49 protein-coding genes (1 of these 49 cut by a window edge) are annotated in these 57,395 nt (G+C 65.5%); 23 read left to right on the forward strand and 26 right to left on the reverse strand.

The features are described 5' to 3' along the window. The 3 genes from DNX69_RS26505 to DNX69_RS02735 all read right to left on the reverse strand — a co-directional run. Positions 1-584, reverse strand: a 584-nt coding sequence (locus DNX69_RS26505; RefSeq protein WP_234826825.1) for a TRAP transporter large permease subunit, incomplete at its 3' end; no start/stop codon positions are given. A gap of 9 nt (positions 585-593) precedes the next feature. Further along, on the reverse strand, positions 594-1,088 hold the full coding sequence (locus tag DNX69_RS02730; RefSeq protein WP_110784820.1) for a TRAP transporter small permease: 495 nt from the start codon (positions 1,086-1,088) through the stop codon (positions 594-596). A 223-nt stretch (positions 1,089-1,311) separates the two neighbouring features. Further along, the gene (locus DNX69_RS02735) at positions 1,312-2,337 is read right to left on the reverse strand and encodes a TRAP transporter substrate-binding protein (RefSeq protein WP_110784821.1); all 1,026 of its coding nucleotides are present in this window, start codon (positions 2,335-2,337) and stop codon (positions 1,312-1,314) included. 173 nt (positions 2,338-2,510) lie between these two features. Here DNX69_RS02735 and pobA point away from each other — a divergent pair, with 173 nt between their 5' ends. Together pobA and DNX69_RS02745 are read left to right on the forward strand one after the other, a co-directional pair. Next, positions 2,511-3,683, forward strand: coding sequence for a 4-hydroxybenzoate 3-monooxygenase (gene pobA / locus DNX69_RS02740; protein WP_110784481.1), 1,173 nt, complete (start codon positions 2,511-2,513; stop codon positions 3,681-3,683). Positions 3,684-3,944: 261 nt separating this feature from the next. Further along, a complete protein-coding gene (locus DNX69_RS02745) occupies positions 3,945-4,394 on the forward strand; it encodes a PaaI family thioesterase (RefSeq protein ID WP_110784482.1) in 450 nt (149 codons plus the stop codon). 152 nt (positions 4,395-4,546) lie between these two features. Here the strand turns inward: DNX69_RS02745 and DNX69_RS02750 are convergent, their stop codons facing one another. Further along, positions 4,547-5,896, reverse strand: coding sequence for an amidase (locus tag DNX69_RS02750; protein ID WP_110784822.1), 1,350 nt, complete (start codon positions 5,894-5,896; stop codon positions 4,547-4,549). Positions 5,897-6,185: 289 nt separating this feature from the next. On the opposite strand from DNX69_RS02750, the gene DNX69_RS02755 reads away from it, so the two are divergent. The 3 genes from DNX69_RS02755 to DNX69_RS02765 all read left to right on the forward strand — a co-directional run bounded on the left by DNX69_RS02755 (position 6,186) and on the right by DNX69_RS02765 (position 8,904). Next, a complete protein-coding gene (locus tag DNX69_RS02755) occupies positions 6,186-6,599 on the forward strand; it encodes a Zn-ribbon domain-containing OB-fold protein (protein ID WP_110784483.1) in 414 nt (137 codons plus the stop codon). Between the two features lie 5 nt (positions 6,600-6,604). Then, positions 6,605-7,744, forward strand: coding sequence for a thiolase C-terminal domain-containing protein (locus tag DNX69_RS02760; RefSeq protein ID WP_110784484.1), 1,140 nt, complete (start codon positions 6,605-6,607; stop codon positions 7,742-7,744). Positions 7,745-7,989: 245 nt separating this feature from the next. Then, positions 7,990-8,904, forward strand: coding sequence for an SDR family NAD(P)-dependent oxidoreductase (locus tag DNX69_RS02765; protein ID WP_110784485.1), 915 nt, complete (start codon positions 7,990-7,992; stop codon positions 8,902-8,904). Positions 8,905-9,150: 246 nt separating this feature from the next. Here the strand turns inward: DNX69_RS02765 and DNX69_RS02770 are convergent, their stop codons facing one another. After that, a complete protein-coding gene (locus DNX69_RS02770) occupies positions 9,151-10,491 on the reverse strand; it encodes an OmpA family protein (protein WP_110784823.1) in 1,341 nt (446 codons plus the stop codon). Between the two features lie 662 nt (positions 10,492-11,153). Here DNX69_RS02770 and DNX69_RS02775 point away from each other — a divergent pair. The 5 genes from DNX69_RS02775 (at position 11,154) to DNX69_RS02800 (ending at position 15,911) form a co-directional block, all read left to right on the forward strand. Next, positions 11,154-12,881, forward strand: coding sequence for an FAD-binding protein (locus tag DNX69_RS02775; protein ID WP_110784486.1), 1,728 nt, complete (start codon positions 11,154-11,156; stop codon positions 12,879-12,881). Next, positions 12,878-13,201: a 2Fe-2S iron-sulfur cluster-binding protein gene (locus tag DNX69_RS02780; RefSeq protein WP_110784487.1), complete on the forward strand. Its 324-nt coding sequence runs from the start codon at positions 12,878-12,880 to the stop codon at positions 13,199-13,201. The genes DNX69_RS02775 and DNX69_RS02780 overlap by 4 nt, the downstream gene beginning before the upstream one ends. A 240-nt stretch (positions 13,202-13,441) precedes the next feature. Next, a complete protein-coding gene (locus DNX69_RS02785) occupies positions 13,442-13,930 on the forward strand; it encodes a Twin-arginine translocation pathway signal (RefSeq protein WP_110784488.1) in 489 nt (162 codons plus the stop codon). Positions 13,931-13,950: 20 nt separating this feature from the next. Then, positions 13,951-14,571: a ferric reductase-like transmembrane domain-containing protein gene (locus tag DNX69_RS02790; RefSeq protein WP_110784489.1), complete on the forward strand. Its 621-nt coding sequence runs from the start codon at positions 13,951-13,953 to the stop codon at positions 14,569-14,571. Between the two features lie 881 nt (positions 14,572-15,452). Beyond that, positions 15,453-15,911 carry a hypothetical protein gene (locus DNX69_RS02800; RefSeq protein WP_110784491.1) on the forward strand — a complete coding sequence of 153 codons (459 nt, stop codon included), beginning with the start codon at positions 15,453-15,455 and terminating at the stop codon, positions 15,909-15,911. 199 nt (positions 15,912-16,110) lie between these two features. Here the strand turns inward: DNX69_RS02800 and ppc are convergent, their stop codons facing one another. Continuing rightward, positions 16,111-18,921 carry a phosphoenolpyruvate carboxylase gene (ppc, locus tag DNX69_RS02805; protein WP_110784492.1) on the reverse strand — a complete coding sequence of 937 codons (2,811 nt, stop codon included), beginning with the start codon at positions 18,919-18,921 and terminating at the stop codon, positions 16,111-16,113. 98 nt (positions 18,922-19,019) lie between these two features. Beyond that, positions 19,020-19,835, reverse strand: coding sequence for a hypothetical protein (locus tag DNX69_RS02810; RefSeq protein WP_110784493.1), 816 nt, complete (start codon positions 19,833-19,835; stop codon positions 19,020-19,022). A gap of 282 nt (positions 19,836-20,117) precedes the next feature. On the opposite strand from DNX69_RS02810, the gene DNX69_RS02815 reads away from it, so the two are divergent. The 3 genes from DNX69_RS02815 to DNX69_RS02825 all read left to right on the forward strand — a co-directional run bounded on the left by DNX69_RS02815 (position 20,118) and on the right by DNX69_RS02825 (position 25,023). After that, positions 20,118-21,182 carry a YeiH family protein gene (locus DNX69_RS02815; protein WP_110784494.1) on the forward strand — a complete coding sequence of 355 codons (1,065 nt, stop codon included), beginning with the start codon at positions 20,118-20,120 and terminating at the stop codon, positions 21,180-21,182. Then, positions 21,179-22,069, forward strand: coding sequence for a LysR family transcriptional regulator (locus DNX69_RS02820; RefSeq protein ID WP_110784495.1), 891 nt, complete (start codon positions 21,179-21,181; stop codon positions 22,067-22,069). Before DNX69_RS02815 ends, DNX69_RS02820 begins: the two co-directional genes overlap by 4 nt. Before the next feature lie 158 nt (positions 22,070-22,227). After that, positions 22,228-25,023: an ATP-binding protein gene (locus tag DNX69_RS02825; protein ID WP_110784496.1), complete on the forward strand. Its 2,796-nt coding sequence runs from the start codon at positions 22,228-22,230 to the stop codon at positions 25,021-25,023. On the opposite strand, the gene DNX69_RS02830 is transcribed toward DNX69_RS02825, so the two are convergent. Beyond that, the gene (locus tag DNX69_RS02830) at positions 25,020-26,564 is read right to left on the reverse strand and encodes an acyl-CoA synthetase (RefSeq protein ID WP_110784497.1); all 1,545 of its coding nucleotides are present in this window, start codon (positions 26,562-26,564) and stop codon (positions 25,020-25,022) included. The two genes, DNX69_RS02825 and DNX69_RS02830, sit on opposite strands and share 4 nt — an antisense overlap. Before the next feature lie 150 nt (positions 26,565-26,714). Then, positions 26,715-27,527, reverse strand: a complete 813-nt coding sequence (locus DNX69_RS02835) for a crotonase/enoyl-CoA hydratase family protein (RefSeq protein ID WP_110784498.1) — start codon at positions 27,525-27,527, stop codon at positions 26,715-26,717. Between the two features lie 109 nt (positions 27,528-27,636). On the opposite strand from DNX69_RS02835, the gene DNX69_RS02840 reads away from it, so the two are divergent. Next, positions 27,637-28,509 carry an SDR family oxidoreductase gene (locus tag DNX69_RS02840; protein ID WP_110784499.1) on the forward strand — a complete coding sequence of 291 codons (873 nt, stop codon included), beginning with the start codon at positions 27,637-27,639 and terminating at the stop codon, positions 28,507-28,509. Positions 28,510-28,840: 331 nt separating this feature from the next. After that, a complete protein-coding gene (locus tag DNX69_RS02845) occupies positions 28,841-30,418 on the forward strand; it encodes a fatty acid--CoA ligase (protein ID WP_110784500.1) in 1,578 nt (525 codons plus the stop codon). Positions 30,419-30,922: 504 nt separating this feature from the next. Here the strand turns inward: DNX69_RS02845 and DNX69_RS02850 are convergent. Continuing rightward, a complete protein-coding gene (locus DNX69_RS02850; RefSeq protein ID WP_110784501.1) occupies positions 30,923-32,197 on the reverse strand; it encodes an acyl-CoA dehydrogenase family protein in 1,275 nt (424 codons plus the stop codon). 126 nt (positions 32,198-32,323) lie between these two features. Here DNX69_RS02850 and DNX69_RS02855 point away from each other — a divergent pair, with 126 nt between their 5' ends. Further along, positions 32,324-33,103 (forward strand): enoyl-CoA hydratase-related protein, encoded by a 780-nt coding sequence (locus DNX69_RS02855; protein WP_110784502.1) that lies wholly within the window; start codon positions 32,324-32,326, stop codon positions 33,101-33,103. A gap of 215 nt (positions 33,104-33,318) precedes the next feature. On the opposite strand, the gene DNX69_RS02860 is transcribed toward DNX69_RS02855, so the two are convergent. Genes DNX69_RS02860 through DNX69_RS02870 form a run of 3 tightly spaced genes read right to left on the reverse strand, consistent with a single transcriptional unit; the run spans position 33,319 to position 35,538 of the window. After that, positions 33,319-33,717 carry a DUF6285 domain-containing protein gene (locus DNX69_RS02860; protein WP_110784503.1) on the reverse strand — a complete coding sequence of 133 codons (399 nt, stop codon included), beginning with the start codon at positions 33,715-33,717 and terminating at the stop codon, positions 33,319-33,321. A gap of 18 nt (positions 33,718-33,735) precedes the next feature. Beyond that, entirely contained in the window at positions 33,736-34,731 is a 996-nt protein-coding gene (locus DNX69_RS02865) for a phosphotransferase family protein (RefSeq protein WP_110784504.1), read from the reverse strand. 6 nt (positions 34,732-34,737) lie between these two features. Continuing rightward, positions 34,738-35,538, reverse strand: coding sequence for an enoyl-CoA hydratase/isomerase (locus DNX69_RS02870; RefSeq protein ID WP_110784505.1), 801 nt, complete (start codon positions 35,536-35,538; stop codon positions 34,738-34,740). A gap of 167 nt (positions 35,539-35,705) precedes the next feature. On the opposite strand from DNX69_RS02870, the gene DNX69_RS02875 reads away from it, so the two are divergent. Continuing rightward, the gene (locus DNX69_RS02875) at positions 35,706-36,485 is read left to right on the forward strand and encodes an SDR family NAD(P)-dependent oxidoreductase (RefSeq protein ID WP_110784506.1); all 780 of its coding nucleotides are present in this window, start codon (positions 35,706-35,708) and stop codon (positions 36,483-36,485) included. A 40-nt stretch (positions 36,486-36,525) separates the two neighbouring features. Continuing rightward, positions 36,526-38,040, forward strand: a complete 1,515-nt coding sequence (locus DNX69_RS02880; RefSeq protein ID WP_110784507.1) for an acetyl-CoA acetyltransferase — start codon at positions 36,526-36,528, stop codon at positions 38,038-38,040. Positions 38,041-38,208: 168 nt separating this feature from the next. Here DNX69_RS02880 and DNX69_RS02885 read toward each other — a convergent pair whose 3' ends face one another. From DNX69_RS02885 to DNX69_RS02940, 12 genes are all read right to left on the reverse strand, one after another. Continuing rightward, positions 38,209-39,411 carry an efflux RND transporter periplasmic adaptor subunit gene (locus DNX69_RS02885; RefSeq protein WP_110784824.1) on the reverse strand — a complete coding sequence of 401 codons (1,203 nt, stop codon included), beginning with the start codon at positions 39,409-39,411 and terminating at the stop codon, positions 38,209-38,211. Then, the gene (locus DNX69_RS02890; RefSeq protein WP_110784508.1) at positions 39,401-42,595 is read right to left on the reverse strand and encodes an efflux RND transporter permease subunit; all 3,195 of its coding nucleotides are present in this window, start codon (positions 42,593-42,595) and stop codon (positions 39,401-39,403) included. The genes DNX69_RS02885 and DNX69_RS02890 overlap by 11 nt, the downstream gene beginning before the upstream one ends. Before the next feature lie 198 nt (positions 42,596-42,793). Further along, on the reverse strand, positions 42,794-44,485 hold the full coding sequence (locus tag DNX69_RS02895; protein WP_110784509.1) for a methyl-accepting chemotaxis protein: 1,692 nt from the start codon (positions 44,483-44,485) through the stop codon (positions 42,794-42,796). Between the two features lie 300 nt (positions 44,486-44,785). Further along, positions 44,786-45,568 (reverse strand): 2-oxo-tetronate isomerase, encoded by a 783-nt coding sequence (gene otnI, locus DNX69_RS02900; RefSeq protein WP_110784510.1) that lies wholly within the window; start codon positions 45,566-45,568, stop codon positions 44,786-44,788. 61 nt (positions 45,569-45,629) lie between these two features. After that, positions 45,630-45,884 (reverse strand): hypothetical protein, encoded by a 255-nt coding sequence (locus tag DNX69_RS02905; protein ID WP_110784511.1) that lies wholly within the window; start codon positions 45,882-45,884, stop codon positions 45,630-45,632. Further along, positions 45,881-46,078, reverse strand: a complete 198-nt coding sequence (locus DNX69_RS02910) for a hypothetical protein (RefSeq protein WP_110784512.1) — start codon at positions 46,076-46,078, stop codon at positions 45,881-45,883. Before DNX69_RS02910 ends, DNX69_RS02905 begins: the two co-directional genes overlap by 4 nt. Before the next feature lie 42 nt (positions 46,079-46,120). Then, entirely contained in the window at positions 46,121-46,825 is a 705-nt protein-coding gene (locus DNX69_RS02915) for an ABC transporter ATP-binding protein (RefSeq protein ID WP_110784513.1), read from the reverse strand. Further along, positions 46,809-47,543, reverse strand: coding sequence for an ABC transporter ATP-binding protein (locus tag DNX69_RS02920; RefSeq protein ID WP_110784514.1), 735 nt, complete (start codon positions 47,541-47,543; stop codon positions 46,809-46,811). Before DNX69_RS02920 ends, DNX69_RS02915 begins: the two co-directional genes overlap by 17 nt. Beyond that, positions 47,540-48,526 (reverse strand): branched-chain amino acid ABC transporter permease, encoded by a 987-nt coding sequence (locus DNX69_RS02925; RefSeq protein WP_110784515.1) that lies wholly within the window; start codon positions 48,524-48,526, stop codon positions 47,540-47,542. Before DNX69_RS02925 ends, DNX69_RS02920 begins: the two co-directional genes overlap by 4 nt. Continuing rightward, entirely contained in the window at positions 48,526-49,404 is an 879-nt protein-coding gene (locus DNX69_RS02930) for a branched-chain amino acid ABC transporter permease (RefSeq protein ID WP_110784516.1), read from the reverse strand. Before DNX69_RS02930 ends, DNX69_RS02925 begins: the two co-directional genes overlap by 1 nt. 174 nt (positions 49,405-49,578) lie before the next feature. Further along, positions 49,579-50,826: an ABC transporter substrate-binding protein gene (locus tag DNX69_RS02935; protein WP_110784517.1), complete on the reverse strand. Its 1,248-nt coding sequence runs from the start codon at positions 50,824-50,826 to the stop codon at positions 49,579-49,581. Between the two features lie 57 nt (positions 50,827-50,883). Then, on the reverse strand, positions 50,884-51,702 hold the full coding sequence (locus DNX69_RS02940) for a putative hydro-lyase (RefSeq protein WP_110784518.1): 819 nt from the start codon (positions 51,700-51,702) through the stop codon (positions 50,884-50,886). Between the two features lie 115 nt (positions 51,703-51,817). On the opposite strand from DNX69_RS02940, the gene DNX69_RS02945 reads away from it, so the two are divergent. From DNX69_RS02945 to DNX69_RS02960, 4 genes are all read left to right on the forward strand, one after another. Continuing rightward, positions 51,818-52,768: a LysR family transcriptional regulator gene (locus DNX69_RS02945; RefSeq protein ID WP_110784519.1), complete on the forward strand. Its 951-nt coding sequence runs from the start codon at positions 51,818-51,820 to the stop codon at positions 52,766-52,768. A gap of 70 nt (positions 52,769-52,838) precedes the next feature. Continuing rightward, the gene (locus DNX69_RS02950; protein ID WP_110784520.1) at positions 52,839-54,089 is read left to right on the forward strand and encodes a Zn-dependent hydrolase; all 1,251 of its coding nucleotides are present in this window, start codon (positions 52,839-52,841) and stop codon (positions 54,087-54,089) included. A gap of 37 nt (positions 54,090-54,126) precedes the next feature. Continuing rightward, entirely contained in the window at positions 54,127-55,041 is a 915-nt protein-coding gene (locus DNX69_RS02955) for an NAD(P)-dependent oxidoreductase (protein WP_110784521.1), read from the forward strand. A 144-nt stretch (positions 55,042-55,185) separates the two neighbouring features. Continuing rightward, positions 55,186-56,022, forward strand: a complete 837-nt coding sequence (locus DNX69_RS02960; RefSeq protein WP_110784522.1) for a hypothetical protein — start codon at positions 55,186-55,188, stop codon at positions 56,020-56,022. 32 nt (positions 56,023-56,054) lie between these two features. Here DNX69_RS02960 and DNX69_RS02965 read toward each other — a convergent pair whose 3' ends face one another. Continuing rightward, the gene (locus DNX69_RS02965) at positions 56,055-57,068 is read right to left on the reverse strand and encodes a tartrate dehydrogenase (protein ID WP_234826847.1); all 1,014 of its coding nucleotides are present in this window, start codon (positions 57,066-57,068) and stop codon (positions 56,055-56,057) included. A 304-nt stretch (positions 57,069-57,372) separates the two neighbouring features. Between DNX69_RS02965 and DNX69_RS02970 the strand changes: the two genes are divergently transcribed. Continuing rightward, a protein-coding gene (locus DNX69_RS02970) for an ABC transporter substrate-binding protein (RefSeq protein ID WP_425327288.1) crosses the window boundary here: on the forward strand, positions 57,373-57,395 show its 5' end (the start). Its footprint extends 1,192 nt past the window's final position; only the first 23 of its 1,215 coding nucleotides appear in the window; the start codon lies at positions 57,373-57,375; the stop codon falls past the right edge of the window.

Here is a 57,395-nt window from a genome sequence, read left to right on the forward strand (position 1 = left end):
ATCGTAATCATGTGCATCACGATCGCGAGCAGGCCCGGCAGAATGCCGGCGATGAACAGCTTGCCGATATCCTGCTGGGTGATGATGCCGTACACCGCCAGCACGGTCGACGGCGGCAGCATCGCGCCCAGCGTGCCGCCGACCGCGATCACCCCGGTGGAGAACGACTGCGGATAGCCGAACCGCCGCATCTCCGGATAGGCCACAGCCGAGAACGTCGCGGCAGTCGCGACCGACGAGCCGGAGATCGCCGCGAAGCCGCCGCAGGCCGCGATGGTGGCGATGCCGAGCCCACCCTTCCAATGCCCCACAATGGTGTTGCCGGCGCGGAACAGCTCGCGGCTGATACCGGACGCGGACACGAACGCGCCCATCAGCAGGAACATCGGGATCACGCCGAACGAATAGTCGGTGACGGTGCGCATCGTGGTCTGGCCGACCAGCTTCAGCGCCGGCTCGAGGCCGGTGAGATAGCCGAAGCCGGTGACGCCGACGAGGCCCATCGCCATGCCGACCGGCACGCGCAGCAGCATCAGGACGAACAGGCTGACGAAGCCGATCGCAGCCACGGTCTCGTTGCTCAGCATCGCGGCCTACTCCACCGGCTTCATGCGCACTTCGCGCATCTGCTCCGGATGGAAGATCAGCCGGAAGGTTCGAATCGCGATCAGCAGCACGGCGGAGACGTCGCCGATCCAGGACACCAGATAGAACGGCCAGATCGGGATCTGCAGGTCCATGGTGACGATGTGATCGGCACGCGTCGTCACCACCTTGTCGAACAGCGTGTAGGTCTGCACCGAGACCACGAACAGCAGCACCAAAGTGGCGAAGATGTCGATGATCCGCTGCCAGCGCGGCGACGCCGCCGCCCAGACGAGGTCCACGGTGATGTGCGAGCCGCGATACGACGTCGCGGCGATGCCCCAGAAGATCAGCACGCCGAGCATGAACTGGCCGAAATTGTAGTAGTCCGGGATCGTCACCGAAAAGAACTTGCGCATGAACACCGCGAGGAAGGTGTTCAGCGCGACGATGCCGACGAAGAACGCCGCGATCCATTCGATCACGTCGATGAACCGGTCCATGCCGTTCTTGGCGAACCGCCGCGTCGTCAGCGCACCGGGCAGCCGGTCGGGCTGCTTGTCGTCGGGAGGGGAACTCATCGGGGCTCGATCGTTGCGACTGCGTCAATCAAGATGAAACGTCATTCCGGGGCGCTCGCACAGCGAGCGAACCCGGAATCTCGATCGTGTGTCAGAGATTCCGGGTCTGCGCGCGATGCGCGCATCCCGGAATGACGAGAGGGCGCTACAACCCCGCGTCGTACTTCTTCAGCGCCTTCTGCAGGTCGGCCTCGACCGCTGCGGGATCGCTGCCGGCGTTTTTCACCTGGGCGGCCCAGCTGTCCTGTAGCGGCTTGGTCGCCTTCTTCCATTCGGCGAGCTGCTCGGGCGTCAGCGGATAGACCTCGTGATCCTTCAGCGCCTTCATCTTGGTGCGGCCGTTGGCCTCGAAGTCGGTCCACGGGTCGGTCACCCTGGAGGCCCATTCCGGCGTGCAGTGATCGTCGATAACCTTCTTCTGCGCGTCCGACAGGGCGTTGTAGGCCTTCAGGTTGATGTTGTAGGTGAACACCGTGGTGTAGAGCGGCACGTCCATGTGATACTTGACCACCTTGTCGATGCCGAACAGGAACACCGAGCCCCAGGGGAAGGTGATCTCGTCGGCGACGCCGCGCTCCAGCGCGTCGCGCGATTCGGGCGCCGAGGCCTGCACGTTGGTGCCGCCGAACAGCTTCACCATCTCGCCGATGGTCGATTGCGCCGGCCTCACCTTCAGGCCGCTCATGTCCGACGGCAACAGCACTTTCTTCTTGCCGTGCAGCGCACCCGGATCGTGAATGAAGGCGAAGCACAGCTTGGTGTCCTTCATCTCGGCCGGGGCGTATTTGTGGTACCACTCGTTCAGCGCCAGCGTGCCCTTCTTGCCGTCCTTGAATACGAACGGAAGCTGACCGGCGGAAACGATCGGGAAGCGGCCGGGCTGATAGCCGGGATTGACGTAGGTGACTTCGGCGATGCCGTCGCGCGCCATGTCATAATGGTCGAACGCCTTGCCGAGCTGCTCGGACGGGAACACGGTCATCCGGATGCTGCCGCCGGAAGCCTTCTGGATGTCCTCGGCCCAGGCCTTGGTGGCCGGCACCAACGGATGCGCCGGCGGCACCCACAGCGAGATCTTCCAATTGACCGTCTTGTCCTGCGCGGCCTTGTCCTGCGCGAGTGCAGGCGTCACGCTGGCGGCAAGCAGCAGCGCGAGCAGAGTCTTCCTCATCATCGAGCGTCACTCCCTATGGTCGGCTTCATTCGGCCTTTGGGCCGCATTGTTATAGGTTATAACCATCATTGCAAGTGACCACCGCGTAATAGCTGCTAGACACCGGACGGCGGCTAGACGGCTCCGTGACGGTCCCGTAACGAGGCGACGACATCATCGGGGGAACGACCATGCGGACACAAGTGGCCATCATCGGCGCGGGTCCGTCCGGACTGCTGCTCGGCCAGCTGCTGCACAAATACGGCATCGACGCCGTCATCGTGGAACGCAAGGATCCGGACTACGTGCTGTCGCGGATTCGCGCCGGCGTGCTCGAACAAGGCATGGTCGACCTGCTCGACGAGGCCGGCGTCTCCGCCCGGCTGCATCAGGAAGCGCTGGTGCACGACGGCTTCGAGATCGCGTTTGCCGGCAAGCGTCATCACATCGATCTGAAGAGCGCGACCGGCGGCAAGAGCGTCACCGTGTACGGCCAGACCGAGGTCACCCGCGACCTGATGGAGGCGCGCAAGGACGCCGGCCTGACGACGATCTACGACGCCGCCGATGTCAGCCTGCACGATTTCGAAGGCGCCCATCCCAAGGTGCGCTACGTCAAGGACGGTACCACCCGCGAGATCGTGTGCGATTTCATCGCCGGTTGCGACGGCTTCCACGGCATCAGCCGCACGAGCGTCCCGGGCAGCGCGGTGCAATCGTTCGAGCGGGTGTATCCGTTCGGCTGGCTCGGGCTGCTCTCCGACACCCCGCCGGTGTCGCCGGAGCTGATCTACGTCAACCACGACCGCGGCTTCGCGCTGTGCTCGATGCGCTCGGCGCACCGCAGCCGCTACTACGTGCAGTGCCCGCTGACTGACGACGTCGCCGAATGGAGCGACGACCGGTTCTGGGACGAACTCCGCAGCAGGCTCGATCCGGAGACCGCCGGCAAGCTGGTCACCGGCCCGTCGATCGAAAAGAGCATCGCGCCGCTGCGCTCGTTCGTCGCCGAGCCGATGCGGTTCGGCCGGCTGTTCCTCGCCGGCGACGCCGCCCACATCGTGCCGCCGACGGGAGCCAAGGGCCTGAACCTCGCCGCCAGCGACGTGTACTATTTGTCGCGGAGTTTGCGCGAATACTACGCCGAGAAGTCGGACGCCGGCATCGACGCCTATTCGGCGAACGCGCTGCGCCGGGTGTGGAAGGCCGAGCGGTTCTCGTGGTGGATGACCTCGCAGCTCCACCGCTTCCCCGACCACGACGCCTTCTCCCAGCGCATCCAGACCGCCGAGCTCGACTACTTGGTCAATTCCAAGGCCGCGATCACCTCGCTGGCGGAGAATTACGTCGGGCTGCCGTATTGAGACGCCTGCCGGAAGGTCGTCATTCCGGGGCGCGCCGTCAGGCGCGAACCCGGAATGACGAGCTGTGGCGCACGGCCTGCAAATAGCGTCGAGATTCCGGGTTCGCGAGCTTACGCTCGCGCCCCGGAATGACGGGCATGGATACACCGCTCCCCGTTTCAAACAGCCTCTCAAACGACGCTTCAAACTTTGTCGGCGTTGCCGGCGGCGCCCGGCTGCGGTCTAAAGACGGTCGGTACAGCGAGGCGAGTGACGAGGCGCATGACGACCGATTCCGATCCGAACCACACCCCCGCGACCGACGGGGTTCCTGACGGCTTCGTCCGCCACACCCGGTCGAGTCCCCTCACCGCGCCGTGGGAGCCGCTTTACGCAAAGACGACGGCGGACGCGGTGATGCTGGGCTTGCGGCTCCGCGAGTGCCACACCAATTCGCGCGGCCTCGCCCATGGCGGGCTGATCACCGCGCTTGCCGACAATGCGATGGGCTATAGCTGCGGGCTCAAGCTCGGCGGCGGCGCGCGGCTGCTGACGGCATCGCTCGCCATCGACTTCATCGGCCCGGCCGGGATCGGGCAATGGCTGCAGATCGAACCGGAGGTGGTCAAGGTCGGCGGCAAGCTGTGCGTGGCGCAATGCTTCGTCACCGCCGACGGCGTCCGCTGCGCCCGCGCCAACGGCACATTCAGCGTGGTGAGGGCGAAGGCTTGAACGCCCGTCGTTCCGGGGCGCGCGCAGCGCGAAGCCGGAACCCCGAGCTGTTCTGCAAGGCTGCTGTCGCTCCAACCTCGAGATTCCGGGTTCACGCGCTTCGCGCGTGCCCCGGAATGACGTGCAAGTGGTGACGACGCGCGACCGAGAGCTCAGCCACGGATCACTTCTTCGATGCCGGCTGCGACCTCGAAGATCTCGCGATCAGCGCCGTTGACGCCGGCCAGCATCAGTCCGACCGGCGCCTCGCCGTCCTGGTGGCACGGCAGCGAGATCGCACAGCCGTCGATCATGTTGATCAGCGTGCAGTTGCGCAGCGCGAGGAGATTGGCCTTGGTGAAGGCCTTGTCGTCGGCGAGCTCGGCAATGGTCGGCGCGGCGATCGCGGTGGTCGGCATCGCCACCGCGTCGTAGGGTGCAAGCCGCGCCGTGGCACGCTCGATTAGCGATTTGCGCGCCGTGACGACATCGATGTAGTCCGCAGCGCTCTGGGTCTCGCCGCGCAAAATCCGCTCGCGGACCCGCGGATCGTAGACGTCGCCCTGCGCGACGATCAGATAGCGATGCCAGGCGTAGCTCTCGGCGGCGGTCAGTCCCCCCTTCGTGCTCAGCGGCGCGACGTCGTTGAACTCCGGCACCTCGATCTGCTCGACGATCGCGCCGTGGCTCGCCAGCGTTTTCAGCGCGCGGTCGAACGCGGCCGTCACGGTGGCGTCGAGCTCATCGAGCGCCAACGTGGTCGGCACCGCGATCCGCATCCCCTTCAGCGGCCGCGGGCTCACCGGCATCACCGGCTGATCGGCGAGGATGGCGTCGAGCGCGGCGCAGCAGGCGACGCTACGCGCCAGCGGGCCGATACTGTCGAGCGAGAACGACAGCGGCACCGCGCCGTCGCGCGGCACGCGGCTCTGCGACGGCTTGTAGCCGACGATGCCGTTGAACGCCGCCGGAATCCGGCACGAGCCGCCGGTGTCGGTGCCAAGCCCGGCATGCGCCATGCCGTCGGCGACCGAGACCGCGGCGCCCGACGACGAGCCGCCCGGCACGTAGCCGATGTCGCGGGCGTAGGCGGCTTTCGGCGTGCCGTAATGCGGGTTGATGCCGATGCCCGAATAGGCGAACTCGGTCATGTTACTGCGGCCGATCACCACGAAGCCGGCGCGCCGCAGCCGCGCCACCGCGGGCGCATCGCTCTCCGCAGGCGGATTGTCGTCGAGCGCGCGCGAGCCGGCGCGGGTCACCTGGCCCTTGATGTCGAACAGGTCCTTGATCGAGACCGGAATGCCGGCGAACGGCGACGGCTCAGCCTTGGCGGCGCGCAGCCTGTCCATCGCGTCCGCCGCCTGCAGCGCCGCGTCGCGATCGACGTGGATGAAGGCGCGCGCCCCCTCGCCGGCCGGATCGTCGATCCGCGCCAGACAGTCTTCCACCAGCTTGCGGGCGGTGGTGCGGCCGGCTTCGAGATCGGCCGCGAGGGCGGCGAGTGTGGGATGTCGGGTCATGCTGTCCATTCCAGTAGGAGCCGATCGGCCACGCGGACGCGGGCCTCGATCGGACGGGAAACAAGTCGGCTTATTCAGTAGCGCGGAAAGTGCCGGTTTGCCATCCGCCGCCGCGGTGGCTCCGGCCCCGCGCACAGGGCATCGCTCGGATTCTCGAATGTCCGCTTTGCGGAATACAATTCCTGCACACGGCCCCGCGCCCTGCGCGTGTTGACGCTGGCGGGACGATATCGCATCAAGACGCCACAACCGATGGGCCTATGAGCCAGCTCAGGGAGAAAACTAAGACATGGCTGAACCCGCACGCGCACGTCCCAAGATCACTCCGGAAACCCAATTCTACTGGGACGGCGCCAAGCAAGGCGAACTGCGGCTTCAGCGCTGCGATTCCTGCGCCCACGCGTACTTCCCGCCCCGCCCGTTCTGCCCGAAATGCGGCAGCCGCGAGGTCAGCGTGTTCAAGGCCTCCGGCAACGGCACGCTGTATTCCTACGTGATCAATCACCGCCCGCTGGCGGCCGGCTTCACCGAGCCCTACGCCATCGCGGTGGTCGAGCTCGAAGAAGGCCCGCGGATGATGAGCAACATCCTGGAGTGCCCGCAGACTCCGGAAGCGCTCGAGCTCGATATGAAGCTGGAAGTCACCTTCCAGAAGATCGACGACAACCTCACCCTTCCGCAATTCCGTCCGGCGAAGGGGTAAGCACCATGCGTCGCAATCAGGTTGCTATCGTCGGCGCCGCCGAGACCACCAAGCTCGGCGTCATTCCCGACATGTCGCAGATCCAGCTCCACGCCGACGCCGCGCTCAACGCGATCGCCGACGCCGGGCTGAAGCTGTCGGACATCGACGGCATCGCCACCGCGGTGGAAACGCCGCAGCAGATCGCCCACTATCTCGGCATCACCCCGACCTGGGTCGACGGCACCTCGGTCGGCGGCTGCTCGTTCATGCTGCACGTCCGCCACGCCGCCGCGGCGATCGAGGCCGGGCTGTGCAAGACCGTGCTGATCACCCACGCCGAGAGCGGCAAGTCGATGATCGGCAAGCTGCCGCGCTCGATTCCCGCCGACAGCCTGCAGGGCCAGTTCGAAGCGCCCTACGGCATCTATGGGCCGCCGAGCCAGTTCCCGATCCCGGTGCTGCGCTTCATGAAGACCCACGGTATCACCCACGAGCAGATCGCCTCTGTGGCGGTGGTGCAGCGCGAATGGGCGGCAAAGAATCCGCGCGCGATGATGAAGGATCCGATCACCGTCGAGGACGTCCTCAACTCGCGGATGATCGCCTATCCGTTCCGTCTGCTGCAGTGCTGCCTCGTCACCGATGGCGGCGGCGCGCTGATCATGACCTCGGCCGATCGCGCCAAAGACTTCCCGCACAAGCCGGTCTATGTGCTCGGCACCGGCGAGAGCGTCGAAACGCCGATGGTCAGCCAGATGGAGACCTTCAACTCCTCGCGCGCCTTCAAGGTGGCGGGCCCGACCGCGTTCCGCGAGGCCGGTATCAGCCACAGCGACGTCGATCATCTGATGATCTACGACGCGTTCGCGCACCTGCCGCTGTTCGGCCTCGGCGACCTCGGCTTCATGCCGTATGAGGAGACCGGAAAGTTCATCGCCGACGGCAACACCCGCCCCGGCGGCAAGCTGCCGCTCAACACCAACGGCGGCGGCCTGTCCTACATGCACTCGGGCATGTACGGCATGTACGCGTTGCAGGAAAGCGTCCGGCAGATGCGCGGCATCGCACCGGCGCAGGTCGAAGGCGCGAAGATCTCGGTCTGCCACGGCGTCGGCGGCATGTTCGCCGCAAGCGGCACGATCATCTTCACGAACGAGAAGTAGGTCGGCGCAAGCCGCACAAAACCACGTCATCGCCGGGCTCGACCCGGCGATCCATCCCTCGAAGAAGATGGATGCGCGGGTCAAGCCCGCGCATGACCAAGAAAACTACGGGCGTCATTCCGGGGCGCTCACGAAGTGAGCGAACCCGGAATCTCTCTCGCAGAACACCTCGGGATTCCGGGTTCGCGCTTCGCGCGCCCCGGAATGACCGTCGGATAGCAACCAACAACAAAAAGGACAATCACATGGCCAAGGCACTCGACGGCAAAGTCATCATCGTCACCGGCGCGGGGCGCGGCATCGGCCGCGAGATCGCGCTGCTCGCGGCGCGCGAAGGCGCCAAGGTGGTCGTCAACGATCCGGGCGTCGCCTCCGACGGCTCGGGCACCGACGCCGCCCCGGCCGAGCAGGTGGTCGAGGAAATCAAGAAGGAAGGCGGCACCGCGGTCGCGAATTTCGAAAGCGTCGCCGAGGCGATCCCCGCCAGCAAGATCGTCAAGCAGGCGGTCGACACCTACGGCAAGCTCGACGGCGTGGTGAACAACGCCGGCATCCTGCGCGACGCGATCTTCCACCGCATGAGCATCGACGCGTTCGAGCAGGTCATCAAAGTTCATTTGATGGGCACGTTCTACGTCAGCCACGCCGCCGCCCGGCTGTTCCGCGAGCAGGAGAGCGGCTCGTTCGTGCACTTCACCTCGACCTCGGGGCTGATCGGCAATTTCGGCCAGGCCAACTACGCGGCCGCCAAGCTCGGCATCGTCGGCCTGTCGAAGTCGATCGCGCTCGACATGAGCCGCTTCAACGTCCGCTCCAACTGCGTGTCGCCGTTCGCCTGGAGCCGCCTGATCGGCACCATCCCGACGGAGACCGAGGCCGAGAAGGCCCGCGTCGCGCGGATGCAGCAGATGGGCCCGGAGAAGATCGCGCCGCTGTCGGTGTATCTGCTCGGCGACGCCGCCAAGGACGTCAGCGGCCAGATCTTCGCGGTGCGGATGAACGAGATCTTCCTGATGGGCCAGTCGCGCCCGATCCGCTCGGTGCATCGCGACGGCGGCTGGACCTGCGAAAGCCTCGCCGAGCACGGCATGCCGGCGCTGAAGGGCTCGTTCTACAAGCTCGACCGCTCCGCCGACATCTTCAGCTGGGATCCGGTGTAAGTTCGATCTGCTCCGCGACGAGCGTCGGTTCAGCACCAGCACGTCATTCCGGGGCGCTCACGCAGTGAGCGAACCCGGAATCCGGAGCTGTGGAGCACCCGGCCGTCGCGACCAACTCGGGATTCCGGGTTCGCGCTGCGCGCGCCCCGGAATGACTCGAAGAACTAACAGCCCCGCAGTTTACGCACACAGAAAAGCCCGCCTCGCGGCGGGCTTCTCCGTCGGGTGAAGCATCTGGAGGGGGAGTTACTTCACCACGAATTCGATCCGGCGATTCTGCGCCCGGCCTTCGGCAGTCGTATTGGCGGCAATCGGCTTGGCCGAGCCGTAGCCCGCCGCCACCAGCTTGACCGCGCCGATCCCGGCCTTGCTCAGGCTCGCCACCACCGCTTCGGCGCGGCGCTTCGACAGCGCCAGATTGGCGGCCTTCTTGCCGGCGGCATCGGTGTAGCCGGCGACCTCGATGGTCACCGCCGGGCACTGCTTGATCGCGGCGGCGAGCTTATCGAGCAACGGCAGCGATGCCTTGTCGATCACCGCGCTGCGGCGCTCGAAGTTGATCTTCTCGGCTGCGACCAACGACGACACCCGCCCCTGGCAATCCTGCTCCGTGGCGACCGGCAGCTCACCGGTGGCGCTGGCGGTCTTGATCTCGGCCGCGGGCACGGCGGCCGGCTTGGCCGCCACCTGCTTTGCCGCCTCGTCGGCCGCGGCCTTCTTGGCAGTCTCCTCAGCGGCGGCCTGTTTGGCGGCAGCCTCCGCCGCAGCCTTGTCAGCCGCCTCCTTGGCCGCAGCTTCCTTCGCGGCCGCCTCCTTGGCGGCAGCTTCGGCGGCGACCTTGGCGGCGGCTTCCTTCGCCTTGGCTTCCGCCTTGGCCTTGGCGGCGCGCCTCTGCGCGGCGTCCATGGCGGCCAACGCCTTGACCTCGGCTTCCTTCGCGGCAGCAGCCTTCGCGGCGGCCTCGGCCTCCGCCTTGGCCTTCGCTTCGGCCTCCGCCTGCAGCTTCGCCACCGTCTTGGCGGCGAGCGCCGCTCCGCTCAACTCGTCGACATCGGCGACGCGGCGCACGCCCGGCACCTTCAGGATCTGCTCGCCGAGTGCGGCCCGTACCTTGTCGCTGCCGAGATCGGCCGGCAGCAGCACGTCGCGCCCGGCGACGTCGAAATTCAGCGGATCGGCGCCGGCATCCTTCACCACCTCGGCGACGCGCTCGCGCAGATCCGGCTCCAGCTTCGGCATGGTGGTGATGCCGAACACCGCCAGAATCAGCCCGGTGGCGAACAGGCCGACCCACCAGCCCTCGAACCGCACCGGCAGCAGCCCCGGCGCGACGCCGCCGGCCAGTCCGCCGACGAAGTAAGCGATCACCAGGCCGATGCCGGCCTCGAGCAGCAGCTCGGCCTTGCCGGAGGCGAGCTGCGCGGCGACCAGCACCAGCGCCACCGCCAGCACCACGCCGACCCGGCTCACCCAGTAATTCTCGAGGTCGGCCGCCCAGCCGAATTTCTCCGCGAGCAGCGGCGTGACCGCGCCGACGACGAACGCCGCCGCCAGCCAGATCCAGTAGTGAGTCAGGAGATACAACATCGGACGCCCCTTCTCCGCCGCGCTTGCCGGCGACGACGGCGGCATCCTGTCCCGAGACCGATCCGGCGTCGCGCAGGCGAGCGCGCGCTATCGCGTTTCATGCCGCTACAGCGATCGCCTCGCGATCGGTGATGTCAGCCGCGTCAGTTAGCGTCATCGCGACCACCGCCACCATCCTGACAAAAGTTTGACCTCGCAGCTCACCTGACTAATCACTAAGCAACACTGCCTCGATTTGCGGCACCCACTGAACTACTCATTTACCGAGCAGTAATGCGATACGGCAGCTGCGGTACGGGAATGCAAGATCGCGCGACGCTGGAGATCATTCGCTGGCGTCTCACACACGCACCTTGCCGATATGATCCGTTGCACGAATCCGGCGGCACGGGCGACAGGAACGGCCGTTCTGGCCGGTTTGCCGAGCAGCGAAAGGCCGGTCCGGATCGCCGTCCACCAAGCCGGCGCGTGATGCGCCGCGCCCTATCCGCCGCCCGCGGCGTATACCCATCACGATTGCAAATCCCCCATGCGTTGACACGCCGCGCTGAAACTGGACTATCGCAGGTGCGAATGAACGGCGGATTGCGCGGTCGCTGTCGCCGGCCGTGTAGTTCCACGGCCGTCGTCTTGCGACCACGGTGACGGAGAATGCTGGAACGATGGCAACTGCGAAACCGGCCGGCCGCATCAGCGACGAGGCGACGCATCTGACGGCCGACGTGCTGATCATCGGCGCCGGCGGCGCCGGCATGTATGCGGCGCTCGAGGCGGCGCGCGAAGGCGCATCGGTGCTGCTCGCGGATCGCAGCCTGATCGGCCGCGGCGGCGCCACCGTCATGGCGCAGATGACCGTCGCGGCGGCGCTCGGCGAGCAGACGCCGGATCACTGGGAACATCATCTGGCCGACACGCTGGCGGCGGGCCGCGGGCTGTGCGACGAGCGGCTGTCGGCGCTGCTGTGCGAGGACGGCCCGCGCCGGTTGCGCGAGATGGACACCTGGAACGTGGGCTGGGCGCGCGAAGACGGCCATATCAAGCAGGCCCAGGCGCCGGGCCATGATCGGCCGCGCTGCGCCTATGTGGATTTCCTGTCGACCGGTCCGGCAGTGTCGAAGACGCTTCGGACCCGGCTCAACGGCGCCGACGGCATCCGCCGGGTCGGCGATCTGACGATCGTCGACATCGCGCTCGACGACGGCGTCGCCTGCGGCGCCACCGCACTTCATCTGCCGACCGGCCGGACGGTGACGATCGCCGCCAAGGCGGTGGTGATCGCGACCGGCGGCCTCACCGGCCTGTATCGCCGCAATTCGGCGTCCTCGAACATGGCCGGCGACGGCTATGCGCTGGCGCTGCGCGCCGGCGCCGAACTGATCGACATGGAGTTCGTGCAGTACTTCCCGATCGGCCACCTGGCGCCGCGGCTGGTCGGTATGGACCCGATCATGTGGGATCCGTTCCGCTACAAGCTCGGCGGCAAGCTGCTCAACGCCGAGATGCGCGAATTCGAGGCGGACTACGCGACGAAGGACAAGCGCAGCGACGGCACCTACAAGTTGACCCGCGATCTCGCCACCTACGCGATCACCCGCGAGGTCGAGGCCGGCCGCGGCAGCCCCGCCGGCGGCGCCTATCTGAGCTTTCAGCACGTGCCGGCGGCCGAGATCCGAAAAGCGTTCGGCCCGGTGGTGGACCGGCTGGCGGAGAACGGCATCGACCTCGCCGAACGGCCGGTGGAGGTGGCGCCGATCGCGCACTACCACATGGGCGGCATCCGGGTCGATCCGGCGATGCAGACCGGCGTCCCGGGCCTGTATGCCTGCGGCGAGGCGGTCGGCGGCGCCAATGGAGCCAACCGCCTGTCGGGCAACGCCATCACCGAGGCCTTCGTGTTCGGCGCCCGCGCCGGCCGCAGCGCGGCGCACTACGCGGCCTCTCACGCGTCGCACTGGCGGAACCAAGCCGCGCAATCCGCACGCGATCTGCTCGCCGGCGCAAAACCCGAGAACGGATTCAATCCGGCGGCGGCGATCACCGACCTCCAGGCCGTGATGGCTGACGACGTCGGCCCGTTCCGCACCGATGCCAAGCTGCGCCGCGCGATCGATCGCATCGCGCAGATGCAGCACGACCTCGGCGAGCGCCCGGTGTCGCTGGGCGGCGCGTTCGACACCATGCTGTCGGACTGGCTCGACCTGCGCAACATGCTGCAGGTGGCGCAGGCGGTCGCGCGTCCCGCGCTGGCGCGCACCGAGAGCCGCGGCGCGCACCAGCGCGACGATCATCCGGCGCTCGACGAGGGATGGTGCGTCAACCAGATCGTCACGCTGAAGGACGGGGCGGCGCTGCGCAAGGTCGAGCCCTCGACCGGAAAGGTCCTGCAATGAAAGCGCGGCTGTCGATCCAACGCGGCCTGCCGGGCGCCCCGCCCGAGCATCAGTCGTTCGACGTGCCGTTCGAGCCCGGCCAGTCGGTCCTCGACGGATTGCGCGCAATCCGCCGCCGGCTCGATCCGTCGCTGGCGTTCCGCTTCGCCTGTATCAACGCCAATGCGTGCAAGGAATGCATGATGCTGATCGACGGCAAGGTCGGCTATGCCTGCACCGCCCGCCTGAAGGAAGGCGAGACCACGCTGGCGCCGCTGCCCAAGAAGGCCCTGATCCGCGACCTCGTCACCGAAATCGCACCGCCCGACGAACGGCTGTAGCCGCGCCGTAGGTAGCGCGGGCGCAGCGGCCAAGTAACAAGCGGCCCCCTCGAGGGGCGCGTCACGTCGTCACGCGCATTCACAACACTTTTATTGCGGCCCGCCGCGCCTTTCGCATTCTTCGCCTGCTATTTGCGGGCTCCGGCGTTAAGTTAGCTCAAGGACTTCGGGTCTGCCGCTGTTCCCTTGCGCGGCGGATGATCGGCCCCCAGAAGTAATCGGCTCCAAGGAGTAACTGACATGACCGGTGTCATCCTGAATCGCCGTAACCTGCTCGTCGCCGGAAGTTCCATGCTGGTCACCGGCGTCGCCGGGCTGACGCTGCCCGCGCGCGCGCAAGACCTCGCGCCGACGCCGTCGATGTCGGGCGGGTCCAACAACTACCGCAAGGGCGCGCCGATCGTGGAACGGATCGGCAAAGGCGGGTTCTGGATGAGCGGCACCGTCCGCCGCGCCGGCGACGGTGCCCCGCTTGCGCGGCAGCGCATCCAGATCTGGGCCCACACGGTCGAAGGCCAGGAGCACGAGCCGCAGAGCCACGGCGCCACCCTCACCGACGACAACGGCGCGTTCCGTCTGGAGATGCCGCAGATCATTCCGGTGTTCGGCCAGCCGCATGGCCACCTCGCCTATGACAGCGGCGAGTTCAAGACCGTGTTTCTGCGTCCGGTGATGCGCAGCGCCAAGGACAACAGCCTCGAGGCGCACTTCGTGCTTCAGCCGGCCTGACGCGGATCGGACACAATGCGATGACGCGGGCCCGGGCGGTCCTGATCTGGGCCGCGCTCGCGGCGGCCATTGGCGTGCCGATCGCCGCCGCGGCCGCGAGCCCGCTGCTCGCATGGCGCGGCCCGGTCTATATCGCCGCCTGCTTTGCGGGAATCGTCGCGCTCGGCCTGGTGCTGGTTCAGCCGCTGCTGATCGGCGGATTTCTGCCGGGGCTCGCGGCCTATCGCGGGCGACGCGTACACCGCTGGATCGGCGCCGCGCTGGTGCTGACGGTGCTGGTGCATGTCGGCGGGCTATGGTTCACCAGCCCGCCCGACATGATCGACGCCCTGCTGTTCAGATCGCCGACGCCGTTCTCGCCGTTCGGCGTGACCGCGATGTGGGCGATCTTCGCGGTCGCGCTGCTAGCGGCGTACCGCCGCCGCTGGGGCGTGAGCCCGCGGCAATGGCGGCGCGCCCACCTGCTGCTCGCCGTGGTCATCGTCGTCGGCAGTGTGGTGCACGGCATGCTGGTCGAGGGCACGATGGAGACGATGACGAAGGCCGCCCTCTGCACGCTGGTGGTGGCGGCGACCGTCAAGATCTTGGCCGACCGGCGGCCATGGCGAAAGCAAGCAAGCGAGCGTCCGGCGCAATCCTGAGCGCGGCGGCAAAGGCCGCCTCCGACACGCGGCCATCAGAGCGGTTCATCAATTGATGGAAGCAGACGTGGAGCTTGCCAAGGGCACTGAGTCCTCATCCTGAGGAGCCCGGCAAAGCCGGGCGTCTCGAAGGATGAGGAGACGCACGGCCTGCGGCGCATGGTTCGAGACGGCGCTTCGCGCCTCCTCACCATGAGGTCGTGCTTGCTGTGAGCACGCCGAAGCGTGGCGCTGATTCCATCAAATAGAGAAATGCTCTAGTCGTCTCTGCGTCCGCCTGATCGGGCACGACGGCTTCGACCCGTCGGTTCGCAACGCGCTCCACGCCGCGCTGAACCGCGTCATCAATTGATTGACGCGCTTGTCCTTTCCCTATGCGCGGCCTCCTCATCCTGAGAGGCTGCCCGGAAACTCGATCCGGAAAACGCAGGTCGTCATTGCGAGGAGCACCCGGATCGGCGCAAAGCGCCGTCCGAGCACAGGCTCCGCGACGAAGCAATCCAAGAGGTCGGCGCATGGCGCCCCTGGATTGCTTCGCCTTCGGCTCGCAATGACGAAACAACGCGTAACGCCGAGCGATCGCATGTCTTGTTGCGTCTCTTCCAAACGCGGCAGCGGACTTCGTATCCAGCTACCTAGTCGCAGCCGGATATAGCGCCTATGGTATCATGATAAGTGACTGCCGGATGCCGACCTGAGCGGCGTCAAATCCTACGCGCCGGCGTTGCCGAAATTATCCACTCATCCGGAGAACGTCAGAGACTTGGATGATGAAGAGCAGACTGCTACGTAATTACTCCTCGTCGGATTGCGCTTCGTTCCATCCAGGCTACGCTTACTGTTACATAGATTTCATTACATTTGGGAGTGGGAGGATTGCCGTGGCCACAAACGACACGCGACTAGAAGAAGCGCATAAACACTTGAAGGAGCGAATCGAAAAGTACGATGACCGCATCTTAGCGGTATTGAAAGGACACCTCAGCGCCGAACAGAGCTTGAACGAGCTACTCAGGGCAGCCAAAAGGAGATGGAGACGACGTACCTTCGCCGGCAAAATCGATGTAGCTAAGCAGCTCTGTTTGCCGGATCTTAGTGAGCAACTATGGACGATACTAGAGAATGGCAACGATCTCCGCAACGCAGTTGCCCACGGCCACCAGGAGGGTACGATAAACCAACGAATGGCGCACCTGAAGAAGGCATTGCTAGCTTGGTCCTCTCCCGAACAGAAACCAGGTGTCGAAACAATGACTGACACCCAAATGGTTAGCACCGCGTTCTATTCAACGGGCAGCTTTCTGATTGTGGCCGCCATGAGGCTTGAAGGAAAATACTGAGTAGGTCGATGATTGCCATGACGGAATTCATAGCCCTTCAGTAGTCCACTAGCATTATCTGCAATAGCCGCAAGGTCGGTCAAAAGCAGACGTGTTCTCCGCAGCAGAGCTAGGCACTCTCGAATCCTGCAAACGTCACAAAGTCGCGTTCGACGCGTGGGCAGTGATCTTCGATCGCCCTGCCGCCGCCCCTTATCCCTCACCCACTATTCCGCAGCCCCGCCGAAATCCCGTTGATCGTCAGCTGCACGCCGCGGAGCACCTGTTCGTCCGGATCGTGACTGCGGTGTTCGCGCAGCAATTGGACCTGGACGTGGTTCAAGGGATCGAGATACGGGAAGCGGTGGCGGATCGAACGGTCGAGCAGCGGGTTGCTCTGCAGCAGATGGTCCTGCTGCATGATCGCCAAGAGATTGTCGATCGAGGAATGCCATTCGGCGCGGATGTGGCCGAAGATGCGATCGCGGATCGCGGTGTCTTCGACCAGCTCGGCGTAGCGCGAGGCGATCCCGATCGAGCTCTTCGACAGCACCATGTCCATGTTCGACAAGAGCGTGCGGAAGAACGGCCACTCCTGATACATCGTCTGCAGGAACGCGATGCCCTTGTCAGGGTGCTCGGTGACCCAGGCCGACACCGCGCTGCCGAAACCGTACCAGCCCGGCAGCATCAGCCGGCACTGCGCCCATGAGAATACCCAGGGGATCGCGCGCAGGTCCTCGATCGCGCGGGTCTTCTTGCGCGAGGCCGGACGGCTGCCGATGTTCAGCGTCGAGATCTCGTTGATCACGGTGGACGCCCAGAAGTAATCGACGAAGCCGTCGGTCTCGTAGACCAGGCCGCGATACGCCTTGAAGGCGAGCGCCGAGAGCTCTTCCATCGCCTCGAGATAATCGCGATGCGGCGCCACCCGCTTCGGCTGCAGCAGGCTCGCTTCCAGCGTCGCGGCAGCGAGGATCTCGAGGTTGTTGCGGCCGACTTCGACGTTGGAATATTTGCTGGTGATGATCTCGCCCTGCTCGGTGATGCGGATCTGGCCGTTCACCGCGCCGCCCGGCTGCGCCACGATCGCGTCGTAGCTCGGGCCGCCGCCGCGGCCGACCGAGCCGCCGCGGCCATGGAACAGCCGCAACCGCACGCCGTGACGCTCGAAGATCTCGATCAGCCCGATCTCGGCCTTGTACAGCTCCCAGCCCGAGGTGACGAAGCCACCGTCCTTGTTGCTGTCGGAATAGCCGAGCATCACCTCCTGCACCGAGCCGCGGCTGTCGACCAGCCGGCGATATTCCGGAATCGCCAGCAGCCGGTCCATGATCTTGGCGCAGGCCTGCAGGTCCTCGATGGTCTCGAACAGCGGCACCACGTTGATGGCGCTGCGCCCGGACGGATCGATCAGCCCGACCTCCTTGAGCAGCACCGCGACTTCCAAGAGGTCCGAGACGCCCTTGGTCATCGAGATGATGCATTGGGGGATCGCCGCCGCGCCGTAAGTCGCGTGCGCCTTCGCGGCTTCGCGGAACACCGCGAGCTCGCCGACGGTCTCGTCGCTGTATTTGACAAACATCGAGGTCAGCGGCCTCGTGCTGCGCAGCTCGCTGATCAACAGCGCGATCCGCGCTTCCTCGTCGAGCACCGCATAAGACGTGCCGGGCCGCGCCGCGTCCATCAGTTCACCGACAGTGCGCTCGTGCACCGCCGAATTCTGCCGCATGTCGAGACAGGCGAGATGGAAGCCGAAGCAGTCGATCGCGCGGCGGAGCTGGCGCAGCCGGCCGCGCGCGATCACGCCGGAATTGTGCGTGGTCAGCGACAGATGGATGGCATCAAGATCGGCCTTGAAGTCCTGTGCGCTGGCGTAAGGCTCGGCCTCGCCGACCGGGGCGCGGAGGTTCTCGACCTCGAGCGCGACCGCCGTCGCCGCGAGCCGCGCATAGATGCCGGACACCGCGAGGCGATACGGCTCGTACTTGCGATGCGGCGAGGTGTCGGGCGAGGTCTCGGCCAGCGCCTTGACGGTGTCGGTGATGCCGGCGAGATGCGAGGCCAGCGACAATTCCGAGCCGAGTTCGTGCAGCTCTTCGAGATAATAGCGCAGCACGCGGCTGCTCTGCAGCTTCAGGGTGCCGTGCAGCACCTCGGCGGTAACGAACGGGTTGCCGTCGCGGTCGCCGCCGATCCAGCTTCCCATTCGCAGGAAGCTCGCCAGCTCACCTTCGCTGTTCACGCCCTCGGCCTTGGCCGCATCGGCGAGCCGATCCTCCAGCGCACTGTGCAGCCGCGGCACCTCGCGCAGGAAGGTGTAGTCGTAGAACGACAGGCCGTTGGTGACTTCGTCCAGCACGGTCAGCTTGGTCCGGCGCAGCAGGTTGGTCTTCCACAGCGTCTCGACGGCGCGGCGCAGCCGCTCCTCGTTGTCGGCCCATTCGTCGGCGGTCAGTTGCACCCGGTCGCGCTGATCGAGCAGCGATGCGATCTGCATCTCGCGATCCATCGTGCTCTTGCGCCGCACCTCGGTCGGATGCGCGGTCAGCACCGGGCTGACCAAGGCGCTGGCGAAGAACTTGCGCAGCTCGGCGGCGCTGATCCCCTCCTGGCGCGCATGCGCCAGCGTCTTGGCGAGCAGCCCGGCGCGCGGCGCCGAGCCCGCGGTCGAGCCGGCGCGCATCTGGCGGATGTTGTTCTGGTCCTCGGCGATGTTGGCAAGGTGCGAGAAGTAGCTGAAAGCGCGCACGATCCGCATCGTGTCCGGGATCGACATACCGTCGAGGATGGCGGCGAGCTCGGCGCGCGCGGTCGTGTCGTCGTCGCGGTGGAAGCGGATCGAGGTCTGGCGGATGTTCTCCACCAGATCGAACACGCTCTGGCCCTCCTGGTCGCGCACGGTGTCGCCGAGGATGCGGCCGAGCAGCCGGATGTCGTTGCGCAGCCGGGTTTCGGCCTCGATCGCCGCCGCGTCGTCGGGACGATCGGAGCCCGGCGCGAGGCCGGCGGACGGATTAGGTGACGACATCGCAACCCTCCAGGACACCACCGGCATCCTGAAGTATTTTGTGCACCGCACGCAAGGTCAAGAATGGCGGTGCCGCCGTGCAACCGCCCCAAGCGGCGTCAGCGCGCGCCCGAGATGTTGCGGACATTGTCCGGCGGCGACTCGCGCGGCGGGGTCTCGGGGTCGGCCGACGCCCCAGTGTCCGACGGTAACACCGGCTCGGCGAGAGACGGTGTCGGTGCGGGCGTCGGTGCCGGCGGCGGCATTGGAATCGGCGCCGAAACCGGCGTTTCATACAGCGGCGGCTGCGGTACCGGTCGTGCGCTGGTACCGGCCGGCTGCTGCGGCGTCGACGGCGGTGGTGTGAACGGCTGCTCGAACAGCGGCGGCGCGGCCGGTTCCGAGCGGCGCTTGGCCCAGAAGAACGGGACGATGATCGCCACGATCAGGCCGAGGATCAGCATGATCAGCAGCGAGGACTGCTGCAGGAAGGCGATCGCCGGGACGCTGATGCCGAGGATCACGCCGACCGCTGCGACCCGCCAGGTCCGCATATGCAACCCGGCGGTGAAGGTGCCGAGCGCCAGCAGGGTCAGCACGCCGAGCGCGCTGGCGAGCCCGCTGACCTGCCGCGTCACTTGCAGCGACATCAGCTCCATCGCGACCAGCACCGCACCCCAGTGCAGCACCTGGGTCAGCACCAGCCGGACCCGATGTTCGCTGGTTTCGGTTTCGGGCCAGCCGGCGGCGATGCAGATCAGTCCGATCAGCGGCGTCAGGATCACCCAATACAGACTGTCCTGCACGAAGCTGGTGTAGGCGACGCCCACCACCGCCAACAGCAGCATCAGCAGATACGGCCACTCCCGCAACATAAAGCCGCCGAGGCCAGAATGCCATTTCGCGCGAGGCGCGTCGGATTGCAGGTTGGTCATGGTGGATCCCTCCGGCTGCCCTGTGTAGCACGGAACCGGTTGGTGCGGCTGCTCGATCGCGCGCCTTGGTGAGCGAGCAGTCAACCGCCAGTCGCAGGCGCAGCAGGACGGCAACGGCCGGACGCCGCCGCGGTTCCACGCCGGAACGATCGCGGAGGCTTGGCACCTCTCAGTACCGCTCCTGCACCCAAACAATCGATCATGTCGATTGATTTAAGAAAAACAATCTGTTTGATTGATTGATAAGCGGAAGCGATGGATTGGCCAACAAGGAGCCGATCCATGACCGTGATTGCCGATGAGAAACGCAAGCCTCACCCTCACCGCCGCGCCGCTCATTTCGGGCGCCACCTCGCCGCGATCGCGCCCGGAGTGCTGGTGACCGCCGGGATCGCCGCCGCCGCGGTCGGCCTCCGCGCGATTCCGGGCATGCCCGGGATCTCGCCGATGCTGCTGGCGATCCTCATCGGCATTGTCGCGCACAATGCCATCGGCACGCCCGCTTGGGCGGTGCCCGGCGTCAAGTTCAGCCTGCGCCGCGTGCTCCGCTTCGCCATCATCCTGCTCGGGCTTCAGCTCACCACCGCACAATTGATCGAGGTCGGCGGCGAAGGTCTCGCAATCATCGCGGCGACGCTGCTCGCCACGTTCAGCTTCACGGTGTGGTTCGGCCGCCTGATCGGCGTCGACCGCAAGCTGGCCGAACTGATCGCCGCCGGCACCTCGATCTGCGGCGCATCGGCGATCATCGCCACCAACACCGTCACCCGCGCCGACGACGAGGACGTCGCCTACGGCGTCGCCTGCGTCACCGTGTTCGGCTCGCTGGCGATGGTGATCTATCCGCTGCTGCAGGGCGTGTTCGGCCTCGATGCTCACGGCTTCGGCCTGTGGACCGGTTCCTCGATCCACGAGATCGCGCAGGTCGTCGCCGCCAGCTTCCAGGGCGGCCAGAGCGCAGGTGAATTCGGCACCATCGCCAAGCTGTCGCGGGTGATGATGCTGGCGCCCCTGGTGATCGGGCTCGGCATGATGGCACGCCGCCGTGCCCGGCATCAGCCCGCCGGCGACCGCAGCGCGACACCGCCGATGCCGTGGTTCGTGCTCGGCTTCGTGGCGATGATCGGGGTCAACCAGTTTGTCGCGATCCCGCACGAAGCCAAGAGCTGGATCGTGGCGATCACCGCGTTCCTGCTGTCGATGGCGCTGGCCGCGATGGGGCTGGAGACGGACCTGCGCAAGCTCGCCGCACGCGGCCTGCGCCCCGCGTTGCTCGGCCTCACAGCCGCGCTGTTCATCGCCAACTTCTCGCTGGCGCTGATCAAACTCACAGGATGGCACGGATGACATTGGAGCAGCTCCGCATCTTCATCGCGGTCGCCGAACAGCAACACATGACCCGCGCCGCGAGCGGACTGCATCTCACCCAATCGGCCACCAGCGCGGCGATCGCCGCGCTGGAAGCGCGTCACGGCATCAAGCTGTTCGACCGCATCGGCCGCGGCATCGCACTGACCCAAGCGGGGCACGACTTTCTCGGCGAAGCGCGCGCCGTGCTCGCCCGCGCCCGGGCTGCCGAACAGGCGCTCGACGACATTGCAGGCCTGAGGCGCGGCTCGCTCAGCCTCGCCGCCAGCCAGACCGTGGGTAATTACTGGCTGCCGCAGCGGTTGCTGCGGTTTCAGCAGCGCTATCCCGGGATTGCGCTGCTGCTGACGATCGCCAACACCGAGCAGGTCGCGACCGCGGTGCGCGACGGCCGCGCCGATCTCGGTCTCGTCGAAGGCGAGGTCGACGAGCCGCAGCTCAGCACCACCCCGATCGGCGGCGACGAACTCGTCATCGTGGTCGGCAGCGACCATCCCTGGCGCACGCTGGCGCGGCTGACGGCAGCCAAGCTCAGCACCACCGGCTGGGTGCTGCGCGAACGCGGCTCCGGCACGCGTGCGATGTTCGAGGCGGCGCTGCGCCGCGCCGGACTGGCCTTGTCCGATCTCGACGTGCGCCTGGAACTGCCGTCCAACGAAGCGATCCGCGCCGCGGTCGAAAGCTCCGATTGCGCCACCGCGATCTCCGCACTTGTCGCCGCATCGTCGCTCGCCGCCGGCACGCTGCACCGCTTGCGATTCGATCTGCCGCAGCGCGCATTTCATCTGCTGCGACACAAAGAGCACAGCCAGAGCCGCGCGGAGAATGCACTACTTGCTGAATTATCGGCAGTGCCCGCAAGTTAACTGGCACGCGGGTACCATCCCTGTTGCTGCGAATTCATGGTTCCAAGAAGAGGAACTCACCAGGATGTAACTATCCAAAGAAAACTACGCGGATTTGCCACGTAACGTTGCAGCGCCGCGACAGCCATGCGTAGCATTGCAACCTAGGAGGGCAGCGAGTGCGCAAGGGGCTGACGCTTTCGACCAGGTTGGCGATCCTGGTCGTATCAACCGTGGTGCTGACCGCGATCGGGGTCGGCTACCTCGGCTATCGCAACATTGCGCCGGTTGCTGTCGAACGGACGCTGGGGGCGATCAACGCCAACGCGGGCTGGCAGGCGCGCGAACTGTCGCACTTGGTCGGCGGCGCCGCTGCCGACCTGCTCGGCTTCCGCCACATCATCGGCATCGACGATCTGATCGAACTCAGCGCGGATCCGTCAAAGACCGAAGCCGGCGGCGTCAGCCTGCCGGTATGGCGCGGGCGGATCGGCCGGCGGCTGGCGCTCGAGCTCGAGAACAAACCCGACTTCATGCGCTACCGGTTGATTGGTCTCGCCGACCAGAGCCGCGACATCGTCCGGGTCGAACGTGAGCCGGATGGCAACGTCCGGATCGTTCCCGATAGCGACCTGGCGTTCATGAACGCGCGCGCGTTTCAGTTCGGCCTCACCGCCCGCGACGGCGAAACGTTGATCTCCGGCGTTGAATTCGAGCCGATCGACCCGAAAGCCGACAAGAATGCGCAGCACGACGCCTCGCAGCTTCGCCCGATCATCCGGGTGGTCACGCCCGTGTTCGCCAGCAACGGCCAGCGCTTCGGCATTCTGACCGCAACGATCGATCTGCGCCGACCATTTCAGCGGCTGAACAATCCGGTGCTGCCGTCTTCGAAGATCTACGTGGTCGATCGCAGAGGACACTACCTGTTCCATCCGGACGCGCCGCACGGCATCGCCGCCAGCATCCCCTCCTCCGTGAAACTAGAGTTTCCCGCGCTCGCCGAGGCGCTGGACTCGGGCCGCTGGACTCCGGCCGTGATTCCCAACCGCCACGGGGACCGGTTCGGCGTCGCGCTTCAGCCGATGAGAATTGACGACGAGACGCCGCTGGCGCTGGTTGAAGTGATTCCCGAGCAGGACATGATCCGCAGCCCGATGCTGGTGTGGGCCAAGTCGACATTGATCGGCGGTAGCTTCGCGGTGCTGGTGGCGATCATACTGTCCGTGAGCTTCGCCCGTGGTCTGGCCCGGCCGCTGGCGGACATGACGCGCGCGGTCACCAGCCTCGGCAGCGGCGCCCCGCTCGCGCTGCCGCGCAATGCCAGCGGTGAGATCGGCATCCTGGTCGAGGCGTTCTCCGCGACGATACGGGAGGCGCGCGACAAGACCGCTGCGCTTCGCCGCGAGAAGGAGATCTTCGAGTCGATCACCACCGCGATGGCCGAAGCCGTGCTGCTGATCGATACCAACGCCAGCGTGCTCTATGAGAACCCTGCCGCCATGGCGCTACGCACCTCGTCGACCGGCATCACCGGACCGAACTGGGAACGCTCGATCGAGATGTTCATGACGGACGGCGTGACGCCGCTTCCGATCGCACAACGTCCCGGACGACGAGCCCTGACCGGCGAGCTGGTCGACCGGTTCGAGCTGGTGGTGCACGTCCTCGGCAGCGACAAGTACGTCGACGTCTCCGGCAATGCGCGGCCGATCCGCGATGCCGATGGCGCGATCAGCGGCGCGGTCTTGGTGTTCACCGACGTCTCCGAATTGAAGGAGACCGAGCGGCGATTGCATCAGGCACAGAAACTGGAGGCGATCGGTCAGCTCACCGGCGGCGTCGCTCACGACTTCAACAACATGCTGACGGTGATCAGCGGCACCGCCGAGATCCTGCTCGACGAGCTGGCCGACCGGCCCGATCTCGTCACCATCGCCAAGATGATCGATCAAGCCGCCGAGCGAGGCGCCGACCTGACCCGGCAATTGCTCGCATTCGCCCGCAAGCAGCCGCTGCAGCCACGCAGCATCGACGTCAACACCGTGGTGTCGAACATCAAGCAGCTGCTGCGCCCGACCATCGGCGAGCACATCGCGATCGATATGCAGCTCGCGCCCGACATCGACCCTGCTCTGATCGATCCGTCGCAATTGTCGTCGGCGCTGCTTAATCTCGCCGTCAATTCCCGGGACGCGATGCCTGACGGCGGCAAGCTGCTGTTCGAGACCGCCAATGTGACGCTCGACGACGACTACGCCGAGCACCATCCCGAAGTCAGGCCAGGCCGCTACGTGATGATCGCGGTCAGCGACTCCGGCGTCGGCATGACTCCCGAGGTGCTCGAGAAGGCGTTCGAGCCGTTCTTCACCACCAAGATCGTCGGCAAGGGCACCGGGCTTGGGCTGAGTATGGTGTACGGCTTCGTCAAACAGTCGAACGGACACATTCAGATCTACAGCGAGGAGCAGCACGGCACCACGATCCGGCTGTATCTCCCGCGCGCCGAGTCGAGCGCCGATGTCCTGCCCCCGGCCGCGCCGATCGAAGGCGGCACGGAGACGATCCTGCTAGTCGAAGACGACGAATTGGTGCGCAACTTCGCGCTGGTTCAGCTCCGTGGCCTCGGCTATCGCACCATCGCGGCGGAGGACGGCGCAGCGGCGCTCGCGGAAGTGAAGCGCGGCACACCGTTCGACCTATTGCTCACAGATATCATCATGCCCGGCGGCATGAACGGCCGCGAGCTCGCCGACGCGGTGGCGCGGCTGCGGCCGGTGAAGGTGCTGTACACCTCGGGCTACACCGAAAATGCGATCGTGCACCACGGCCGGCTCGACCCCGGTGTGCTGCTGTTGTCGAAGCCATTCCGCCGCGCCGATCTGGCGCGGCTGGTCCGCACCGCGCTGACCCGCGGGGATCACCGGCCGCCCAACGATTCCGCGAGCACCCGTCGCAAGAGTGCGGCGAGTTAGATCACCCGTCCCGCATTCACCCAATACGGGTCGCGCAGGCGACGCTTGAAGATCTTGCCGGAGTCCTCGCGCGGCAGTTCCGGCATGATCTTGATGTGCTTGGGCACCTTGTAGTCGGCGAGCGCCAGTTTGAGCTGAGACCGAATGAAGCTCTCGTCCAGCGTTACCCCCGGCTGCGGCTCCAGCATCGCCATCAGTGCTTCACCGAACTCGGCATCGGGAATGCCGAACACCGCGCAATCATGCACACCCGAAACGGCGTGCAGCGCCGCCTCGATTTCTGCCGGATAAATATTGACGCCTCCGGAAATCACCATGTCGCGCTTGCGATCGCAGATGAAGACGTAGCCGTCCTCGTCGATGTAGCCGACGTCACCGGAGGTGATGAAGCCGTCGCGGTCGATCTCGGCGCGCTTCTCCGGCTTGTTGTGATAGGTGAAGTCCGGATTGCCGGCGATCCGCGAGAAGATCTCGCCGATCTCTCCCTGCGGCAGTTCCTTGCCGTCGTCGTCGATGAACTTCAGCTCGGCGCCGTGCGCGATCTTGCCGACGGTGCCGGGCTTGCTGAGCGCGTCCTCGGACGTCGCGAAGGTCACCGCACCGGATTCGGTCGAGCCGTAGAATTCGTAGATCACCGGGCCCCACCACTCGATCATCGCACGCTTGACGTCGGCCGGGCACGGTGCTGCGGCGTGGATGACGTGACGCAGCGACGAGACGTCGTACTTGGCGCGCACCTCCGCCGGCAGCTTCATCAGCCGAATGAACATCGTCGGCACCATGAACACGGTGTCGATCTTGTGCTCCTGCACCAACGCCAAGAATTCCTCCGGGTGGAATCGTGGCATCAGCACCAGCACGCCGCCGAGCTTGCCGGCGCGGATGCCGAACGAGTTCGGCGCCGAGTGATACAGCGGGCCCGGGCACAGCGCGCGTACCTGGGGCTTCAACCCGTAGATCGTCGCCCGCATCTTCTCGGCATGCGCCGCCTGCTCCGGGGTCGGCGCGAACCGCTTGACGCCCTTCGGATGGCCGGTGGTGCCGGAGGTGTAGATCATGTTCTGCGGCTGTGGCATCGTCGGGCCGTCATACGGCTTCTGCTGCGCCAACCAGCCGTCGAGATCGATCGCATTGTTCGGCGGCGACAGATGACCCTCCGCGATCTTGTAATTGGCGATCACTTCCGGCGGCGTCGGCACGCTGAGCACGGTGAGGTCCGCCGGAATCGCGGCGGCGACGCTGTGCAACAGGTCGGCGTGGCCGATCAGCACCCGGGTCGCGGAATCGCCGATGATGTAACCGACTTCCTCCGGCTTGAAATGCCAGTTCACCGGCACCGCATAGGCGCCGAGCGTCATCACGCCATAGACCGCTTCCATGAAGGCGATGTCGTTGCGCATCAGCACGCAGACGCAGTCGCCGGGCTTGACGCCGAGCGCCTGCAGGCCGCCGGCGATGGCCGCGACACGCGCGTTCAGCTCGTCGAAGCTGCGGCGGTGATCGCCGGAAATGATGCCGTGATAAAGCTGGTTCTCGGACACAGTTACTCTCCGATTCTCGAGGTCGGGTTTGCGCCGCAGCGGCCGCGATCGCGGCGCACGCCGTGGCGAGATGATGCAGGGCTTATACGTGAAGACGCCGCGCGATGCGCGCGGCGTCCCCCCAAATCGTCATGTATTTGGCGCGTAGCGCTATGCGTCGGTGAAGTTGGGCGCGCGCTTCTCCAGGTTAGCGCGCACTGCTTCGGTCTGGTTCGGCGAGCCGATCAGCTTCTGCTGTTCGACGCTTTCGGCGAGCAGTGCCGGGCCGGGATCGACCGAGAGGCTGTTCATCATCCGCTTGGCGGCACGGATCGCGTCCGGATTCTTGCCGGCGATCTCGCGCGCCATCTCCAGCGCAGCCTGGTACGGATCATCGACCACTTTGGTGGCGAGGCCGAGGCTCACCGCTTCCTGCGCGCCGACGATGCGGCCGGTATAGGTCAGCTCGCGCAGCACGTCGTCGCGCAGCAGCGTCGACAGGATCGGCGTGCCCGCCATGTCCGGCACCAGACCCCATTTGATTTCCATTATCGACATTCTGGCGTCCGGCGCCATCAGCCGGATGTCGGCGCCGAGCGCGAGCTGACAGCCGCCACCGAACGCGACGCCGTGCACCGCAGCAATCACCGGCACCGGCAGCATCCGCCACCCCCACACCGCCTGCTGCGCCGCATTGGCCTGGCCGTGGGTGCGCTTGGTCAGGTCACGAAGTTCGCCTCCCGGAATTCCGTTGCCGCCGCTCTCCTTCATCGCGGCGAAACGTCCCATGTCGAGGCCGGCGCAGAATGCCTTGCCCTCGCCGGACAGCACCACGGCGCGCACGCCCTTCTCCCGCGCGAGCCGCTCGGTGGTGCTCACCAATGCCTCGAACATCGCAGCATCAAGCGCATTCATCTTGTCCGCGCGTACCAGCCGGACATCGGCGACGCCGTCGGTGATCGTCACCGAAACGCGATCGTTCATCGGGCAGTTCCTCTGTTGTTTTGCATTGGGCGGCTACAGAAAAGCGTTGTCGGGATTTAGTCAATCGCCTAATTAACGACCACCTTCAACTTTTCCGGGCGGTTTCTTCATGTTCACAGATCAGCTTCTCGCAGGCCGTCGAATCCTCATCACCGGCGGCGGCACCGGCCTCGGCAAGGCGATGGCCGCGCGCTTCCTGCAGCTCGGCGCCGAAGTCCACATCTGCGGTCGCCGCAAGGGCGTCTGCGACGAGACCGCGACCGAGCTGATGGATCAGTACGGCGGCAAGGTGATGACCTACGGCGTCGACATCCGCGACGCCGCGGCGGTCGACCACATGGTCGAGACCATCTTCGAGAGCGGGCCGCTCACCGACCTGATCAACAACGCGGCGGGAAATTTCATCTCGCGGAGCGAGGATCTTTCCCCGCGCGGCTTCGACGCCGTTGCCAACATCGTGATGCACGGCACGTTCTACGTCACCCACGCAGTCGGCAAGCGCTGGATCGCCGGCGGCCATCGCGGCAACGTGGTGTCGATCACCACCACCTGGGTGCGCAACGGCAGCCCCTATGTGGTGCCGTCGGCGATGAGCAAGTCGGCGATCCACGCCATGACGATGTCGCTGGCCACCGAATGGGGCAAATACGGCATTCGCCTGAACACCATTGCGCCGGGCGAAATTCCGACCGAAGGCATGAGCAAGCGGATCAAGCCCGGCGACGAAGCCGGCGCTCGCACCATCAAGATGAATCCGATGGGCCGCGTCGGCACCATGGAAGAGCTGCAGAACCTCGCCACCTTCCTGATCTCCGGCGGCTGCGACTGGATCAGCGGCGAGACCATCGCGATGGACGGCGCGCAGGGCCTCGCCATGGGCGGCAACTTCTACCAGCTCCGCGACTGGAGCAACGACGACTGGGAAAACGCCAAGGCCTCTATCAAAGCCCAGAACGAGAAGGACCGCGCGCAGCGGGGGTAAACTCCCGCCGGTTCGTCATGGCCGGGCTCGACGGTGCGGGTTGCTACGCCAACCCATGCTCACCACCGTCATCCCCCGCGGATGCGGGGATCCAGTCATACGGATCGTCTGCGGCTGACCACGAACGCTCTGCAATACTGGGTCGCCCGGACCAGCCGGGCGATGACCACGTTGTCAGCCATTGTGCCCTGCAACGCCGCCCCGCTCTACTCTCGCCGCGGGATTTGCTTCTCGCGCGCGACACTCCCTCCCGCTTGTATTTGCCTGCGAAGCGCGGCAGACTTCGTGCAAAACGACAAGCAAAGAACTAACAACATCCCAGGGAGTGACAATGTCCGAGGCAGCCGAGCCAGCTACGTTGGCCGACGTGATCCGTGCGCAGGCCAAGACCCGCGGCGACGAAATTGCCTACGAGTTCGAAGGCCGCATCAGCAGCTTCGCTGATTTTGATCGCCACACCAATCAGGTCGCCCGCGCGCTGCAGGCCTCCGGCGTGCAGCCGAACGAGCGGATCGCCTATTTGGGCAAGAACAGCGACATCTATTTCGAGCTGTGGAGTGGCGCGATCAAGGCCAAGGCGGTGATGGCACCCGTGAACTGGCGGCTGGCCGGGCCGGAGATCGCCTACATCGTCGAGGACTGCAAGGCCGCGATCCTGTTCGTCGGTCCGGAATTCGTCGATCAGGTGCGCGGCCTCAAGGAGCTGATCCCGAGCGTGCGCCACATCATCACCACCGAGGGCGGCGCGCCGGAGTGGCAGGACTTCACCAAATGGCGCGACGCGCAGCCTGGCGACGACCCGCAGGTTGCGATCGCGCCGTCCGATATCGCGATCCAGCTCTACACCTCCGGCACCACCGGCAAGCCGAAGGGCGCGATGCTCAGCCACGCCAACTTCCTGTCGCTGGTCCGCGCCGGCCAGGACAACAAGCCGGAGTGGAACCGATGGTCGCCCGACGACGTCTCGCTGGTGGCGATGCCGGTGTTTCACATCGGCGGCTCCGGCTGGGGCATGATGGGGATCTATCACGGCGCCAAGGGCGTGATCGCTCGTGAATTCGATCCGACCAAGGTGCTCGATTTCTTCGAGCAGTCCGGCATCACCAAGCTGTTCATGGTGCCCGCCGCGATGCAGTTCGTGGTGCGGCAGCCGCGCGCCCGCGAGGTCGATTTCTCACGGCTGAAATACATGCTGTACGGCGCCTCCCCGATTCCGGCGGCGCTGCTGAAGGAATGCATCGAGGTGTTCAAATGCGGCTTCGTGCAGATGTACGGCATGACCGAGACAACCGGCACCATCGTGGCGCTGCCGCCGGAGGATCACGTCGAGGGACTGGAGCGGATGCGCTCGGCCGGCAAGGCGCTGCCCGGCGTCGAGATCGCGATCCTCGATCCCGACGGCAAGCCGCTGCCGCCGCGGCAGGTCGGCGAGATCGCCACCCGCTCCGGCTCCAACATGGTTGGCTATTGGAATCTGCCCGACGCCACCAAGAAGACGATCGATGGTGACAACTGGCTGCGCACCGGCGATGCCGGCTACATGGACGAGGACGGCTACGTCTACATCCACGACCGCATCAAGGACATGATCATCTCGGGCGGCGAGAACATCTACCCGGCCGAGGTCGAGAGCGCGATCTGCGATCACCCCGACGTCGCCGAAGTCGCCGTGGTCGGCGTGCCGGACGATCAGTGGGGCGAAGCGGTGAAAGCCGTGGTGGTGATGAAGCCCGGCAAGGAAGCCACCGCGCAGGACATCATCGGCTTCACCCGCACCCGCATCGCCGGCTACAAGACCCCGAAGTCGATCGACTTCATCCCGGCCCTGCCGCGCAACGCCTCCGGCAAAATCCTCCGCCGCCAGCTCCGCGATCCGTATTGGAGCGGCAAGGATCGGCAGGTGAACTGAGCGCAGCGTTCAGCTACCCACATCCACCGTCGTCATCGCCCGGCTCGTCCGGGCGACCCAGTATCGCAGAGCACTCGTCGCTCTGCGATGCATTTGCCGCGAGCGCCCTCGCATACTGGATCCACCGCATGCGCGGGGGATGACGTTTGTAAGCGGGGCAATTGCCTATCAACCTGACAAACGTCGTGCGCGGGCTCGACCCGCGCATCCATCGCGCGTCAGCACGCTAAACCAGCACCGTCATTCCGAGCCGCGAGCGTAGCTCGCGAACCGGAATCCATAACCACAGTGGTCGCGTTAAGCCACCGCGTGGCAAACACTTACTCACACGGCAAAGCCAGGGAATATGGATTCCGGGTTCGCGCTTCGCGCGCCCCGGAATGACGACGGAGAGGTTCTGCGTGTAGCGCCGTAGGGTGGGCAAAGCGAAGCGTGCCCACGCCCGACTTACGTAACGCCGCGCGTGGCACGGCGCTGCGCGCCTTTGCTCACCCTACTGATAGTTCACCGCTTGTTCGCCCCCATATAGCCGAACAGGAATCCCGCGACCTTACGAATCTGGATTTCTTCGCTGCCTTCGGTGATGCGATAGCGGCGGTGGTGGCGGTAGATGTGTTCGAACTGCTTGTGGCGCGAATAGCCGATGCCGCCGTGGACTTGAATCGCGCGATCGGCCGCCTGGCCGCACAGCCGGTTCGCCCAGTAGTTACACATCGACACCTTGTCGGACAGCGTGTGCTCGACCTGCGCCTGGGTCATCTGATCCATCTCCCACGCAGTCTTGCGGATCAGAAGCCGCAGCATCTCGGCTTGCGTCGCCAGCTCGACCAGCGGAAACTGGATCGCCTGGTTGCGCGCCAATTCCTCGCCGAACGGCTTTCGCTCGCGCGCGTATTTGACGCTTTCATTGATGCAGTACACCGCCGCGCCGAGCGAACTCGCCGCCTGGCGGATGCGGTTCTCGTGCACGAAGCATTGCGCCAGCGATAGGCCGCGGCCGACCTCGCCGAACAGCGCCTCCTCGGTGACGAACACGTCCTTGAACGACACCCGCGGATGGTCGGTCGGCATGTTGAAGGTCCAGAGATATTCCTCGACCTTCACGCCCGGCGCATCGGCCGGCACCAGGAAGCAGGTGATGCCGCGCGCGTCGCCGTCATTGCCCGAAGTGCGGGCGAACAGCGCGCAATGCGTGGCGACGTGCATCCCCGTCGTCCACATCTTCTCGCCGTTGATCACCCAGCCTTTCTTGCCGTCGCGCGTCGCCGGCTCCGCCCGCGTTTCCATGTGCGTCGCGTCGGAGCCGTGATCGGGCTCCGTCAAACCAAATGTGATGCGATACTTGCCCTTGATCGAGCCGTCGATCATCGCCTTCTGATCGTCGCGGCCGTACAGATCGAGCATCTTCACGATCGGAAAATTGCCGACGATCGAGTGCTCGTTCTGCAGATCGTTGTGCAGGCCGAGGCCCTGCGAGGCGAAGTGCTCGCGGATCACCGCCATCCAGAGATTGCTGCCGTCCTGACCGCCGTAGCGCTTCGGGATCGCGAAGCGCAAATGCCCGGCGTCGTCGGCGAGGTTCTTCGCCTTGCGCAGCAGCTCTTCCCATTCGTGGCGCGGCAGACCGCCGTTCTCGAAATCGGTGCGCGCCCATTCGCGGCGATGATCGAAGAAGCGGATGTTATCATCCGCCTGTTCCAGCGGCTTGATCTTGGCGTCGATGAAGCGATCGAGTTCGGCCAGATAGGCGACCAGATCCGGCGGCAGAGAAAAATCCAAGGCGTGCTCCCACGGTCTTCGTGTTGTTGTTGATTGTGTTAAGCGAGCGATTAACATGCGCCGCGCGCGACAAGTCAAGCGCGCTTCAGCCGCATCAATTCTGCTCAACGAAAAAAGGAAACGTCGATGGCGCTGCAATTCTCCACCGTGACCCGCAAGGGCCCGATCACCATCGTGACGCTGTCGCGGCCGGAGGTGTACAACGCACTGCACACCGACGCGCATTACGAACTCGAAGGCGTGTTCAACGACTTCGCGGCGGATCCCGAGCAGTGGGTGGCGATCGTCACCGGTGCCGGCGACAAGGCGTTCTGCGCCGGCAACGATCTGAAGTGGCAGGCCAGCGGCGGCAAGCGCGGCTGGGGCGAGACGGGCTTCGGCGGACTGACGTCGCGGTTCGATTGCGACAAGCCGATCATCGCCGCGGTCAACGGCGTGGCGATGGGCGGCGGCTTCGAGATCGCGCTCGCCTGCGATCTGATCATCGCGTCGGAAAACGCGGTGTTTGCGCTGCCGGAGCCGCGCGTCGGCCTCGCGGCGCTGGCCGGCGGCCTGCATCGTCTGCCCCGCCAGATCGGCTTGAAACGCGCGATGGGGATGATCCTCACCGCCCGCCACGTCAAGGCGCAGGAAGGCTACGAGCTCGGCTTCGTCAACGAGGTCGTGCCGCAAGGCGAAGCGCTCGCCGCGGCGGAGCGCTGGGCCGAAACCATCTGCACCGTTTCCCCGATGTCGATCCGCGCCTCGAAGCAGACGCTGTCGCGCGGGCTGGAAGTGTCGCTGCCGCAAGCCATCGCCGAGCAGCGCGACTACCCGGCGGTGAAAGCGATGGTGGCGTCGCAGGACTACATCGAGGGCCCGAAAGCGTTCTCGGAGAAGCGCGCGCCGAACTGGCAGGGGAAGTAGTTCGGTCGCAAATATCTCCACGTCATTGCGAGGAGCGCAGCGACGAAGCAATCCAGAAGCTCAGTGCAAAGGGACTGGATTGCTTCGCTCCGCTCGCAATGACGAAGGACCACCTCTCGTTCGTCATTCCGGGGCGCGAGCGTAGCGAGCCTCGAAGGATGCGGCGACGAATGCTTGCGGCTCATCCTTCGAGGCCGTCGCTTCGCGACGGCGCCTCAGGATGACGCAGCCTCTTTGGATTTGCTTCCCTGCATCTCCCGGCGATAGCTCGCGTAGTTCGGCTGGTCGACCGCGAGCTTGGCCAGCGTGGTGCGCCACAGATGATCCTTCACGCCGGGCGTCGACAGATCGACCGCACCGGAGGCGATGCGATCGGCGAGTTCAGCGTTGAGATCGACCAACGAGCCGTCGCGGCCGAGCAGCGCCTTCAGGCTGGCATGCTCCGCAGCGTCGCTCTCGCCGGCCTGCGTCAACTGCCGCGTCACCAGGTCGAGCGCGTTGATGCCGACGCGCAGCTTGAAGGCGGCGTGGCCGGAGATCTGCGGCGCGATCTGATCGCGCAGAAAATCCGCCACCGCCTTGATCAGTTCGTCGGGCCTCGGTTCGTCCTGCATTGCTGCCTCGTTGAATGATTAGCTGCGCGGCGCCAGCAGGCGCAGCAGATCGATCTCGGTCTCCGACGAGCGGCGGCCGATCATCGCGCGCTCCATCGAATGATCCGGCCCCTGACGGAAGCGCTGCATCATGCCGCAGCACATGATGCCCCAGCGCAGCGTGCCCATCACTTCCCAGAACTTGACCCGGTCCGGATCCACGGTGCCGCCCGCGGCTTCGTAACCTTGGAACATCTCCTCGCGTGAGCCGAGCCCGCCGACCGGTTTGTCGATCTCGCCGAATCGCCAGGAGTTGACGCAGATCCAGCCGAGGTCTTCCATCGGATCGCCGCGATGCGCCAGCTCCCAATCCAGCACGGCGCGAACGCCGTCCGGGCCGATGATCAGATTGCCGTGGCGGAAATCGCCGTGCACCAATGTGATCGCTTGCGACGCGCCGGGATCGTGGTCCGCGAGCCAGCGCAACGCCAGCTCGAACACCGGGCGCGGCCAGCCCATGCTGCGATAATCGTCGCGCAGCAGACCGATCTCCTCGGTTGAACTGATGGTGCGCAAGCTCGGCAGCGCGGCGCTGTCGATGCCGTGCAGGCCGGCGAGGATCGTGCCGATCTGTCGCGCTAGCTTCGGTCGCGCGTCTGCGAATTCATCGTCGCGGAGGATCTTGCGCGGGATGGTTTCGCCATCGACGCGCCGCATCACAAAGCCGGCACCGAGCGCGTCGGCCTCGGTGAGAACGTGCAGCACCTGCGGCGACGGCACGCCGGCCTCGTAGGCGAGCCGCATCAGTTCGGCTTCGACATCGAGTCCCGCGGCGCGACCCGACACGCTACCGTAGCCCGGCGGCGAGCGGCGCAGGATCGCGGCGATGTCGCCCTCCGGCCGCTCGATCACGAACGACCAGGTCTCCTGGCTCGCGCCGCCCGAGAGCTGCGCGGCGGCGCGAATTCCCGTCGCGCCCGCGCACCAGCGTCGAACGCTGCGCGCGAGCGCGTCCACGAAAGCGGCTTGAGCCATCCGCGGTTATTTGCCCTTGAACTGCGCGGGACGCTTCTCAAGGAACGCTCCGACGCCTTCCTTGAAGTCGTCGGTCGAGCCGGCGACGCGCTGGCATTCGAATTCGAGGTTGAGCTGCTCTTCGAACGAATTCTCGGGCGAATCCCAGTACAACTTGCGGATCAGCGACAGCGCGATGGTCGGGCCGTTGGCGAGGTCGTGCGCCAGCTTCATGGTTTCGGTCCACAGCTCGGCGTCCTCGTACACGCGATTGACCAGGCCCCACTCCAGCGCCTTGTCGGCCGGCAGCTTCTCGCCGAGCAACGACAATTCGACCGACCGCGCCTTGCCGACCAGGCGCGGCAGCAGCCAGGTCGAGCCGCAATCCGGCACCAGGCCGATGCGGCGGAACGCCTGCAGGAAGTACGACGACTTAGCGCACAGGATCATATCGCCCATCAGCGCGAAGCTCATGCCGGCGCCCGCCGCCGGACCGTTGACCGAGGTGACGATCGGGCAATGCAGCCGGCGCAGCCGACGCAGGAACGGGTGGAAAGCGGTTTCGAGCGCGGCGCCCGCGCCCTTGCCGCTCTGACTCATGTTGTTGCCGGAGTTGCGCCCCTGCAGATTGGCACCGGTGCAGAACGCGCGACCGGCACCGGTGATCACCAGGCAGCGCACCTCGGCGCGCTTCTCCTCGATCGCATCGAGCGCTTCGCCGAGGCCGCCCAGCATGTCGATCGACACCGCGTTCATCACCTCCTGATGATCGAGCTTCAGGATCGCGACGGCACCGTCGAAATCGAGCGTGACGTGTTTGAACTGCATAGTTTCCTCGCGCTATCGGTTCGCGGTTATTCCGCGCTGTGGAAGGGTTTTGCGACGTGAAAGCATATTTGATTTTTGCGACGCGCTTGTCCATGGTCCTGCATCGATCACAGCGCGCGCACGGTAGGCAGGGTGTAGCGCGCGACACACAAAAATGGAAACGCTGGATGAGCATTTTCGATCTGAGCGGCCGCGTTGCAGTGGTCACTGGGGGCAATGGTGGTATCGGCCTCGGCATGGCCCAGGCGCTGGCCGCGGCGGGCTGCAACGTCTCGATCTGGGGACGCAACGCGGTGAAGAACCATGCCGCTGTCGCGACCATGGCGAAAGCCCCCGGCAAGGTCGACGCCCAGATCTGCGACGTCACCGATCCGGCCTCGGTCAAGGCAGCGATGGACGCCACGCTGCAGGCGTTCGGCCGGGTCGACGGCTGCTTCGCCAATGCGGGCATCGGCGGCGGCGGCCGGCAGGCCTTCATCGACCGCACCGAAGAGCAGTGGCGCGAGATGTTCGCCACGAATCTCGACGGCGTGTTCCACGCGTTCCAGGCCGCGGCGCGGCACATGACCGAGCGCGCCGCCGACGGTGATCCGTTCGGCCGGCTGGTCGCGACCTCGAGCCTCGCTTCGATCTTCGGCACCGCGCGCAACGAGCACTACGCGGCCACCAAGGCGGCGATCAACGCGCTGGTGCGCGCGCTCGCGGTCGAGCTAGCGCGCTACGGCATCACCGCCAACGCGATCCTGCCGGGCTGGATCAAGAGCGACATGACCGCCGGCATCATGGGCAACGACAAGTTCGTCGCCAACGTCATGCCGCGCATTCCGGTGCGCCGGTTCGGCGAGCCGGAAGACTTCGGCGGCATCGCGGTGTATCTGATGAGCAAGGCGTCGTCGTATCACACGGCCGACACCTTCGTGATCGACGGTGGCTACACCGCGTTCTGACGACGCTTCCACCAACCTGCCAAACAACAAGAAGCAACAAATGCCGACCACGCTCCCGCCCGAACGCATTCCCGTCATCGCCGGTGTCGGAGAAATCGCCGACCACCCCAAGGACATCGCGCAAGGGCTGGAGCCGCTGGCGCTGCTCGAAGCCGCCGTGCAACGCGCCGGCGACGACAGCGCCGCGAGCCTGCTGCCGCAGATCGACTCGCTCGACGTCGTCAATTTCCTGAGCTGGCGCTATCACGCGCCAGCCGACCAACTGGCGAGCCGGCTCGGCGTCGCACCGCGGCACTGCTTCTACGGGCCGGTCGGTGGCGAGAGCCCGATCCGCTTCATCCACGAAGCCGCACTGCGGATCGCCCGCGGCGAAGCACAGGTCGCCGTGGTCTGCGGCGCTGAGGCGCAGTCGACCGCGACCAAGGCGGCGCGCGCCAAGCTCGATCTGCCGTGGACGCCGTTCGCCCACGATGCGCCCGAGCCGAAGCGCGGCGCGGCGTTTCAGCAGCCGATCGCCTCGACGCTCGGGGTCGCGCGGCCGATCACGGTGTATCCGCTGTACGAGGCCGCAACCGCGGCGCATTGGGGCCAGACTCCGCGTCAGGCGCTCGGCGAATCCGGCGTGCTGTGGTCACGCTACGCGGCCGAGGCCGCGCGCAATCAGAATGCCTGGATCAAGCGTGCCTTCGCGCCAAACGAGATCACCACGCCGTCGCCCGACAATCGGCTGATCGCCTGGCCCTACACCAAGCTGATGGTCGCCAATCCGAGCGTCAATTTCGGCGCCGCGGTGCTGCTCACTTCGCTGGCGAAGGCGCGCGAGGCCGGAATTCCCGAGAGCAAGCTGATCTACATCCATGGCGGCGCCTCCGCCGAAGAGCCGCGCGATTACCTCGCCCGCGATCAGTTCGTGCAGAGCCACGCGCAGAACGCCGTGCTGGAAACCATCAAGGCGATGGTCGGCGGCGACGGCCGGAGCTTCGACGCGATCGAGCTGTACTCCTGCTTCCCGGTGGTGCCGAAGATGGCGCGGCGGACGCTCGGTCTCGGCGACGACGTCGAGCCGACGGTGACCGGCGGCCTCACTTTCTTCGGCGCGCCGCTCAACACCTACATGACGCACGCCGCCTGCGCGATGGTCCGCCGCCTGCGGGACGGCGCCAAGCTCGGCCTTTTGTACGGCCAGGGCGGCTTCGTCACCAAGCACCATGGCCTCGTCGTTTCACGCACGCCGCAGCAGCAGGCGCTGAGCGAAGACGTCAGCGTCCAGGCCAAAGCGGACGCGGCGTATGGCGTCGTGCCGCGCTTCGTCACCGAAGCGAGCGGCGACGGCACGGTCGAGACCTTCACGGTGATCTACGACGGCCGCGGCCAAGTGCAGCACGGCGTAGTGATGCTGCGCACTGCCGACAATGCCCGCGCGCTGGCACGTGTGACGGCGCAGGACCAGGCGACACTGGCGTTCCTGAGCGACATGGATCGCAGCCCAGTCGGCACGCGGGGACCGATCTCGACCGCGGCCGACGGCGTCCTAGAGTGGCGGCACGCCGGTTAGTTAGGAACTTCAGAGCGACCGAGCTACACCCCATCCACGTCATTGCGAGCGAAGCGAAGCAATCCAGGGACGCCGTGCACGGAGCTGGATTGCTTCGTCGCTACGCTCCTCGCAATGACGGAGAGAGGTCTTGACCGATCTCAAAGGTAGGGGATCGAACGCAGTCTCCTACCCCTTCACGTCCTGCTTCTCCGAGGCCGTCGGCTTGCCGGCCTTGGCGGCGTCGTCGGCGACGACGCGGACCTTCTCGCCGTTGGCGATGCCGTCCGGCGGCGCGACGATGATGCGATCGTCGGCGGAGAGACCGGTGGACAGTTCGATCTCGCGGCCGAGGTCGCGGGCGATGGTGACGGGCTTGAGCTGCACGCGGTCATCCGGGCCGACGGTCGCGACGCGCAGCCCGCTGCGGTTGAAGATCAGCGCCGACGCGGGAATATGCAGCGGCGCCTGATCTCGGGCCAGCGCGAGCTTCACATTGGCGAAGCCGCCCGGCATCAGTTCGCCCTTGGCATTGTCGAGCCCGAGCTGAATCCGCATCGTACCGGACGCGACATCGACCGCCTGCGACGAGGCTTCCACCGTCGCCGGGAAGGTTCGGCCGGGATATTCCGGCAGCGCGATCACGGCCTCGCCGCCGATCCGCACCAACGGCGCATAGTTCTGCGGCACGTTGACGTACACGCGCAGCTTGGCGATGTCCGACACCACGAACATCGCCGGCCCCGCGCTCGAGCCGGCGCTGATCAGCGCGCCAACGTCGGTGTTGCGCTCGGTCACGACGCCGTCGAACGGCGCGGTGATCTTCTTGTAGCCGGCCAGCGCTTCCAGCCGTTCGACATTGGCCTGGCCGGAGTTCACCGCAGCGCGCTTGGCGGCGAGATCGGCGGTGCGTTCGTCGATCTCCTGGGCCGAGACGAAGTTCGACGCCACCAGCGTCTTTCGGCGGTTCAGCGTCGCTTCCGACAGCTTCGCGCTCGCCTGCTGGCTGGTGAGATCGGCGCGCGCCTGCAACAGTTGCTGATCGAGATCCGGCGCCTCGATCTCGGCGATCACCTCGCCGGCCTTGACCTTGGCGCCGATGTCGGCGCGCCAGCTCTTCACGTAGCCGGAGACACGGGCGTAGATCGGCGCGCGCGAATAGGCTTCCAGCCGCCCCGGCAGATCGAGCGTCGTGGTCGGCACTTTGCCGTCCGGCCGCGTTACCGCCACGCTGGAAAGCGCCTGCTCGTCGGTCCAGGCCCGCAGCTCGGCGCTGCTCTTCTCGCGGGCGTTGATTCCGGTGACCACGATCGCGACCGCGCCGCAGGCGATCACGAAGCCCGCGATGCCGAGGCCGCGACGGGATCGGCGAGGCGGTTGATCAGTGGGCATGCGACGTCTCCAGAGCAGGCGCGGCATCGGACGCCCGCTGTTTCTTGTGAACCATGCTGAACACCACCGGCACGAACATCAGCGTCGCGAAGGTCGCGAACAGCAGTCCGCCGATCACGGCGCGGCCGAGCGGCGCGTTCTGCTCGCCGCCCTCGCCGAGCCCCAGCGCCATCGGCGCCATGCCGATGATCATCGCCAGCGCCGTCATCAGCACCGGCCTGAACCGGACGAAGCCGGACTCCAGCGCCGCTTGCACCGGATCGCCGAGCACCGCATAGCGCTCGCGCGCGAACGAGATCACCAGCACGCTGTTGGCGGTGGCGACGCCCATGCACATGATCGCGCCGGTGAGCGCCGGCACCGACAGCGTGGTGCCGGTGGCGAACAGCATCCAGACGATGCCGGCGAGCGCGGCCGGCAGCGCGGTGATGATCACGAACGGGTCGGCCCAAGATTGGAAGTTCACCACGATTAGCAGATAGATCAGCACGATCGCGCCGAGCAGGCCGAACAGCAGCCCGGCGAAAGCGCTATTCATGGTCTCGACCTGGCCGAGCAGGACGACCGACGAGCCCTTCGGCACTTCGGCCTTGGTCTCGTCGATCACCTTGCGGATGTCGGCCGCCACCGCGCCGAGGTCGCGTCGCTGCGTGGTGGCGAAGATCTGCACCATCGTCTGGATGTCGTATTGCGACACCACGGCATTGCCGGCCGCGCGCTTGATCTCGGCGAGACCGCCGAGAATCGGCGCGCCTGCGGCAGCCGCTCCCGAGGCCGAGATCGGAATGGTCTCGAGCTTGCTGAGCGAGTCGACGTGATATTGCGGCGTCTGCATCACGATCGAATACGACACGCCGTTGTCCGGGTTGAGGTAGTAGGTCGGCGCCACCTGCGACGAGCCGGCGAGATTGACGACGAGGCTGTTGGTGACGTCGCGCTCGGTCAGGCCGACATATTGGGCGCGGGTGCGATCGACATCGATCTTGAAGGTCGGATTATTGGGCGACTGCTGAATGCGGGCATCGGCGACGCCGGGAATGCGCTTGATCCTGGCCAGCAGCTTGCCGGCGTAGTCGAAATTCGCCGCCAAATTGGCGCCGCGGATCTGCAGGTCGATCGGCGCCGGCGCGCCGAAATTCAGGATCTGGCTGACGATGTCGGCGGGCAGGAACGCGAAGGTCATGCCCGGGAACTGCCGCGGCAGCTGCTCGCGCATGATCTTCACATACTCCGCGGTCGGCTTGTGCTCGCCCTTCAGCTTGATCTGAATGTCGGCATCCTGGGTGCCGATCACCCCGGTGTTGTTATAGGTCAGATTGATGCCGGAAATCGGCATGCCGACGTTGTCGGTCAGGGTTTCGATCTGGTCCGGCGGAATGATCTTGCGGATCGCCTTCTGCACCTCGGCGAGCTGATTGGCGGTCTCCTCGATCCGGGTGCCGACCTGGGTGCGGACATGCATCAAGATCTGGCCGGAATCGACCGAGGGAAAGAAGTTGCGCCCCAGATACGGCACCAGCGCGAAAGACAGCGCGACGACGCCGAGGAAGCCGGCGACGAACACCCGGCGATGCCCCATCGCCAGCGTCAGCAGATCACCATAGCCGTGGCGGAACCGAGCGAACACGCCTTCGAATGCCTGCTGGAAGCGCACCAGCGGATTGCGCGACGGCTTCCGCCCCGCCAGGCTGTCGTGCTGGACATGCGGCTTCAGCAGATACTTGGCCATCGTCGGAACCAACGTGCGCGACAGCAGGAACGACCACGCCATCGCGAACATCACCGCTTCGGCCATCGGCACGAACAGATAGCGCGCGACTCCCTGCAGGAAGAACATCGGCACGAACACGATGCAGATGCACAGCAGCGAGACGAAGGCCGGCGTCACGATCTGGTTGGCGCCGTCGAGGATCGCGGGCTCGACCGCCTTGCCCTGCTCCAGATGCCAATTGATGTTCTCGATCGTCACCGTGGCGTCGTCGACCAGGATGCCGACCGCGAGCGCAAGGCCGCCGAGCGTCATGATGTTCAGCGTCTCGCCGATCGCCGACAGGCAGATGATGGCGCCGAGCACCGACAGCGGGATCGACACCGCGATGATGACGGTGGAGCGCCAGCTTCCGAGAAACAGCAGGATCATCACGCTGGTGAGCAGCGCGGCGATCACGCCCTCGACGGCGACACCAGTAATCGCGCCACGCACGAACACCGACTGGTCGCCGACGAACGCGACCTTCAGCGCCGCCGGCATCGCGTCCTTGACGTCCTGCACCTTCTGTTTGATGCCCGCGATGATGTCGAGCGTCGACACCGCGCCGGCCTTCAGCACCATCATCAGCACCGAGCGGTTGCCGTCGACGTGCACGATGTTGGTCTGCGGCGGATTGCCGTCGCGCACGGAGGCGACGTCGCGGATGTAGACCATCGCGCCATTCACCGCCTTGATCGGCAGATTGCCGAGTTCCTCGATCTTCAGCGGCGAGTTGTTGAGCTGGATGACGTATTCGAACTCGCCGATCTTCTGGGTGCCGACCGGCGTGATCAGGTTCTGCGCGGCCAGCGCATTGGCGACATCCTGACCGGACAGCCCGCGCGCCTGCAATGCGCTCGGATCGAGGTCGATCTGGATCTGGCGTTGCTTGCCGCCGAACGGCCACGGGATCGCCGCACCGGGGACGGTGATCAGCGGGGTGCGAAGCTGATTGATGGCGAGGTCGGCGAGGTTCTGCTCGGTCAGACCGTCGCCCGACAGCGCGAGCTGCAGGATCGGCACCGTGGATGCCGAGTAGTTCAGGATCAACGGCGGCGTCGCGCCCGGCGGCATCTGCTTGATCATGGTCTGCGAGATCGCGGTGACCTGCGCATTCGCGGTGCGGATGTCGACGTTGGGCTGAAAGAAGATCTTGACGATGCCGAACCCGCCATAGGAGTTCGCGACGATGTGCTCGATGTCGTTCACCGTGGTGGTGAGCGCGCGCTGGAACGGCGTGGTGATGCGCCCGGCCATCTGATCCGGCGGCAGGCCGGTATACTGCCAGACGACGCCGATCACCGGGATACGGATTTCAGGAAAGATGTCGGTGGGGGTCCGGAGCGCTGCGAGCGGGCCGACGATCAGCAGCAGCAGAGCCAGCACCACGAATGTGTACGGCCGGCTCAGTGCGATGCGGACCAGCGCGATCATTCGTCAGGTCGTCCCCGATCGTGTGCCTTGGGAACGGCCGCTCCACGGAGGGCCGTTGTGGTGATTTACCGAAGCGCAGGCAATTAGCCAAGCGTCGCGGCGCACAATCACCCTGCGGCAGAGCAAGATCGAAAGGGTTTTGATCGGCATTCCGGCGAGCGTCACGACAGATTGATCGCAACGCTCGCAGGGCAGGCATCAGGCGGCGCGGACCGACTCCAGGAAGCTGCCGACCTCGAGCTTCAGCCGGCTGCTTTCGGTGGAGAGCGACTGAGCCGCGGACAGGACCTGCGAAGAGGCTGCGCTGGCTTCCCCGGTGCCACGTTGGACGTCGACGATATTGGAGGAGACCTGCTGAGTTCCGCGGGCCGCCTCCTGAACATTGCGGGCGATCTCCTGTGTCGCCGCGCCCTGCTCTTCGACCGCCGAGGCGATGGTTGAGGCGATCTCGGACATGCGCCCGATGATGTCGCCGATCTCCTTGATGGCGCCGACCGAGTCCTGGGTGGCGGCTTGAATGCCGTTGATCTGCTGGCTGATTTCGCCGGTCGCCTTCGCGGTCTGTTCGGCCAAGGCCTTGACCTCGGCCGCCACGACGGCGAAGCCGCGGCCGGCTTCGCCGGCCCGCGCCGCCTCGATCGTAGCGTTGAGAGCCAGCAGGTTGGTCTGGCCAGCGATGGTGTTGATCAGATCCACGACGTCGCCGATCCGCGCAGCCGCCTGGGCGAGTTCGCCGACCCGACTGTTGGTCTTGCGCGCCTGCTCCACGGCCTCGTTGGCGATCCGGGCGGAGTCCTGGACCTGACGACTAATCTCGTTGACGGAGGACGCCATTTCCTCGGTGGCCGAGGCGACCGATTGAACGTTGTTGGATGCTTCCTCGGAGGCCGACGCCACACGGGAAGTGAATTCCCGCGAGCGCTCGGCGGTCGAGGACAGCGAGCCGGCCGAGGCCTCGAGTTCGGTCGAGGCCGACGACACCGTGTGAACGATTTCGCCAATCATCTTCTCGAACTTGCGGGTGATGGCGTCCACCCGTTCGCCACGGGCGATCTTGGCCTCGGCCTCCTCGGCCGTGGCCGCATCGGCAGCCCTCTTGTCGATTAGCGCCTGCTTGAACACCTGCAGGACGTCAGCCATGGCGCCGATTTCGGTCTTCTCGCCCTGATGCGGGACGGTCGCCGTCAGGTCGCCGCGGCCGAGCGCCTGCATCGGCTCGATGATGGAATTGATGCCGCGGGAGACGTCGCGGATGAGAAAGAGGCCGAGGCCGATCGCAGCCAGCGTCGCGACCGACAGGATGCCGATCATCATGAAGAGAGCGGAGTGGAAGCTGTCGGAAGCCGCCTTGCTAGCTTGCGCGCCGCCCTTGTTGTTGAAGTCGATATCGCGCTGAAGCACCTCATCGGCCTTTACGCCGACCGGGTTCACCACCTTGGCGTTGAAGTCACGAGTCTGTTCGGACACCCGCCCAATGTCCTGACGGGAGCGCGCCAGCACCTGATCGGTGCCGCGGACGTACTCGTCCCACAGCTTCGACCATTCCTGGTAGATCGCCCGCTCTTCGGGCGAGGTGATGAGGCGCTCGTAATTGCTGCGGGCGTCGGCGAGTCTGCCCTTCACGGTATCGATGGTCTTGTCCACGGCCTGCTTGTCGTCGGCCGAGAACGACAGCAGATGCTGACGAACAACGGTGCGGTAGGTGATGCCCGTTGCCCGCAGCTCACCCAGTGCCCTGACGCTCGGCAACCAATTGGACGCCATCTCCTCGGTATTCGCATTGATGGATTGCATTTTCAGAATGGCTACACCACCGAGGCCCGTCATCACGATGAGAAGCGAAGCCAGGACAGTGGTGATTTTGGCGCGGATCGAAAGGCGATCGAACATCGACGTTCCCTGATGATTCTGGAAAGCGCGCCGCCCTGCCCCAACGGCTGACTCCGCGCGGCGACCTCTGCCGCCATTGCTGAAGTAGTACGACAATCCTAACTCCCGCCTTAAGATTGGAACCACGCAGGGGAAGTTTTTGCTTGTAACTACTTCGGGTCATCATCGTCGTCAGTCCGAGCTAACAGGAAGAGGCCTGCAGCGGGCCGGTCGACCTCCTCAATTCCGATCGGGAAGCTTCGGTGAGCCGACCGGCATGGCATGCGCTGCTTGACTAGCGGCTCAAATGAAAGGCAGGCGTCAGGCTCCGAGCGCTCGATACGGCGCGAACCAGCCGAGCCCGTCGACGGTGCCGCCACGCGGCCGATATTCAGCGCCGACGAAGCCGCCGTAACCGAGCCGGTCGAGCTCGGCAAACAGGAAGGGATAGTTCAGCTCCTCGCCGTCCGGCTCGTGCCGGGACGGCACGCTGGCGATCTGGATGTGGCTGACGATCGGCAGCAGCGCCCGCAGCCGCATGGTGACGTCGCCGTGCAGGATCTGGCAATGGTAGCAGTCGAACTGCAGCTTCAGATTCGGGATGGCGAGTTCGCGGACCAGGCCGGCGGCATAGTCGACATCGTCGAGGAAATAGCCCGGCGCATCCCGATGGTTGAGAGGTTCGATCAGCACATCGATTCCGTGCGGCGCAAAGAAGTGCGCCGCGACCGCCAGCGACCGCCGAAACGCCAGCGCGGCTGCACCGTCGCTGCGGTCGGCATTGCCGGCCAGCAGATGCAGCCGCTTGACCCCGGTCGCGAGCGCATAGGGCAGCGCCGTGTGCAGGCTGCGCTGCAGTTCGTCGAACTTGTCGGGCCGGGCCGCAAATCCCTTTTCGCCCGCCGCCCAATCGCCCGGCGGCAGGTTGAACAGCGCCTGCGTCAGGTGATTGCGCTGCAGCCGCTCGGCGATCGCGGTCGGCTCGACCGCATAGGGAAACAGAAACTCGACCGCATCGAACCCCGCCGCCCGCGCTGCATCGAAGCGATCCAGAAAGGCGTGCTCGGTGAACATCAGGCTGAGATTGGCGGCGAAGCGCGGCATCGGATGACATCCTCGGGAGACACGTGACTTTAGCGGATTCGAACTTGATGCAGCGCTGTCATCATCGGAGCATCGCATCATAGTCGGCGTGGCTGCCAATCCAGAACCACAACAGCCCCTCGTCCACCGGCACAGCAAGCGCCCGGTAACCAAGGCCAACCCTCACCGAATACAGATTGCCGACTTTCTTGAAATGCAGCGATGGATGACTGGCATCGGCCTTCAACAGCGCAAAGTTCTTGTCGGCGAGAGCGCGGATCGGCTGGGGCAACGCCCGATAGGCCGTCCAAAATCTGGAGCTGGCAAAATGCCTCACAGCTCTCGCGAGCCGCCGCCCCGATGTTCGGCAATGGCGTCCGCCGCCAAGTCGTCCAACCGTCCTCCAGCAGCGTCTCGCGCGATCCGCTCGTCGAAACGCGCAGCATCAAAAGCCGCGAACCAAGCGCGAAACCGCGCGAGTTGGTCGGCCGGAAGCTGCTCGACTGCCTTCTCGATGTCCTCGACGCTCATGGGAACAGTGTACCACTCCACATGAGCTGTGAAAACCAGCTTTCACAACCCCAGATACGCTTTCCTGACGTCCGGGTTGTCCATCAGCTCAGCGGCTCCGCCCTGCATCAGGACGCGGCCGGTCTGCAGGATGTAGGCGCGGTCGGCGATTTCGAGGCATTCGGCCATGCGCTGCTCGACGATCAGCACCGTCATGCCGGCGTCGCGGATTTTCTTGACCGACTGGAAGATCTCGCTGACCAGCTTCGGCATGATGCCCTGCGACGGCTCGTCGAGCATCAACAGCCGCGGCCGGGTCATCAGCGCGCGGCCGATCGCCAGCATCTGTTGCTCTCCGCCGGAGAGTGTCTCGGCGCGCTGCTCCAGCCGCTCCTGCAGCCGCGGGAACAGGCTGAATACGAATTCCAGCGGCTGCTCGCGATCGGGCTTGCCGCGATACAGATAGCTGCCGAGCCTTAGATTGTCGTGCACCGACAGCCGCGGAAACAGCCGGCGGTTCTCCGGCACATAGGCGACGCCGCGCTTGGTGATCAGATGCTGCGGCACACCGTCGAGCCGCTCGCCGTCGAACAGCACCTGGCCGGAGCGGATCCGCTCGGCGCCGGCGATCGACTTCAGCAGCGTCGACTTGCCTGCGCCGTTGGCGCCGGCGACGCAGACGATTTCGCCCTTCTCGACCTCGATCGAGACCTCTGAAATCGCGACCAGCCCCTTATAGGCGGTGGTGACCTCACGCACCGACAGCATGGCGATCCCCGAGATAAGCAGTAATGACTTTCGGATCGCGCACCACGTCGGCCGGCTTGCCTTCGGTGAGCACCTTGCCGAGGTCGAGCACGATGGCGCGATCCACCAGCGGCATCACGATTTCCATGACGTGCTCCACCATCAGCACGGTGACGCCGGCATCGCGGACCCGGCGCACCAGCTCGACGCCCTTCTCCGCCTCGGTCGGCGTCAGGCCGGTGAGCACCTCGTCGAGCAGCAACAGCTTCGGCTCGGTGGCGAGCGCCCGTGCCACTTCGAGCCGGCGCTTCTCCGAGGGGATCAACTGGCTCGCCAGCACGTCGGCGCGCGCGTCGAGGCCGCAGAACGCGAGCACATCGTGCGCCTTGCGCCGCGCCTCGCGCATCACCGTAGTCCGGATCAGCGCCCCGACGATGACGTTGTCGATCACCGTCATCGACTCGAAGCTCTTGACGACTTGAAAGGTGCGGCCGATGCCGCGGGCGCAGCGCGCGGTCGCCGGCAGCTTGGTGACGTCCTCGCCGTCGAAGATGATCGAGCCTTGGGTCGGCGGCAGCACGCCGGCGATCAGATTGAACAGCGTCGACTTGCCGGCACCGTTCGGGCCGATCAGGCCGACGATCTCGCCGCGCTGAACCGAGATCGACACGTCGGAATTGGCGACTAGGCCGCCGAAGCGCTGCCAGACCCCACGGGTCTCGAGCAGAGGCGTCGTCATTGCGGCGCTCCCTTCGAGGTCGGCTTGCGCGAGAACAGGCCGAGCAGACCTTCGGGCCGCGCCAGGGAGATCAGCACGATCACGCTGCCGTACAGGATCAAGTCGACACCGCGCCCCGAACCGCCGACGAACGACCGCGTCAGTTCGGTGAGCGGGATCAGGATCGCGGCGCCGAGCACCGGCCCCCACAGCGTGCCGATGCCGCCGAGCACGGCCGGCAACGCCATCAGCAGCGAGAACTGGAACGTCATCACGCTCTCAGGATCGATGTAGGACACGAACATCGCATAGAAGCTGCCGCCGACCGCGGTGAGAAACGCCGACACCGCCGCGGCGCCCATCTTGGAGTTGAACACCACCACGCCGAGGCTTTCGGCCGCCTCCGGATTGTCCTTCACGGCGCGCCACCAGTAGCCCCATTTGGAGTCTTCCAGCCACCAAGTGATCAGCCAGGCGAGGCAGCAGAATACGAGCGCGAAATAGTAGTAAGGCAGCTTGCTGCGGGCGAACTGGAACTTGGCCCAGCTGTCGCCGCGCACCATGATGTCGATGCCGAGTGCGGCGCCGGCCCAGTCCCAGTTGTGGAACAGCAGGAAACCGATCTCGGCGATCACGATGGTGGCGATCACGAAGTAGTGCCCGCGCAGCCGGAACGTCGGATAGCCGAGCGCCAACGCGATCACCGCAGAGATCAGGCCGCCGCCGATCATGCCGAACCACGGCAGCACGCCGAGCTTGGTGAACAAGAGCGCGGTGGTGTAGGCGCCGAGCCCGAAATACAGCGCGTGGCCGAGCGAAATCTGGCCGCAATAGCCGCCGAGGATGTTCCAGGCCTGCGACAGCGCCGCGTACATCAGGGTCAGCACCATGATGTTCTGGACGTAGACGTCCTTGACGAACAGCGGAGCGCAGGCAGCGAGGGTCGCGAGCAGTGCGGCGACGATCAGGTCGCGGCGGCGGCGATTGAGATGAGCCTGGTCCATCAGATCGATCCGAACAGGCCGCGCGGCCGAATGAACACAACCAGGAGATAGACGGCATAGATGCCGATCGATTTCAGCGACGGCGGCAGGATCATCGCGGTGGTCGCCTCGACCAGGCCGACGATGATGCCGCCGGCGAAGGCGCCGAACACGCTGCCGAAGCCGCCGAGCGCCACCGTGACGTAGGCGATCAGCGCGAATGACGCGCCGACGTCGGGATAGATGTAGAAAAAGATCGCCATCACGGCGCCGGCGAGCCCGATCAGCGCAGAGCCGAGCCCCCAGCCGAGCGCGAACACCTTGTTCTTGTCGATGCCGACCAGCGCGACCGCACCCGCGTCCTCGCGGGTCGCCTCCAGCGCACGGCCGAAGTCGGTCTTCTTCATGAAGAAGTACAGCGCCCCGAACGCCGCGATCGACACCAGCGCGCCGACCAGTTGCGGCACCGGCAGAAACACCCCGCCGATCTCGATCGTCTTGCCGCCGAGCCAGGAGACGTTGATGCTGCGATAATCGGGGGTGAAGAAGTACTGCGCCAGGCCTCGCATCAGGATGGCAAGGCCGAAGGTGGTGAAGATCTGCACCATGCCGATATTGGCTTTCGCCCGCATCGCAAATCTGACGACCAAGAGGTAGATCGCGGCGCCGAATATGAACATCGCCGCTCCTACGAGGGGAGCGGCGAGGATCGGATCGATCGCGAAGAACGCGAACAGAAAGAAGGTGATGTACATCGCCAACATCAGGAATTCGCCGTGGGCGAAGTTGGTGACGTCCATCAGGCCGAAGATCAGAGCCAGGCCGACCGCGACCAGCCCGTAAAGAAGTCCCATCAGCAGACCGCTGGCGAGGGACTGGATGATGGTGGCGGTGGTCAACGGCAATGCCTCTCGGTTTGTCGTCCCCGCGCAGGCGGGGACCCATAACCACCGGCCCGCGCTTTGGCGCGCAGGCGGCGGGACATCGTCATTCAGCCATGACTGCCGGGAGTATGGGTCCCCGCCTACGCGGGGACGGCGCTGTGCCCGAGGTCATGGCGTTCAATCGAGCGCTTACGGCATCGGCCAAATCGCCGCAGCGACCGCGGCCTGTTCGGGGAAGATAGTGACGAACTTGCCGTCGACATATTGCAGCAGCACCGGGTCGGCATCCTGGTTCTGGCCGTTCTCGTCGAACTTGACGCGCTTCCACGGCATGATGGTTTGATCGCCCGGCATGTCGGTGGCGACCAGCGCTTCGCGGATCTTCTCGCCGTCGGTCGACTTGGCGCGGTTGATCGCATCGGCCATCACGATCAGCCCCATGAACTGCCGCGACGAGTAGTCGTTGAAATCCTTGCCGGACTTCTCCTTGTACATGTCGTTGATCTTGCCGACCATCGGCCGCTTCTTGGCGAGGTCGAGCGAGAACGAGCCGCGCGAGATCACGCCCGGGATCTTGTCACCGACCGCGTCGTACAGCGCCTTTTCGGAGAAGCCGGCGTCCTGGGCGACGATGTTCTTGGCCTTGTAGCCGAGCTCGCCCATGGTCCGGATCAGCAGGATGCCGTCGGTGGTGTAGCTCGACGGCATCAGCACGTCGGCGTCGGCGGCCTTGAGCTGCTGCACTTCGGCGGTGAGCGACGGCGAGTTGGCGCGATACTTGATGTCGGCGACCACCTTGTAGCCGCGCTCCTTGGCGAGGGCGAGCTGGGCGTTGGAGGAGTCGGTGCCGAAGATGGTGTCCTCGTGGAACAGCGCCAGCGTCTCGATCTTCTGGCCCTTCTTCTTCTCGGCATCGAAGAAATCGAACATCGCCTTGGAGAACATCTCGTCGTGCGGTGCCGCGCGAAAATAGAACTTGAGGCCGCGGCGATGCAGGCTCGGGGAGGAGTTGTCGGCCGACAGGAACGGGATCTGGTAGCGCTCGCAGATTTGGCTGACCGTCACTGCCACCGAGCTCTGATAGGTGCCGACGATGGCGCAGACCTTCTCCTGGGTGATCAGTCGCTCGGCTTCGGCGCGGCCCTTCTGGGGATCGGCTTGGTGGTCGGCGAACACCAGCCGCACCTTGGCGCCGCCGAGGCCCGGCAGGCCCTCGCCGCGCGCCAACGGCAGGTCGAAATCATACTTGTTGTTGATGATGTCGGCCGCGGTCTGGAACGCCTTCTGGGCGTCGACACCGATCTGGGCACTCGATCCGGACAACGGATAGATCACACCGATCACGACTTCCTTGGTCTCGGCCCGCGCCGTGGCGAACGGCAGAAGCGCGGCGCTGGCCGCACTGCCGAGAACGAGGTTACGGCGATTGATCTTCATGACGTCTTCCTTTGCTACCAGCGTTGGGAGTGAAGCGGTCAGAGGTTCGGTTCGGCGTTACAGCACGGCAAGGTGCTTGTTCTTCAGGTCGGTGACAAGCATCAATCCGGGGGCGTGAGTGATGGCGAACGGGACTTTGGCGGCGGCGATCACCGCCTGGGGAGTAACACCGCAGGCCCAGAACACCGGCAATTCGTCGGGTTCGATCCGCACTGGGTCGCCATAGTCGGGCTTATTGATATCGGCGATGCCGATCGACTGCGGCAGGCCGATATGCACCGGCGCACCGTGAACGGACGGAAAACGCGAGGTGATCTGCACCGCCCGGATGGCGTCTCGCGGCTTCAGCGGCCGCATCGATACCACCATCGGCCCCGCAAACGGACCAGCCGACGCACACGGGATATTGGTCCGATACATCGGCACCCGCACCTTCTGGTCGATATGGCGGATCGGAATATCGTCGGCGAGTAGCGCCTCTTCGAACGAGAACGAGCAACCGATCACGAACGCGACCAGATCGTCGCGCCAATGCGAAATCACGTCGGTCGGCTCGTCGATCAGCGCGCCGTCGCGCCAGACCCGATAGCGCGGCACGTCGGTGCGGATGTCGAGATCGATACCGAGCGAGGGAATCTTCGGCTCGCCGACGTCGGACATGCCGATAATCGGACACGGCTTCGGATTGAGCTGACAGAAGCGGTGGAAGGCGGCGGCGTGTTGTTCCGGCAGGATCACCAGATTGCCCTGGACGTAACCGGGCGCGACCCCGGCGGTGCTCTCGGCGAGACCGGCGCGGTACGCCAGACGCGCCTGATGAGACGGAAGCGACGCTTCAGCGTCGTGGAACTGCTGCTCTGCCGCAAAAACAGTCATTCACCCACCCTGCCTAGTCTCTCGACAGTAGTGGAGCCGAAGCCTAATATAATGTCTAATCTTTGTTTCTGATCGGAAACAATAAACCCGACTTATCGACGAAAGGAGTCGACCGATGGTGGACTTCAAAGCGCTCGAAACATTCATCTGGGTCGTGACGTTGGGCAGCTTCCGCGGTGCGGCGCACAAGCTCAACACGACGCAGCCGGCGATTTCGCAGCGGATCGCTCAATTGGAGCGGGAGCTCGGGGTACGGCTGCTGCAGCGCGACCATCGGGTCGCCTCGCCGACCCCAAGCGGCCGGCAATTGATGCTGTATGCCGAGAAGCTGGTCCGACTGCGCACCGAGATGATGGCGGCGGTCAGCGATCAGTCGAGCATGCGCGGCGTGCTGCGGCTCGGCGTCGCCGAGACCATCGTGCACACCTGGCTGCCGCGATTGATCGAACAGGTGAACCGCGCCTATCCACACCTGTCGCTTGAGATCGAGGTCGACATCACACCGAATTTGCGCGCACGGCTGCTGGCACAGGAAATCGAGCTGGCGTTCCTGCTCGGGCCGATGACGGCATCGACGGTGCGCAGCCGGGTGCTGTGCGAGTATCCGATCGGCTTCCTCGCCAGCCCCACACTCGGACTCGGCAGCGAACTGCTGACCGTCGCCGATCTGGCGAAATTCCCGATCATCACCTTCCCGCGCAAGACGCAGCCCTACGAGATCGTGCGCTCGCTGTTCAACAAACCCGAGCTGCCGCCGATCCGCCTGCACGCCTCTGCCTCGCTCGGCACCGTGATCCATATGGCGAGCGAAGGCCTCGGCATCGCGGTAATCCCGACCGCGATCGTCGAGGACGAACTCGCCCAAGGCCGGCTACAACTGCTGCAGACCAACCTGAAGATCCAGCCGCTGCGGTTCTCCGCGAGCTGGCTCGCCTCCCCCGATACGGTGGCGATCGAGCGCGTCGCCGAACTCGCGGCCGAGATCGCACACAATGGCGGCTTCATGCCCGATCCTGCAATGCAGCTCCGCGATATTGCTCACGTCGTTGAACCGGCGATTGGTTGACGCGCCTCCGACCGACTTGCCAAACTTTCTCTCTGCCTCGCGCCGTCCGCGCTGACTTCCCGGAGTGATTATGACCAAGACTGCCTCGAACCTGCAGATCGATTCCTCGCGGCTGTGGGGCACGATCCACACCACCGCGCAGTTCGGCGGCACGCCGAAAGGCGGCGTCAGGCGGTTGACGTTGTCGGCGGAAGACAAGCAGGTCCGTGACTGGTTTCGCGCCGCGTGCGAGAGCGCCGGCCTCGAAGTCGGCATCGACACGCTCGGCAACATGTTCGCGCTGCGCAAGGGCCGCGACATGACCAAGCCGCCGATCGGGCTCGGCTCGCATCTCGACACCCAGCCGACCGGCGGCAAATTCGACGGCATTCTGGGCACTTTGGCCGCGCTCGAAGTGATCCGCACGCTGAACGACGCCGGCATCGAAACCGAGCTGCCGCTGTGCATCACCAACTGGACCAATGAAGAAGGCTCGCGCTTCGCCCCGGCGATGATGGGCTCGGCCGCCTTTGTCGGCGACTTCACCGTCGAGGACGTGCTGTCGCGCAAGGACGCTGCCGGCATCAGCGTCGCCGAAGCGCTCGACGGCATCGGCTATCGTGGAGACCGGCCGGTCGGCACCCAGCCGTTCTCCGGATTCATCGAGCTGCACATCGAGCAGGGCCCGATCCTGGAAGCCGAAGGCAAGACCATCGGCGTGGTCGAACATGGTCAAGGCGTGCTGTGGTACGACGGCAAGATCACCGGCTTCGAGAGCCATGCCGGCTCGACCCCGATGCATCTGCGCCGCGATGCGCTGGCGACGCTGTCAGAGATCGTGCTGGCGGTCGAAAAGATCGCCACCGAGCTCGGCCCGAACGCGGTCGGCACGGTCGGCGAAGCGGTGATCGCCTCGCCCTCGCGCAACGTCATCCCCGGCGAGATTGCTTTCACCATCGACATGCGCAGCGCCGACGCCGCGATCCTCGAGCAGCTCGACCAACGGCTGCGCGCGGCGGTGGCCGAGATCGCGCCGCGCCGCAAGGTCGAGGTCGCGCTCGATCTGGTGTGGCGCAAGGAGCCGACGCATTTCGACCAGAAGCTGGTCGGGGCGGTCGAGACCGCGGCCAATGCGCTCGGCTATTCGAACCGCCGGATCACCTCGGGGGCCGGTCACGACGCCTGCAACCTGAACGCCAGAATTCCGACCGCGATGATCTTCGTGCCGTGCAAGGACGGCGTCAGCCACAACGAGCTGGAAGACGCCACCCAGCCCGACTGCGCCGCCGGCGCCAATGTGCTGCTTCACACCGTGCTCTCGCTCGCCGGCGTCGCCAAGTAATCGCCGGACCACGGCCGCTCTATTGGGGGAGATCACGATGCACGCGGTGTTCGTCGACGCCAGCGATACGCTCGCCGAACTGATGGAGCGGCTGGCGACGCCCGGCGATCCACCGGTGAAGATCCACCGCGACCCGGACGTCACACCGGAGCAACTGCCCGAGGTGCTGGCCGGCGCCGCGATCGCGATGATCGACCACACCTATCTGCCGACCGAGATTGCGCGGCAATGCACCGGGCTGAAGCACGTGGTGTTTCTCGGCACCGGCGCCCGCAGCTACATGAATATCGAGGAGCTCGCCGAGCTCGGCATCGAGGTCCACTTGATCCGCGGCTATGGCGACACCGCGGTCGCCGAAGCGACCATCGCGCTGATGTGGGCGGCGGCGCGCAATCTTGCGATCATGGATCGCGAGATGCGGCAGGGCCAATGGCTGCGTGAAGACGGCATGCAGCTGACCGGCAAGACGCTCGGCCTGATCGGTTTCGGCGGCATCGGCGCCGAAGTGGCGCGGATCGCGCACGGCTCGGGCATGCAGGTGATCGCCTGGAACAGGAGTTCGAAGGACGTCGACGGCGTTCGCTTCGTCGATCTGGACACCCTGCTACGCGACAGCCACATCGTCTCGATGCATCTGTTGCTCAACGACGAGACCCGCGGGTTCCTGTCGCGCCAGCGGATCGCCGCGATGCGGCCGGGCGCGATCCTGGTCAACACCGCTCGTGGCGCGCTCGTCGACGAGACCGCTATGATCGACGCGCTGCGGTCCGGCCACCTGCGCCATGCCGCGCTCGACGTGTTCGACATCGAGCCGCTGCCGACCGGCCATCCGCTGACCACGCTGGCCAATGTGACGCTGTCGGCACACTCGGCGTTCCGCACCCCGGAAGCGAGCGAAAACCTGATTACTGCCGCCCTGTCGCATTGCCGGCGGATCGCGGCGAACGGCTGATCCGCTCGCAGGCGGCAATTAATTACCATCGCCACCGAGCATCCGCCGTAATCATCGGGCGCCCGACCAATCCCGCCTGATCCGAATCAACAGCGCGTGAACCCAGCCTGTGCGATACTTCGCGAATCGCACGGAGTCATTCTCATGAAGGATTGGTACGCGGTCTTCGCCCTCGCGCTGGTGATCATCATCGGCTCGGCCGCCGGCCTCGCCGGCACGCTGGCGTTCCTGCTGGCATTCTTCGCCGCCTGGTACTTGCTGTCGGCGCGCGAGGTCGGCTTCGCCAATGCGCGCGCCAGCCTCGCCTTCCGGATCGATCCGCCGATCTGGACGCGCAGCAACTGGCAATGGCTGGAGCGGCTGTTCGACGACAGCGACAAGCTGCTGAAAGCCGCAGCCACCGCGATGATCGTGATGGCCGCCACGCTGATGATCGGCGCCCCGATCACTCTGCTCGTGGCTTTGCTGATTGCCGCGTATGTCGCCTTCAACATTCACCGCAACGGCCCCACTCCGCCGCGACGAGTGGTACGGATTCACGATGCCGGCGCAGACGTCTCGGCCCACGCAAACCGCAATACTCCTATTCCGCCGCCCAACAACACGCAGAGCTCGGCAGTGCTGGCTCCGGTCGTGACGCCGGTTCAACCCGCAACTGAGCCGGCCCCGCTACTGCTTCGGACGTCGACCCGCATCGTCGCGCCGCGGCCGCGGGAGGTCACCAAGCCGCGGCCCTCGCAAAACCGCCGGCCCGTTGCACGCGGCGCCCGTAAGGCAGCAAGCAAGCGTCAGCAGCGTAAAACGACCCACAACCGGGCTCGTCCGCTTCCGCCGCTGCCGAGCCGCAAGCCCGGCTACGCGATTGCGCTGAAGCCACGCCGTCCGCTTCGGCAGCCGCCGCAGATCCGGCAACGGCGGCGCGTACGCAAGCCGATGACGCTGGTCCGGGCCAGCGCAGCGGGTTCGTCACCGACCCGCTGACGCCGGCTTCTGCGTGCTCCACAGAGGACCGCCTACTCCACCATCTCGGCGACGCCCTTGCCGCAGGCCGCGGTGTCGGCCTGACCGCCGAGATCGCGGGTGCGCAAGGTCCGCTCGGCGAGCGTCCGCTCGATCGCCTTCACGATCGAATCCGACGCCTGCTTCTCGCCGAGATGCTCGAGCATCATCGCGCCCGACCAGATCATCCCGATCGGATTGGCGACGCCTTGCCCGGCAATATCCGGCGCCGAACCGTGCACCGGCTCGAACACGCTCGGGAAGTCCCCCTCCGGATTGATGTTGCCCGACGGCGCAATCCCGATCGTGCCGGTGCAGGCCGGGCCGAGATCCGACAGGATGTCGCCGAACAGATTGGAGCCGACCACGACGTCGAACCAATCCGGGTGCAGCACGAAATGCGCCGTCAGAATGTCGATGTGATACTTGTCCCACTTCACGTCCGGATAGCTCTTCGCCATCGCTTCGACGCGCTCGTCCCAATACGGCATGGTGATCGAGATGCCGTTCGACTTGGTCGCAGATGTCAGGTGCCGCTTCGGTCGCGACTGCGCCAGCTCGAACGCGAATTTCAGAATCCGGTCGACGCCGGTCCGAGTCATCACCGTTTGCTGGGTGACGAATTCACGCTCGGTATCCGGGAACATCCGGCCGCCGACCGACGAGTATTCGCCCTCGGTGTTCTCTCGCACCACCCAGAAATCGATGTCGCCGGGCTTGCGGCCGGCGAGCGGCGACGGCACACCGGGCATCAGTCGGACCGGACGCAGATTGACGTACTGATCGAACTCGCGGCGAAACTTGATCAGCGAGCCCCACAACGAAATGTGATCGGGAATCTTCGCCGGCCAGCCGACCGCACCGAAGAAGATCGCGTCGTGGCCGCCGATCTTCTCCTTCCAGTCATCCGGCATCATCTGGCCGTGCTTCTCGTAATAGTCGTAGCTGGCGAAATCGAACTGGTCGAACACCAGTTTGACCCGATGCTTCTTCGCGGCGGCTTCGAGCACGCGCAATCCTTCCGGCATCACTTCCTTGCCGATGCCGTCACCCGCAATCACCGCGATACGATACTGGTCTTTGCTCTGATTCAACTCGGTTCCCCTTTGTGTCGCGCGTCGCGCGGCTTCATCTGGCCCAAAGTACGCTGGCGTTCAACGCTGCGCTGCACATAGCGAATCCGCGTGAATGCGAAAGTATTGTGCTTGCCTGCGACAAAACGCGCGCTACACTTTTCACGGCTGATCAACAAGCCGCCGGCCAACGAGCCAACAAAGACAATAAAGAGGAAACGCCATGTCTCCAGCCCCCTCGAATGTCCGTTCGTGGTCGATGCGCGCAGTCGTCGCCGCGAC

Source organism: Rhodopseudomonas palustris, assembly GCF_003226555.1.
In the GTDB taxonomy this organism is placed as follows: domain Bacteria; phylum Pseudomonadota; class Alphaproteobacteria; order Rhizobiales; family Xanthobacteraceae; genus Rhodopseudomonas; species Rhodopseudomonas palustris_I.

Bases quoted from the DNA above. Each gene is read 5' to 3' on its own strand.
- DNX69_RS02865 (WP_110784504.1), bottom strand. From the start codon at position 34,731: ATGGCTCAAGCCGCTTTCGTGGACGCGCTCGCGCGCAGCGTTCGACGC.
- DNX69_RS02820 (WP_110784495.1), top strand. From the start codon at position 21,179: ATGACATTGGAGCAGCTCCGCATCTTCATCGCGGTCGCCGAACAGCAA.
- DNX69_RS02780 (WP_110784487.1), top strand. From the start codon at position 12,878: ATGAAAGCGCGGCTGTCGATCCAACGCGGCCTGCCGGGCGCCCCGCCC.
- DNX69_RS02880 (WP_110784507.1), top strand. From the start codon at position 36,526: ATGCCGACCACGCTCCCGCCCGAACGCATTCCCGTCATCGCCGGTGTC.
- DNX69_RS02730 (WP_110784820.1), bottom strand. From the start codon at position 1,088: ATGGACCGGTTCATCGACGTGATCGAATGGATCGCGGCGTTCTTCGTC.
- DNX69_RS02925 (WP_110784515.1), bottom strand. From the start codon at position 48,526: ATGGACCAGGCTCATCTCAATCGCCGCCGCCGCGACCTGATCGTCGCC.
- DNX69_RS02965 (WP_234826847.1), bottom strand. From the start codon at position 57,068: ATGCCGGAAGGATTGCGCGTGCTCGAAGCCGCCGCGAAGAAGCATCGG.
- DNX69_RS02845 (WP_110784500.1), top strand. From the start codon at position 28,841: ATGTCCGAGGCAGCCGAGCCAGCTACGTTGGCCGACGTGATCCGTGCG.
- DNX69_RS02735 (WP_110784821.1), bottom strand. From the start codon at position 2,337: ATGAGGAAGACTCTGCTCGCGCTGCTGCTTGCCGCCAGCGTGACGCCT.
- DNX69_RS02870 (WP_110784505.1), bottom strand. From the start codon at position 35,538: ATGCAGTTCAAACACGTCACGCTCGATTTCGACGGTGCCGTCGCGATC.
- DNX69_RS02885 (WP_110784824.1), bottom strand. From the start codon at position 39,411: ATGCCCACTGATCAACCGCCTCGCCGATCCCGTCGCGGCCTCGGCATC.
- DNX69_RS02760 (WP_110784484.1), top strand. From the start codon at position 6,605: ATGCGTCGCAATCAGGTTGCTATCGTCGGCGCCGCCGAGACCACCAAG.
- DNX69_RS02890 (WP_110784508.1), bottom strand. From the start codon at position 42,595: ATGATCGCGCTGGTCCGCATCGCACTGAGCCGGCCGTACACATTCGTG.
- DNX69_RS02945 (WP_110784519.1), top strand. From the start codon at position 51,818: ATGGTGGACTTCAAAGCGCTCGAAACATTCATCTGGGTCGTGACGTTG.
- DNX69_RS02895 (WP_110784509.1), bottom strand. From the start codon at position 44,485: ATGTTCGATCGCCTTTCGATCCGCGCCAAAATCACCACTGTCCTGGCT.
- DNX69_RS02770 (WP_110784823.1), bottom strand. From the start codon at position 10,491: ATGTTGTATCTCCTGACTCACTACTGGATCTGGCTGGCGGCGGCGTTC.
- DNX69_RS02810 (WP_110784493.1), bottom strand. From the start codon at position 19,835: ATGACCAACCTGCAATCCGACGCGCCTCGCGCGAAATGGCATTCTGGC.
- DNX69_RS02915 (WP_110784513.1), bottom strand. From the start codon at position 46,825: ATGCTGTCGGTGCGTGAGGTCACCACCGCCTATAAGGGGCTGGTCGCG.
- DNX69_RS02750 (WP_110784822.1), bottom strand. From the start codon at position 5,896: ATGACCCGACATCCCACACTCGCCGCCCTCGCGGCCGATCTCGAAGCC.
- DNX69_RS02910 (WP_110784512.1), bottom strand. From the start codon at position 46,078: ATGAGCGTCGAGGACATCGAGAAGGCAGTCGAGCAGCTTCCGGCCGAC.
- DNX69_RS02860 (WP_110784503.1), bottom strand. From the start codon at position 33,717: ATGCAGGACGAACCGAGGCCCGACGAACTGATCAAGGCGGTGGCGGAT.
- DNX69_RS02950 (WP_110784520.1), top strand. From the start codon at position 52,839: ATGACCAAGACTGCCTCGAACCTGCAGATCGATTCCTCGCGGCTGTGG.
- DNX69_RS02840 (WP_110784499.1), top strand. From the start codon at position 27,637: ATGTTCACAGATCAGCTTCTCGCAGGCCGTCGAATCCTCATCACCGGC.
- DNX69_RS02755 (WP_110784483.1), top strand. From the start codon at position 6,186: ATGGCTGAACCCGCACGCGCACGTCCCAAGATCACTCCGGAAACCCAA.
- DNX69_RS02875 (WP_110784506.1), top strand. From the start codon at position 35,706: ATGAGCATTTTCGATCTGAGCGGCCGCGTTGCAGTGGTCACTGGGGGC.
- DNX69_RS02935 (WP_110784517.1), bottom strand. From the start codon at position 50,826: ATGAAGATCAATCGCCGTAACCTCGTTCTCGGCAGTGCGGCCAGCGCC.
- DNX69_RS02920 (WP_110784514.1), bottom strand. From the start codon at position 47,543: ATGACGACGCCTCTGCTCGAGACCCGTGGGGTCTGGCAGCGCTTCGGC.
- DNX69_RS02765 (WP_110784485.1), top strand. From the start codon at position 7,990: ATGGCCAAGGCACTCGACGGCAAAGTCATCATCGTCACCGGCGCGGGG.
- DNX69_RS02940 (WP_110784518.1), bottom strand. From the start codon at position 51,702: ATGACTGTTTTTGCGGCAGAGCAGCAGTTCCACGACGCTGAAGCGTCG.
- DNX69_RS02790 (WP_110784489.1), top strand. From the start codon at position 13,951: ATGACGCGGGCCCGGGCGGTCCTGATCTGGGCCGCGCTCGCGGCGGCC.
- otnI (WP_110784510.1), bottom strand. From the start codon at position 45,568: ATGCCGCGCTTCGCCGCCAATCTCAGCCTGATGTTCACCGAGCACGCC.
- DNX69_RS02955 (WP_110784521.1), top strand. From the start codon at position 54,127: ATGCACGCGGTGTTCGTCGACGCCAGCGATACGCTCGCCGAACTGATG.
- DNX69_RS02785 (WP_110784488.1), top strand. From the start codon at position 13,442: ATGACCGGTGTCATCCTGAATCGCCGTAACCTGCTCGTCGCCGGAAGT.
- DNX69_RS02835 (WP_110784498.1), bottom strand. From the start codon at position 27,527: ATGAACGATCGCGTTTCGGTGACGATCACCGACGGCGTCGCCGATGTC.
- ppc (WP_110784492.1), bottom strand. From the start codon at position 18,921: ATGTCGTCACCTAATCCGTCCGCCGGCCTCGCGCCGGGCTCCGATCGT.
- DNX69_RS02960 (WP_110784522.1), top strand. From the start codon at position 55,186: ATGAAGGATTGGTACGCGGTCTTCGCCCTCGCGCTGGTGATCATCATC.
- pobA (WP_110784481.1), top strand. From the start codon at position 2,511: ATGCGGACACAAGTGGCCATCATCGGCGCGGGTCCGTCCGGACTGCTG.
- DNX69_RS02745 (WP_110784482.1), top strand. From the start codon at position 3,945: ATGACGACCGATTCCGATCCGAACCACACCCCCGCGACCGACGGGGTT.
- DNX69_RS02855 (WP_110784502.1), top strand. From the start codon at position 32,324: ATGGCGCTGCAATTCTCCACCGTGACCCGCAAGGGCCCGATCACCATC.
- DNX69_RS02775 (WP_110784486.1), top strand. From the start codon at position 11,154: ATGGCAACTGCGAAACCGGCCGGCCGCATCAGCGACGAGGCGACGCAT.
- DNX69_RS02815 (WP_110784494.1), top strand. From the start codon at position 20,118: ATGACCGTGATTGCCGATGAGAAACGCAAGCCTCACCCTCACCGCCGC.